We start from the raw sequence: 57,671 nt of genomic DNA, 5'->3' as shown, positions 1-57,671 counted from the left end.
ATTGTAGGAAAAAGAATAAAACTAGAAAAATTAGATCAGTCTGATTGGCCCGTTTTTAAGGAATTATATACTAATCCAAAAGTCATGAAGCATGTATACGATCCATTTACAGAAGATGTTGCAAGAGAGGTATTTGAAGCTCGATTAGAACCATGGAACGAGAATAGTGATGGTTGGCTCTCATTTAGTATCAATGATCTAGCATCAGAAACAAAACTAGGAATAATTGGCTTAAAGATAACAAAGCACTCAGCCAAAATAGCAGAAGTCGGGTTTATGCTAACAGAAAAAGCACAGGGGAAAGGTGTAGCTTCTGAATCTCTAGGCCTGTTAGTACAGTATGCACTTGATGAGTTAATGTTAAACAAGTTGGTAGCCATATGTTCAACTAATAACCATGGCTCGTATAAATTGCTAGAAAAGCAAGGTTTTGTTCGAGAAGGTTGCCTTGCACAGAACTCAATTACAAACAATCAATACATTGATGATTATGTTTACGCATTGTTTAAGTCAACTAGATAACAAGCAATCAAGGTGTCCCGTTACACTCGGCATTTTTGGTATGACGTTCGTGTGCTTTGTTCGTTTAGTGTGGGGCACCTTATCGCAAGCGATATGAGTTTTGAAATTTCAAGGAATAAAAATCAAATGACGGAAAATGTTAAAGATAGGAAACGTGGTTTTTGGTTAACGTCGCTACTGGTATTGATGATGATCATAAACCCCTTGTCAGCATTTAGCTATTTCTCAAATCCAGACTTAATTCTAACAGTATATCCAAATACATCTTTAGGGTTTGTTTACCTGGTGGGGGGGATCTGCATTCTTAATGTCTTTTTAGCCATTGGAATGTGGATGTGGAAAAAACTGGCTATATACGGATTTTATGCTGTTATAGTCTGTGGTTTTATAACAAATCTATACCTTGGTGTTGGGGCAATCGGTTCATTATCTGGTTTAATTGGTGGTGTTATCTTGTTTTTGACCACTAAGAACAAAATGGATTATTTTACTTAAATTGATTAATACCCGTTATGAGATAAAGACAGTCAGCAAGCAGTTCGACTTCGGGAGACTGAATGGCAGTTTTATGTAGAGGGATACCCTCAGAATCGAAACTAAAAAAGCAGGTCTGAAAAACAGACCTACCTATTATTTCTTACAGCTATATTGACCACTGTAAGTGCATCAAAATGGTAATGCTTATTTCTCTGCAGCTACGACAGAGATTTCAACCAACAGCGCTTCACGAGCCATGCTCGCTTCAACACATGCGCGAGCTGGGGCGTGACCTTCTGGTACCCAGTTGTCCCAAACTTCGTTCATTTCAGCGAAGTCTTTCATATCTTTGATGTAGATAGTGGCTGAAAGCATGTGCTCTTTGTCACTACCAGCCTGTTCAAGCAAGGCTTCTACTTTGTCCAGCATTGTTGCTGTTTGTTCCTTGATACCTTGCGTGGCATCAGCACACACTTGGCCACAAAGATAAATAGTGCCGTTGTGCTTAACAATACGGCTCATGCGTTGCTTGGTTTCCAGACGTTCGATCATACTATCGCCTTTTTCATTATAAGGAAAACAGCCCAGGGTATGGGCGAAGAGAAGGCACATTTTAGTCCTAATCGCTTCCAGTTGAAACCGATATAACTATGCTTATTGACAATAAAGTACAGCTCACCATCACAAATTAGACGCTAAGATCAACTAAGGCTGAATAAAGCTGTTCACTTTCGTTGCGAGCATGAAACTATGAAGATGTTATTGGATGTGAACTTCCCACACGAACCGTTCAACACACTGGTAAAAGAGGGAAAAATTGAGGATGTCATGAACCGGATCCTCGAAGAGTTGAAACCAGAAAATTGCTATTTCGTCGAGCAACATGGAAAGCGGAACGCAATGCTGATTCTAGATATCGACCATGCATCACAGATCCCCAGTTACGCCGAGCCTTTTTTTCTGACCTTTAACGCCGACTGCCGCTTTCGCATTGCCATGACAGCAGAAGATCTTGGTTCCTCAGGTTTGAACCAACTTGGCAAGAAGTGGCTTTAGTCCAACAATCCTCCTAACAATAAGCGCCGGAACAATGTCCGGCGCTTTGTTCAATCGCGTTAACCTTTAATGCAGATAAGCATTAAATCCATAGTCGGAATTACGAACTTGCGTGCTGCTCGAGGCGAACACTGGTTGGCCAACGACTGGTAACTGTTTTCATCCGAGTGTAGAAACGTACACCATCATTACCATGCACATTCAGCGGACCAAAGATCGAACGCTTCCAGCCACCGAAGCTGTGGAATGCGATCAACCACCAAGGATGCTCGTTGCTCGGCTGGAAATTCTGGCAGGATTCACGGCTTCCGCTCTGAAATCCCGGCTTGAAGACGCTCAAATTACGCCTAGCGCTATCGACATCGTTGGATCTGTCGAAGCCTCCGACTTGGCAACCCAAAAGGCAGTATTTGACAACGTCTCCACGCTATGTCGATTTGCTGCCGAAATTGGCGCACCGACCATTCAGCTAAATGCCTTCGAAGCACTCAACGGTCTCTCTGTTGAGGACAATATTCGGATCACAGCACAAAACATCAGGCGCATAGCAGATATTGGCAAGGAACACGGTATTCGTTTCCAATACGAAGGCGCAGCCTGGACACCAATAGCGACCCTCGAGGACTACTACCGATTATATGATGCGGTTGGACGTGACAACTTCGGATTTGTGCTCAACACCTGGCACTTCTGGGCCTGCCGGGGTGCTGAGCCGGAAGATATGGCAAAAATCGACAAACAGCTTATCTATAACGTACACCTTTCTGACGGTACCCGCCCTGACGTCGGCGCACCCTGGGTCGATGAAAAAGAGCTAAGAGGCTATCTGCTGGCAGAAGGTGAAATCCCTCTTCAAGAGTGGGTCGATGCTATCAAGAGTACCGAGTATGACGGCTTCTACTCTGGCGAGTTTCTCAATGATCAGTTATGGGAAGCGGACCACTGCGAGTTGCAGTGGCAATGCTTGATGGTATGAAGAAGCTTATTAATAACGCAGGTTAGATCTCTATAATTTGGAATGGGCAAATTGTGATCCTTCAGGAAACTCAGCTTATCCCAGTATCCTCGCTGAAAAGTTATTAACCCGTCTTCAAATTTAAATCAGGTGGCGCCATTAGTGCCACCTGATTAGTCTATTGCCTCTATGGCGTGGGGGGGTCATTGACTGGCGCTTTATAGCTCTTGCATCAGCTGGATATAGTTGCCACAGGTATCGTCCAGTACCGCAATCATCACCGGCCCTGCCTCTCTGGGAGCAATCGAGAATTGCACCCCCAGGTTTGAAAGCCTTTCGTACTCTTTGTGGATGTCGTCGACAGCGAAAGATGTCCAAGGGATCCCCGCTTCTTTAAGGGAGCTTTGGTAAAGCTTCGCAGGCTCGAAAGCCATAGGCTCAAGCAGTAACTCAACGCCCGATTGTTCTTGTGGAGATACAACGGTCAACCATTTGTGCTCCCCGAGTGGGACTTCCGCTTTCTTGATAAACCCTAAAACATTGGTATAGAAGTTTAATGCTTTGTCCTGATCATCAACAGGAACGCTTGTTACGCAGATTCTAATCACTGGCATGCACCTTTGCTGTTATGGAATAAATACAAGGTAGCGAACGCATCGACCAAAAACTTATTCCAGATTGCTTTTATGACGCTTTTGAAACTCTCGTGGAGAGTAGCCCGTACACTTTTTAAAAACAGAGGAGAACGTCGTTAAGCTTTCATACCCCACTTCGAAGCAGGTGTCAGTAATGGAACAGCCTTGCCTCAGAAGCTGTTTGGCTTTTGAGATACGCATATCTTTCAAGTAGTTTCTAGGAGTTACCCCGTACATTTGCTTGAATATCCGCACATAGTGAAAGCGAGACATAAATGCCGCTTCAGCCAAATCGCTCAACTCAACGCTTTCGGCGTAATACTTCTCCATGAAGGCCTTGGACTGCCGGATCAGGATATACTGTTTGGGCCGTAGAGGTAGCTCGCTGTAGAGGCGGTCTATTTCTGTTTCATAGTATGTCTTGGGAGAGGACGGCATCTGACTTCTTCGGTTAAGGAAGGGGACACACTTTATTCTAACACGTTTGTGTCCAGAGGTTCTCAGGCTGCGCTTACATATCGATACTTACGGATACTAAAACACGCCCTAAACTAGTGAGCTCAGCCATTCACTAGCAAAGAGAATCATGCATGCCATTAGTCAAACCCGCTCTGATTGTTATCGCATCCTGCGCTGTCGCAGCCTGTGCTAATAATACCGCTCCGAATGAGTTTACATCCCGCTGTGGCTACTTCCAGCTACAAGGGGATAAACCCCTCACCTTTACCGTAAACAGCCCGACTGAAGCCAACCTGGATGGTGTGATCTGCTCTGGTTCGTTAGATGCCTTTAACGACATGTTAGCCCGTTACCCGGATATCAAAAAACTGGATATCGATGTCATTGGGGGCAGCGCAGATGACGAAGTTAACCTGGAATTGTCAAAGCAGATACATGATAGGAAGATGAGTACACACCTAAACAAAGAGGGCATGATCGCTAGTGGTGGGGTTGATTTGTACCTTGCAGGTGTAGCGCGAAGTGCTGATGATGCCGAACCCCGTATTGGCGTTCACAGTTGGGGGGGAGCAGACGGCGAAAACGGCAACCAGGTTCCAGCTACCGATCCTATTCACCAGATGTACCTTAGCTACTACCGCCACGTTGACATTGATCCGAAATTCTACTGGTTCACCCTCAATGCCGCTCCTGCAACGGATATTCATTGGATGAGCAAGGCAGAATTAAAACGGTATCAAGTTATTACTTCCGAATAGTCATATCGCTAATGTCCGGGAATGTAATTGTTAAGAAAACATGTTTATACCTTCCCGGATAAAGGTATCAACCCCATATGCAATTACCTTATCGACAGCAATAATCCACATTACCCGGCCGGGACAAAGTAATTTCTAACCTGAAGGAGAGGTGTATAATAGTCTATGAATATCAAAGAGTAACTAAGATTAATCTCCAATAGTTACTGATGTTTAATATGGCTATAATTGCAGTGTTTAATATAGAAGATCATAGACTAATGAAATACGAAAATATGAAACTTTTCCAAGTGGTTGTTGATAAGGGAGGCATCACTGCTGCTGCTAACTTTACTGGCCTCCCTAAATCTACCGTCAGTCGCAGAATAAAAGATCTGGAAGATATGCTTGGAACAAAACTGCTCAACCGTAGCAGTCGCCATTTTCAACTGACACCAACCGGAGAGGTTTTCCATAGTCGTAGTAAAGATATAGTGAAAGATGTCGAAGAACTGGAAAAGGATATAACCCATAATCAAAATCTTGCTGAGGGAAAAATCACAATCCTCAGCCTTTCTCCTTTAATTCAATGCTTTAGCAAAAACATAAAACAGTTTTATGAGCAATACCCTAAAATTGAACTGGAGATATATGCTCAAGATGTAGTCGAGCGAAATATACCCAAACGCCGCTTTGATTTAGTCCTCCAGTTAGATCAGCCTGAAGACAGTAATCTGATCGGCAAGAAAGTTTCTACTATCACCGCAGACTACTATGCCAGTCCTGATTATCTTGCTCAGTTTGGCTCTCCAAGTACCCCTGAAGAGTTGATTAAGCACCGAATTATCTTTCGAGGGCTGAAAGAGGCCGGTGCTGTTCGCTGGCCTTTTCAAAATCCGATGCGTTATCTGGATATTTCAGCGGCACATACTACTGTTGTCGATTCGCCTGAAGTAGCATTAACATTTGCTCTGCAAGGTTTGGGGATTGCCCTACTGCCAGATTTGCAGGCAGTACCTGAAGTGAAAAAGGGACGGTTGGTGCCTTTGTTTGATAAGGAGCATAGGTACAGTTTGCCAATCTATATCCTATATCAGGCCCGTGACTATGTTCCATATCGGCTTCGGCTGCTGATTGATTATATTACCGACAATTTTGAGGAAGCACTTGATCAGGCTTCCACTGGCTAAGTTCCAAAATCCGGGACTTATGTTCCCGGTTAATGCTATTTATAAACCGCACCAGATTCTGCATATTTGTGCTTTCAACGGCGACTGCACATCACTTTAAAGAATGACTATATTCACCTTAAAATCAGTGCAGATAAAACAGGTGTAGAGTTTCGACTGTTCGGTAAAGCTACTCCCTACGATCAGGCATTGTCATTAGCATAATTAACAGCAGTGTAAGCACCTCAGTTAGCCCAGTGAACTCCTTTTCGCATTTAACGCCTTCACCTCCTCCCCTACAAAGCCCATAATCAAATCAATAGTAAACATGTATTTATCTGAATATCTCTTTATTTCACCGCAAACATAAAATATTAGCAACATGATACGTATAACCCAACGGCCACACTAACCTTAAAACAATCAGAGCAACAGCCCAAAAAGCAACAACTCTTGTTCTCTTAATATCAAGAAATTGCTCTCTATTTCAAGGGGACACCCCATCGCATTTATTTAAAGTAACGGTCATTGACTTGTAGCATCAATCCCTTTCCTAGGTATGCCCTCATCGTTCCAATAAATGAAACTTAAAGTCCCGACCAACTTTGTTGTTAATGTGAGTCGAATGAATAAAATACTAGTCATGTGAATAAAGGTAGTATTTAGTTACTCATCGTTCACATAGAAATTTAATCTATTTAATTTTATATCCTTGCATCATTTATACTGCAATTAACAAAACCTGTATTGCAAATACTCTGGAGTTACAACGTGGATTTATTTCATATATTTCAAGGTAACGAAGCACTCTCTGCAACTGCCGCTATTATGGCTTTCTATTTAGCTTCAATGGCTTTAGGGGGGCTGCTCTATAAATTTGGAATGTTTCGCGACATTCATGACCTGCCTACCAAAACGAAGCGCTTAGGTCGAATCCTTGCAATTCTTGCTGGCTTGACATTGATGCTCAGCGGACTAGGCAAAATCATTGGGTTGGCTCCAATGGTTGCAAAGTTCACTCAATTCGGCATGATTCACATGTTTAAATTTACCGGTTGTACTGAGGTCTTCACCGGACTATTAATTATTTTCCCGCGCACTTACAAAGTTGGCCTTCTGATGGGTATTGCACTTGTTGGTGGCGCTATTGCGACTCACCTTCCAACGTATTCTGATGGAGTCGCCTGGGCTATCCCATCTGGATCCGTTATGGTGATTTTATGGGCATCAGCATTCTTTTATACACCAGAAGCTTATCCTGAATGGTTTACTAAGTTGGTAAATCATTACATTCTACCTAAGAAGCTGAATACTCAATAAGCCGCTGAAATCCATCATGTTACGCAAGGTGCAGTTAGACTAAAAACTGCACTTTGTAACAACCAGAATATGTCAATCCGATCACAAATAGACCCAGATCCAACATTATCGTTAACGAGTACTAAATTTAGTATGGGCAGTAAAGCAGGTGCAAACTTTGAAACTGCTTGGCTTTTAAACACGCATACCTTTCAAGCCGCTTCTCTGGAGCACTCCATGTAAATACCGCTATCAGAGCCAATTGCACTTGATAAAATAATCAATCAAGCAGCGGGTGCGAAGCGGTAGCAACTTTCGATTCGGGTAGACAAGTGATACTGACAATGTCGGTCCTTTTAGCTCTGGCATTATATGAATCAGGCTCTCGCCGTCTTTGTCAGCAGAGGCTTTGCCTGGAAGAAGGCAACCGATACCGAGTCCCTTGCGTACCATCTGCTCGATGAATAACGGGGAGTTACAAGAAGAAAACGTGTCGGGAGCAATAACCGTTGACATCCCCTCTCTGTAAAAGTACTGCATACCCTTGGTGCCACTTTGAGAGAGAGTGATCCAGTGTCGGCTCTCTAAATCAACGTCGGAAGTGGGAACACCATGAGCGTCAATGTAGCTCTTGCTGGCAAATATCCCAACCGTTTCAGTATGCATCACTCTTACAATTAGAGAGCTATCCTCCGGAATATCTGTTCTGATAGCTAAATCGATGTTCTCTCTAATAAGATCCAGCTTCTCGTCTGAGATGATCAAGTCGATTTGAATTTCCGGGTATCGCTGTGAGAGATAATTCAATACTGGTAATAGATAAGAGTGAGCGATGTCGTTCGATGTGGTGATCCGCACTTTCCCCTTAGGGACATCATGAGAGGTAACTTCCAGAACATTATTTAGAATGTCAGGAAGCATTTTTGCTTGTTCATACACCTCTCGGCCTTCATCTGATACCGACAGCTGCCTTGTTGAACGGTGAAGGAGTCGTACACCCAATGTCTGTTCTAATTGCAATATTTGCTCACTCACTCGTGACCGGCTGGTTTGAAGTTGCCTGGCCGCCTCTGCAAAGCTGCCACACTCGATAACCTTTGCAAACAGCGCAAGGTGCTTAAGCTTAGATATATCCATTGTACTCAAATCCAGAACTCTTTATTCGTTCTATTCTATCTAGCGCAGGTGTCGAAAGCTAATTTAACATAGTGTTATCTAATGCAAGGTGACTACATCACCATAGGTCAGCTTTGTCATTGGTTCTATTTTTGATAACAAGCACAGATAACAAAGAGGGTAAGATGAAAGCCGCAAGAATTCACAAGTTCGGTGATATCAATGCTATTCACTTAGAAGAGTCACCGGTCCCTGAGATTGCAGACGATGAAGTCTTGGTAAAGGTTGTCGCAAGCGCAATAAATCCGTTAGATTGGAAAATACGATCAGGTGAGCTTCGTGAGCTAATCCCTATCCAGTTTCCGCATACGTTAGGCTGGGATTTTTCAGGTATTGTCGCGAAAGTGGGCAATAAGGTAACTAACTTTGTGATAGGAGATGCGGTTTACTCTCGACCAGAGGTCTCGAGAAATGGCGCGCATGCCGAGTATATTGCAGTGCCTGCAACAGACATCGCCCCTAAACCCCAAACACTGTCGTTTGCGGCGGCAGCAACATTACCCATTGCATCGATTACCGCATGGCAATCCCTATTTGAACTAGGTCAACTTGTCGAAGGGCAAAAAGTACTTATCCACGCTGGCGCAGGAAGCCTTGGTTGTATAGCGCTGCAACTGGCCAACAATGCAGGCGCTTATGTCATTACGACCGCCGCCGCAGAACACCATGATTTTGTTAAGTCGTTAGGAGCCGATCAGGTTATTGATTACCAAAACGAAGATTTCAAAGATATTGTGAGTGACATCGATGTTGTCCTAGATACGATTGGCTACCAGGTTCAGCTTGATTCCTATTCCGTTTTGAAACCCAACGGTATTCTTGTTTCTGTAAATACCTACCCTGACGTAGAAACAGCGAAGCGTCTTGGCGTTCAAGCCAGGTTCCTGTCTATCAAACCCAATGGCGATTTTCTGACTCAGATCGCTAAATGGGTTGACCGGGGAGATGTCAGACCCATCGTAGGGTACGAGTTCGCATTCGAAGATATACATGCCGCTTATCAACTCAGCGAGAGCGGAAAGGCTAAAGGGAAAATTGTTATTCATATAGCGGCACCCTAGCCCTCCCCCTAACCGGCGACGGTTTGCCCTACTACGCCCAAGACTCCAGAAACGTCATCGTTTTACCGATGACGTTTACTAACGAACCGCAGTAGCCAAGTCGGGCGGGTAGCCGTTTATTCGTCATTAGCTTTTTGAGGTCAGCACTTGTAGCCGGGCTTCATAACAGGCGGTTTCTAACTTATGCGGTAGCTCATCGTCTGAAATCAGATAATGAAAATCCATTAAATCGCCGATTTTATACGTTGCGGTCTGGTTAATGGCTTCTTTTTCCAGGATCAGATATTTCTTCATACTTCTCTCCATTACTCGTTTCGCAATATTGGAAACGAGTATGTCCGATGCGGTTACACCAAACTTGTCATGAACGCCCGCAGCAGATATGAACATCTTTTGGAAAAACATTGGAGTAATAACATCATTGGATGAGGAGATGAATATATCGTTTACGGCGTTGTAATCGCCACCTTGCAAAATCGCTTTACAGTTAGGCTTACTTTTTAACGCCAGGAAAGCATTCATTGATGCGGTGACCCCGGTAAACTCAATATGATCGGGTATTGAGCCAATGATGTCTGCATTCAGCTCGCCATTGTCAAAAAAGACAACATCGTTCATTTCAATAAAATCGGAAACGATTGAAGAGATGTAGCTGTTGGTCTTAACGGGTTGGAAATTGCCTGCATTAGCCGTATTCGGTTGCGAGACAGGGCCAGTCAGCTCATCTTCATGGGTAAAGTCATCATGGACTATCGGGTTACCACGGCGGATATATCCGCCGTAGTATTCGAGAGGAAATGAAAAGGCAGCTTTTGAACTTAAATCTCGGCGAACCGTCATTTCGGAAACTTCTAAAAGACGAGCAATCTCTTTTAAATGAATTTTATCGCTATGCTTAAGGCAAGCTTCGATTCTTCTAAGTCTTTCTAACTGCTTTGTGACCATTTTACTAATATTTCTCCATTCCTGGCTTATCGCCGAACGTATTGCGGTCAGCCCTAGTAACCATCAGTTGCCGGAGTTTCACCAGAAACAATACTCACGCTGGCACTGGCTCCAATTCTGGATGCGCCGGCTTTTATCATTGCCTGTACTGTTTCTCGGGAACGAATACCGCCAGACGCTTTCACTCCCATATTTTCGCCGACAGTATCGCGCATTAACTTAATATGCTCAACCGTTGCCCCTCCGGTAGAGAAACCGGTTGAGGTTTTGACATAATCTGCGCCAGAACGCTTACAAATCTTACACAGCTCGACAATTTGTTCATGATTTAACAGGCAAGTTTCAAAGATCACTTTTAACAGAACCGGACCACACGCTTGCTTGATAGCGGTGATCTCTTTTTCGATTTTTTCCCAGTTACTGTCGAGAACATCACTGATATTAACGACCATGTCTATTTCATCCGCACCGGACATAATAGCATTTTGCGTTTCAAAAATTTTCACTTCAGTGGTATTGGTCCCCAAAGGAAAGCCGATTACTGTGCAGATCTTCACATTTGTTCCTTTTAACTGCTTAGCGCAGTCGTTAACAAACCCCGGGTTAACACAAACAGAAAAGAACTGATTCGCCTGGGCCTCCTTACACAAAGCATTGATTTCAATTGTTCTTGCGCTTGGTAACAATAGCGTATGGTCAATGTATTGATTCATCGTATTCCCTTAATAGTGTCGATTTATAACGATTGTTATTAATCTAACACCCAACATGTTAAGTGTTATTATGTTAACACAAAAGTGTGATTCAGGAGGCGAATTTGGACATATCTTGAGTTGAACACCATGAAAGATCGATCCAAGTCACAGTTAAACATCGGTGAAATCGATTAATGTTATTTTCATAACATGGCTAAGGAGAATAAAATGAAAACTATTGCTGTTATTGGCTCTAATATGGTCGATCTCATCTCATATACAGACCGTATGCCAAAAGAAGGCGAAACATTAGAAGCCCCGTCATTCAAGATGGGCTGTGGTGGCAAAGGGGCGAACCAAGCCGTTGCAGCTGCCAAACTTGGCGCAAATGTTGTTATGGTCAGTAAAGTTGGTGACGACATGTTTGCTGACAATACCATCCGTAACTTTCAGTCATACGGCATTAATACTCAGTATGTAAGTAAGGTTCCGCAAACATCGAGCGGTGTGGCCCCGATCTTTGTGAATCCGTCTTCTCAGAACTCTATCCTTATTATTAAAGGGGCTAACGAGTTCTTAAAGCCTGAAGATATTGATAAAGCAGAAAACAGCCTGGTTGAATGCAGCTTAATTGTTCTTCAGCTCGAGGTACCGCTTGAAACCGTATACGCAGCAATAGAGTTTGGTAACAAACATAACATCCCGGTATTGCTAAACCCTGCCCCAGCCGTACCTGAGCTGGATATTGAATACGCCTGCCGCTGCGACTTCTTTATTCCGAATGAAACTGAGCTTGAGATCCTGGTGAACAAACCGGTTGAAACAGTAGAACAAATCAAACAGGCCGCAAAAATCCTTTTAAACAAGGGGTTGAATAACATCATCGTGACCATGGGCGAAAAAGGCGCGCTTTGGTTAGATAAAAACGGCAAGGAAGTATTCATTAAACCGACAAAAGTTAATGCTGTTGATACCAGTGGCGCTGGCGATGCCTTTATTGGCTCCTTCTCGCATTACTATATGCAAACCAACGATGTAAAGGCCTCACTGGAAAAAGCGTCGCTGTTTGCTGCCTTCAGTGTCACGGAAAAAGGCACGCAGTTCTCGTATCCAAGCATTGAACAATTTGAAGAGTTCGAAAAGAAACACTCGAAATAAAACTGCTTAAGGAAGAAAGATAGCAAATGGTTCATTGAAAACAATGAACTCAGATAACCTATTACTAAAGGACCCTACCATGATAAAAAGTAATACGATCCAAAGGCCGGACGGTTATTTGGACAAGACCCCTGTTTTTCAATTCATTCTGTTGTCATGCCTTTTCCCGTTATGGGGATGTGCCGCCGCACTGAATGACATTCTGATCACCCAGTTTAAATCGGTATTTGAGTTATCAAATTTTGCCAGTGCCCTGGTACAAAGTGCATTTTACGGTGGTTATTTCTTAATTGCGATTCCGGCATCACTAGTGATTAAGAAATCCTCATATAAGATGGCAATCATGATCGGTTTGTCGCTTTATATCTTTGGTTGTGCGGCGTTCTTCCCCGCATCACAAATGGCAACTTACACCATGTTCCTAGCGGCTATTTTTGCCATTGCGGTGGGCCTCTCTTTCCTGGAGACAGCGGCAAACACCTACTCTTCGATGCTTGGTCCGAAATCACACGCGACACTTCGCTTGAATATCAGCCAGACCTTTTACCCTGTAGGGGCGATTGCCGGTATACTGCTTGGTAAATACCTGATCTTCCAGGACGGTGCCAGCTTAGAATCGCAGATGGTGTCGATGTCGGCAGAGCAGATCCACGCTTTCCGCTTAGAGATGCTTGAACATACGCTAAAACCTTATAAATACATTATCTTTATTCTTGTGAGTGTTCTGGCTCTGTTTATGTTCACTCAGTACCCTAAATGTAAAGTAGAACAACAAAGCGGTACCAAAGCGCCTTCAATCGGTAAAACGTTACGCTATTTATCAACGAACTCTCGCTTCAAAAAAGGCATTATTGCGCAGTTCCTATATGTAGGTATGCAGGTTGCCGTTTGGTCATTCACTATCCGTTTGGCACTGGAAATGGCTGATATAAATGAACGAACTGCGTCTAACTACATGGTTTACTCATTTATTTGCTTCTTTATTGGTAAGTTTATCGCCAATATTCTAATGACTAAGTTCTCCGCAGAAAAAGTGTTAATCGCTTACTCTGTTATCGGCATGGCCTTTCTTTGCTATGTATCACTGATACACGACTTTAGCGCTGTTTACATTGCGGTAGGCGTAAGTATTCTGTTTGGCCCGTGCTGGGCGACCATCTATGCCGGTACACTCGAAACCGTAGACAATGAATACACAGAAACTGCCGGGGCGGTGATTGTTATGGCGATTGTTGGTGCGGCTGTGGTACCTGCAATTCAGGGCTTGGTTGCAGATATGATCGGTATGCAGCTTTCCTTCCTGGTTAACTTCATCTGCTTTGGCTACGTGGGTTATTACTTCCTGGGTGAAATGAAGAATAAGCGCCAGAACGTACAACAAGCAGAACTTTCAGAACAAATTAACTAGTTCCAATTAAAGCTACTCATAGAGTAGCTTTAATTTATTCAGGAGTGAATATTATGTATACCTTGCCATTAGACAGGAACAGTTTTAATAAAGAAGAAACAATTATAATTCAGTCAGAACACTTTACCGTTTCAGGGTTTAAATATAACTCCGGCATTGAAGCGATAAAGATTGAAAATGCCAAAGGCTATTTGACGGTTCTTCCATATACTGGGCAAATGATTTGGGATGCCTACTTCTTGGGTGAAAACCTTTGTATGGAAAATATGTTTTCTGAACCAAAACCAAGCAATGAAATTGTGGCAACGTATGGCTGTTTTGCCTTTCATTCCGGGTTAATACGTAATGGTTGCCCCAGCCCGGAAGACGATCACGCACTGCACGGTGAAATGCCATGTGCCAATATGGACAGAGCCTGGCTAGAGATCACCGACAACAGTATCACCATCAAAGGTGAATATGAATATGTGATGGGATTTGGTGATCACTACTTAGCAACGCCATCGGTCACGTTAGAAAAACAGTGCTCTTTGTTTAAAATTAAAATGAAGGTGCAGAACCTAGCTTCAGTTCCGATGCCGTTGCAATATATGTGTCATATGAATACGGCTTATTTCCCCGATGCTAAGCTGACGCAGAATGTGCCTGACAGTGCCGTTAAACTGCGTGAAACCATCCCCGGACATGTAAAACCCACACCTCAGTGGTTAGATTTTAATGAAACCTTAAAAGCTCAGGAAACACCAATTAAAACCCTTTCAACACCGCAAATGTACGATCCTGAAATTGTCTATTTTATGGATGACCTTTCTCAATATACAGAGAAGGCACTGTTTGAGATGGAAATTACCAACGGGAAGAAGCTCATCACCGAATTTGATACGCAGATGCTAAATTACGCAACACGCTGGATCTTATATAACGGCGATCAAAAAGTGGGGGCATATGTACTGCCGGCAACTTGCCGACCAGAGGGGTACTTAGCTGCCGAGAAGAACGGAACCTTGATCCAGCTTCATCCCAAAGAGACTAGAGAGTTTGTCGTAAAATCAGGGATCATAGCTTAAGTAAACAATAAGGTGCCTTAATCGTTATATTGAGGCACCATAACAAGAAAAAAACGCCAAAGAGACTTTCAAGGCAGCTGTACCGCTTTCACTGCCTACCGCTGTTAATCGAAGTAATTTAATCACTAACCGAAGTAACCAACTTGATATGGGCTTCATATAATGTTCTATGCCCTCAACAAAGCCTCAGAAGGCCCACAGTATTCTGAGCCTTTTCATATAGTGTTGAGATAGGGATGTGAAGTTGCTTGCAGCCATTTTTTACCAAATACCGCGTTCAATCTTGTAGACAAAGTCCCTGTGCTTAACCTCGACAACCTGACCAACAGCATTAACCACGAATTCAACCTGTACACCTTCTGTCTTGGTGCCGACGCCTTCGATAAGCGCGCTTACCGGTACTAGCGAGCGCCAGCGAGTGAGAGAAGTCTTACTCATAGTGTGGTAGTAATGCGTATTGCCTGTGACAGCATTCTCTAACACTTGCATGGGCTGTCCGAAGTCAGCTTTGATAGCCTCATACATTTTGTTTTGCTCAACGGATATGGCTTTTTCTTTGAAAGTCTCATGCACCTCATTTGCATGACTTGAAAAAGATACAGTAGCCGTAAGCAAGGTCATCATTACCATTAGTTTTTTCATCAGAATTACTCCACTCGAAGTGTTACCGTTTGTGCTTCGATGTGGAAGGTACGTAATGGATAACCTCGCGTTAAGCATTTGGAACTTTCACTACATTTTTCTCGGATAGAGTAACAGCATCTATCCGCTTGGTGCTGCTCGACCAACTCGTGTTTTAATGACTGACCTCATAAAAGTCAGCCCGGCAACAGGCGGAGGTTGCAAACACTCGAGCAATAACATTGCAAATCGGTAGCTCTTACATATCGTTAATGTATATGTGTAAGTGGGTTTCTAAAATGAAGAACAACACAGCATTTGCAAGAACAGGAATTTTAAGGATATTCCTCAAAGCGGTTGATGATTATTATGGAACGGTCAGCTCAAGGTTGGATTTACCGCCGAGCTTACTTCAAGATCCGATGCGATTGATGCCATTATCCGAGATGGCTCGTTATGGACTAGAGATAAAAGAATTACTTAACGATGAGTTATTTACAGCCAAAGCTTGTTCTAAGTTAAACTTGGAACATTTTCCGACCTTGATGAGTATTGTCGGCTCACCCAGGGATTTATTTACAGCGCTAATACGGTTTAACGGTCTATTTGAAAGCTTTCAGTCAGGGACGACTCTTGGCGGAAGGGTAAGCGGAAAGATGTTGAAGTGGCGCTACAATACGCGGTTTGTCGATGGTGATGCGCGGGTACATGACGGGATCTTTGCCAGTTGGATGTTCATCCATATCTTACGTATATACCATGGTCAAACTTATTCGCCGATTATCGTCCATTTGCCGGGAAGTCGGCTTGGGAAGCTTGGTGAGGTTGAAAGCATTTTTTCATGTGATATTGCCTGGAATGCGAAACAAACTCAGGTTTGGTTTTCGGTCGAGGATCTTACCAAATTAAAGCCGCCCAGTTTGAAACCCCTCTCAAGAGTGTTAATTGATCAGCGTGAAATGCTTAGCTTTGTTGATATGCCAAATCCCAGTGACTTTTTACGGTGCGTTTACGAGTTAATTAATTATTCTCGATCTTTTGGGTACCCGAAGCTGGAACATATCGCCAGTCTTCTTGATACATCGCCCCAGCAGCTACAGCGCAAATTGCAAGCCGATGAAGTTAGCTTCTCTACTTTGGTACAACATCAACTTTTATGTAATCAGGCTTTAAAAATGATGGATGCAGATTACACATATGACCAAATAGCCGAATCACTGGGATTTACCAACCAGCAAAGTTTTATCAAGGCATTTAAGCGCATGCATGGCCTGACACCGCGACAGTATCAAGAACAGATGGAGGCTTAACAATCGTTTAAATATATAATTCGCAGCTAGCGATCGTCCAAACAAGGCCACTAAACAGGCGGCCAGTTGGTGGCCGCCCCATAGGCGATTGTTGCGCCTGCTTACGGTCGCTTAAACTGCTGACGGGATGTCTCAATCACACTGCGAAACGTGCACTCTTCAACATGGTCGTTCACCATCCCAATTGCCTGCATAAACGCATACACAGTCGTTGGACCAACAAACTTCCACCCCCGCTTTTTCAGATCTTTGGACAAAGCGACTGATTCGACCGATGTAGAGGCAGACTGAGGCTCTGGCAAGCTGTCAGCTTTAGGCTCATATCGCCAAAAATAAGTTGCCAGTGATCCCTCCTGCTGTACCATTTCCCGGACACATTTTGCATTATTAATAACAGCTTCTATTTTCCCCCGATGGCGGACAATGCCTTTATCATTTAATAACCTTTCAACATCATCCTGTGTAAACTTGGATATTTTATCAAAGTCAAAATGATGAAAAACAGCTCGGAAGTTGTCTCGCTTTAATAGAATTGTTCGCCAACTTAAGCCCGACTGAAAACTTTCTAAGCACAACTTCTCGAACAGGCGAATATCGTTGTCTTCAGGGAAGCCCCACTCTTTGTCATGGTAGTCATAAAACTCTGGCGTCACCGAGCACCAACGGCAGCGAGGTTTTCCGTCCACACCGATCATAGTATTTGTCACTTTCTGCTCCATTTAGTCATTACAAAGCTAAAGCGTCAATCAATCAGCAGTTCATTGATTGTGGTACTGCAGTGTCCTTTGGTGAACAATGCTGTTGCATTTAATCGCTGGCCCCATTTTTCCAGTGTCATTTGGGCACACAATTCACTGGCCGCTTCGATATAGGTATTAATCGGCACGTATGGCTCCTGAATAGGACTCCCTGTTTTATCGCTCAGAGATATCGGGGGATAAGTCAATTGCAGAGCCTTAGTCGCATTAGCTTGAACATCGTCAACATACCCGTGAGCATCCTTGAAATCAGCTCGCGTGCCAGGCCTGCCGACATGGCCCCCCTGGAAGTAATCGAAGTCATAGTTTTCCGCTTGATCGAAAACGTTAAAGAACCCGGAAACGCTGGCGGCCAGTGCGAAGTCCTTGTAGGGCACCCAACCCGCATAAAGCACATCAACCAGCATCAGCACTTTTTGTGCAGGCAGATAAATAAAGATATTTCCAGGCGAATGCTGCAGGCCAGGATACGCCAGCTCAACCTTCTGGTCTCCCAAGTCTAAGGTGTAGGTATCACTGAAGGTAATGGTTGGCACAGGTCGGTTGGGATCCCCTTTCCGGCGCAACTTCTGAGCCGTGAGCTCGTGCCCCACCCGAACCACATCAGGCCCGAACAACGAAGCGCCACCGGTGTGATCTTTGTGATGATGACTGTATATAAAATATTTAACGGGTTTGTCTGTTACTTCTGCAATTGCTGCGGGGATTTTATCGGCGAAAGTACTCGGCGCATCGATAATAATAACGCCTTCGTCACTGACAACGAACATCGAATTGTAGAGACCATCTGTAACCCAATACGCGCCTCCGCCATAGCTGCCAACATAATAACCTTTGGCACCAATAACCGGATCCTTAATGGTTTTCTCTACCGCATTGGCTGAGCCCATAAACAGCGCAGAAATAAGGCTGAGTAATAGTAAATATAGTTTCACGGAATTAGCTTTCCTAGATTGATGTGCCAACGTATGGCTGGCACTTGAAAAGTTTGTTTATCTAATCGCTTGCGAGTAAAAAAACAGCCTTACCAAAGAGAGTGAACAATCTTCGAACCGTGCAAAATCGTCATATCACACTTATCCAGCCATTCCATCATGGAAGGAAAATCTTTCCACTCCTGCTGACCCAGACGCCAGTGATCCGCGACCCCCTTTTCATTTTCATAAACTTCAACCATCAAAAAAATAGTATTGCCAGTCTGAACTAACTCAGGGGCTAACGGGTTTACGTATTCAGGACTACTGGCAATGTTGTATGACAGCATTGCCAGCTCTCCGTCTTTGTGGTGCGTTTCTTCCATGAACTTAGCGTGGCTGGCAAATAAGCGTTCTCCTTCAGCGACATTGTCCGCACTGGCGATAACCTGCATTGCAATCATGACTTTATCTTTGTGTGACATACTGCTTCCTCTTTCATTGGTTTTGTACATACATGTACACTATAGCATTCGTTTTGTTCATTTGTGTATAAAATTTTTAAAGTGTGCTAAGATACTTTTAGTAACCCAATAAAAACAAGGCGTTAAGATGGGCAGACCTAAGTCATTTAACCGGGATGAAGCGGTTGAAAAAGTCATGCAGTTAATTTGGCGACATGGATATGAACATTGCTCAGTAAAGTTTTTGTCTGAGCAACTTGGAATTACCCGGTCCAGTTTCTACAACAGCTTTAAAAGTAGAGAGAATGTGTTTCTTGAGGCGATGTCGTTATATGCATCGTTGGCTCCTGATCAAGTCGATCTTGAAAAACCAAACCAAGACGGTGTGCTGAAAGCGCTAAGTGCTGAAATAAAGGCACTTTGCGCATGGAGAGCAAGCGATCCCGAGCATCGGGGCTGCTTTGGCGTCAACTGCCTCACAGAACTCGTGGATAAAGATGAGACACTCGGCAATACGATGGAAGAAGTGTTGATGTTCAGTGTCGATCGCTATCATAAAGTTTTAGAATTAGCCGTAGAAAATCAAGAGCTTGATGGTGGCGATTTGAAGACTAAAGCCCTGGCTTTACAAAGTGTGGTGATTGGGGTCAACACTATGGCGAAGGTCATCCACGAAGAGAGCGAATTGTGGAATATCGCCAGATACAACCTGCAATCCCTGGGGCTGTATCGGGATTAATGACGTCGGAGTTGTTCATCGAGCGATTCCGTGTGGTTGTCGAGCCATTAAACCTGGACGCAGATTCGGCAATATACGCCCTGGATCTGCTGGCCGGATAAACAACAACGTGATTGTGTTTAAATTTTAGTCGCGATGTTTTCCGTCTTACTCATTCAACCTAGTTAAAAGCAACATCCTCATTTTCGAAGAACCCCACGATCACAAGTTCCCCCCACTAAACCGAACACAATAATCATTACTCCTGACATTATCGACCATGACTTTGGCCACCTTGGCTAACACTTCATCACCACATTTGTGCCCGGCTCGCTTAATGTTTATTAACTTTATGTAGCTATAAGTCAGGATCTTATTCTAAATTCAGCCAAGTAAGAATTGTTGAATAAAAAAGCAAATATCAATCAAGATGCATATACTCATTGTACGCTTCATTTATGAAGCGCCAAACGACACCGATTCGATTAACATAAACAATACAAGGCTAGGAATACGATGAGTAAAAATCAGGTTATCTTTTCATTTACAGGGCAAGCTGCCGATCAACAAATCGACTTCACAGTCACTGATTCAAGAATCAAAAAAGACAAAGCGATTGATTCAGATAAAATTTCAGTATCGGGAGGGAAAGGAAAACTTACCATCACGGTCGATGTTGGCCGCAGCGGTAATGAAGATGTAGCAAATTGGTACAAAGATTTTGTTAATGGAAATACTTGCCATATGGTGCATACCGCACGTGGCAGCAACAGCCCAGGCAAATTAAATTTCGCCGTAAAAGGCACGCTGGCCATTGGCGATCAATGCTTCAAGGTCTGCGTAGGGCAAGGGCATTATACTGCTACCAACAACTGGCATATGGCTGGTAAAGCCATTTCTGCCCGCGCGAACAATAAGTCAGCCTACCTCGACAACATCTACTTCATCACCACATCAGGCAGTTACCAATTTAATGTTGCCGATGCCAACACCATCAGTGAAGGCAAAGGCTTTGATTTATGGACATCAACCAATACTGAATCCCTCACACCGCGCTTTGACCTTGAGGGCGATGCCCTGCACCCGTTTCCATTCCATGCTGGTCTACTACCGAATGTAGGTACCATGCAAAGTGGCTATGCATTTGACACTACAGGCACCGCACCTACCCATCGCGATTTCCACCTGCAACTGTTGAGCCCTAGTAACAGCCAGTATCAAAACGTACTGTTTAAACTCAACAGGATTACGGGGGCGATTACAGGAAATGAGGTGCTCAAGCAAACCGCTATTCGATTTGAAGCAAACAATAAGCCGAGCATGATGAACTATGGTGTTTCGCATGCTGCTCTTCCGCTTGGCAACCAAAGCTATATTTACGCAGGTGAGTACAATACTCAGTGGATGACAGCGCTTGCAAAACAGCATCCCGACATCCAATTCAAAGATTTGGTACTAAGTGGCTCCCACGATGCGGGCATGTATGAGATCAACATAAATGATCCCAAAGTCACCATTCAAAAAATGATTGCTAACAACCCCGCACTCGCAGCCCTGGAACAAGCTGGGACACTCGCGGGAGAGCAGTTACTCGCTAACTTATCGCTAACACAAAAAGATGATGCGTATACTCAGCTGATTGCCGGAACACGCTATTTTGACTTCCGCCCTGCGTATATTGGTAAGTCGTTCTCGATAAATCAAACGTTCCACCTACACAACTTTATTCCTGGTGTGGTGTTCAATACCTTCTTGCGCGATGTCGACAAATTCCTTCAAGAAAATAACAGTGAATTCGCCATTGTACGCATCGCGAAATCAGGCATCGATACCGATAACTTTACCCCGCTAGACCAAGAGCAGGTCAAACAATGTTTAGCTGCGAGCATATCAGATTCTGTCGGTTATCAAGTTACCAATAGCCTAGAGAGCTTCCATGAATTAACACTCAACCAGATAGCAAAAGGTAAGCGCTTAATTGTGTTGTATGGTGCAAATAACGTCAATGACAGCTACAACGATAATGACTATTCTGACTCGTTAAATGATCCGTCTGCCGTCATTGCCGCCTTGAATAAAACAGTTCAGAAAACAGGCAACTACCAATATACAGTGCTGCAACTGCAAAACACGGGGTCAGCTGCGTTGAAACACTACATACCTCAGATAATCTCTCATGCTACCGCATGGATTAATGATTTAGTATTCTCAGGCACAGGTAACCTACTTCAAGCCACCAAACCAACCTTTGATCATGCAACGTACACTTGGCTTACCCAGCCAAATATAGTTAAAGCCATTGCTAATCAGCATGGTCCCGTGATGGTTCAGAATGACTTTGTCGAAATCGCCTTATATCAACATGCACTGGCATTAAGCCAGCAACGATACGCTCAACGAGTCGCTAAGAAAAATAAAACCTTAGCCGAGGCTTAATGTGATAAATCATTGTAGGTAATACTTGTAAGCTAACATAGCAGTTCGCCTCGAAAACGGCCTAGCTCTCTTGAACTAGGCCTTCTTATCGATTCATGCCCTGTGGGCATATCGTTATTGACAGGACTGCCCTCAACAGCTTTCAAACTTATTGAAATTCATATAATTAAATACCTAATACTTAACTTCTACTTATTGACAAAGCCAATGGTCATCATGTTTCATAGCATTTCCATATATATACAAGGATTTTTATGTTAGTTGGCAGCGGTATCAGGCACTTGGTCATGTTCAGCATGGCTTCATTGTTAATAGGGTGCGCCGTAAGTTATGAAGCGGCTCAGGAAAAGTACCAGAATGGAGAAGTTACTGAAGCTCGCGAGGCTTGGGCCTCACTTGCCCAAGAAGGCGATACTCGCGCAATGTACAAGCTTTACACAACGGGTAGTGTAAACCACTCCTCCGATGTTGATGCGCTCAAACAAGCAGCAGATCTTGGATATTCGCCTGCTCTGTATGATTATGGTTTGGTTCTCATTTCTCGAGAGCAATATACCAGCGGTTTAGCGCAGATTGATAAGGCTGCGACACAGAGCTTTGAACCCGCTATTGAATGGCAAAAATCCCATCCAAAAGAAATCAAATTTTGGCCAAAAGCAGAGAGCGGTAATCGCTATTCGATGGTCACTCTTGGTGAATACTATAAAGACCGCAAAGACTACGATGAAGCTTATCAATGGTTTAAGAAAAGTGCTGATCTTGAATACCCTAGTGGCTATTTCTATATGGGTGTGATGTATGACTTTGGTTACTCCGTAGATAAAAACCCCAAAACCGCAGCTAACTGGTATCTAATGGCTGCCGATAAAGGCAATACGACGGCTGCCGGCAACCTCTGCTTTATGTATCGAGACGGAAATGGCGTAAAGCAAGATAAAACTAAAGCCCGTGAATTTTGTACCCAGAGCTCCAAAGGCGGAAATGTTAATGCAACTGTAGAGCTCGGTCGTATGTATCTACACGGTATTGGTGGAGGTAAAGACCCAAAGAAAGCCTTTACACTGCTTGAACCTCTGGGCTCAAAAGATCGTTTTGCAGCCTATCACTTAGGTGGGATCTATTACAGCGGTATCGGTCAGCCCGTTGACTACCCAAAGGCCTTCTACTGGTATGAAAAAGCAAACAAGCATAATACATTCACTTTACCCGCCAAACGAATAGCCATCATGTTTGAAGACGGTTTGGGGCGAACCAAAAGTCAGAGTCAAGCCTTTAAATACTACCTAATTGCTGCCCAGCGAGGTGATTCCTTCTCTCAAGAAAAGGTGGGCTACTATTATCGGCGAGGGTTCGGAACCGCTAAAGATCTGCAGCACTCAGCAGAGTGGTTCGAAAAAGCAGCACAGCAAGGCCGGAAAATCTCTGCATACTACATTGGTATGGCTTACCTAAACGGAAATGGCGTCAAAGCGAGTGCCAGCAAAGCAGAACAGTACCTACTACAGTCGGCTAAAGCTGGCGATATGGACGCGCAATTCCAGCTCGGGTACGAATACTCTAATGGTAATCACTTCACCAAAGATAATGATAAATTTGCTCTTTGGACACAAAGATCCGCTGATCAAGAACATCGTATCGCTCAGTACAATCTATCCGTAGCGTACGAAAATGGCTGGGGCAAAGAGAAAAACTATGCATGGGCCGCCTACTGGCGAGCAAAGTCAGCAAAACAAGATTATGATTCTGCTAAAGAAACCTTTCCTAAGTTATTAAAAAAACTCTCTATGCTCAAAGTGAGTAAGAATACCCGAGTCAGAAGTGCAGCAGATAACGACAGCAAGAAAGTTGCCTCGGTGAAAAAAGGAGAAACAGTGTATTTTTTGGGAGGCAACTCATCTTGGAAAGAAGTGTTGCTGGCTAAAGATTATACCCTCGGTTACATTCCTGCGAATGCAACTACTAAAATGACGAGCAAAAAAACGTCAGCGTCAAACGGCTCTCTCTTCCCTTTAAGACCCGCTAAAGTAGCGGGGCGAGTGTCTTGTAATACACGCTGTATTAATTCGACTTGCTACAGAACCTACGATGATGGCCGTCAGATTAAGTACCAAGCCAAACAAAAATTTAATGCTTTTACCGGACAATTTGAATGGGATTCTGGTGGCTGCTAAGTTGCGCCGTCGACAATTTGTCCAGGTCAGTTTTCCAATGCTAGCGATATCTCACCGATAATAGCAAAAGCATTAACGCTGACACATTCGTGCCCTCTTTCTCTACAACCAAGCTGACAGCCAAACCTATATTGCCTGTCAGCTTCGATAACACCCTAACTTAGAGGCTAAATCCAACACACTCGATACCTTCTGGGTCGCTTATCTCCAAGGGTCAAAGGCTTTGCTGGAACGGCGATTCCAGGCGGTGTGCATGACTGCAGATCTAGCAACAGCTTGCCTCTAATCTGCTAGTTGTCTGAACAGGCCGAGTAACAGTTACCAAAGTGCCAAGTCAATCATGAGCCTTACACCTAAACCATCCCTATTAATCTTAGCTATAGCTCTGCTATAAAATGCTTGGTAGCTACGATTTCACACAGAGCAGCTTTCCTATTCTTTTTTCATGCCTTCTTTATTTCAATTGTTTCATCCACGAATTACAAAGAGCAATTTTATACAAACGCATTTTGCATCACTTCGTTATACTCTTAAATAACCTCAGTAAAACGAGGTGATGAAGAGATAAGTACAACAGGCGATGGAGAAAGCAAGACAATGGATTCAAAGAAAAAACAATCGCCGAAAAAGGAACGGGCTACCTATAGTGTTGCCGATGAAATGGGCGGTATTGATCTACTTGATGCCGACTATCACCGTCAGAACTTTTCGCGCCACAGCCATGAAGGCTACACCGTTGGTGTAATTGAAAACGGTGCCCAACAATTCTATCGTACCGGCGGTAACCATGTTGCGCCGCAAGGCAGTATCATTTTAGTCAATGCCGATGAAGTACATAGCGGTCATTCTGCCACCGAAGGCGGCTGGTCATACAAGGCGATGTATCCCCTCCCCGATCAATTTGAAACCATTAGCCACGAACTGGCTGCTGGTTTATCAAGTAACGGAGCGCCATACTTTCCTTCTCCGGTCGTCTATGATCCCGAGCTCGCCAGCCAGCTTCGACTGGTCTTTGAAACATTGGAAAAATCTGACAACCGCCTGCTGCGGGAGACCTTGCTTTACGGTGTAATGACCAAGCTAATGTGCAAGCACGGCAAGCGACCCACCGCACCTCAGGATGTGTCGAAGGCACAACGCCAGCTAAAACTGGTCAAAGAGTTTCTTGATGACTTCCCGAGTGCCGACATCTCCCTTCAGGAGCTGGCAAACCTGGCCTCATTCAGCCCATATCACCTCGTGAGGGCATTCACGAAAGAATACGGCTTTCCACCCCATGCCTACCAAATTCAGGCGCGGCTTCGTCTGGCTAAGCAACTGATTCGAAGGGGACATACCGTCTCTGATGCGGCGCAAGAATCTGGTTTTCATGATCAAAGCCACCTCCATCGACATTTCAAAAAAGCCATGGGTATTACACCCGGTCAGTTTGCCAAGCAAGTGGCTCGCTAGCCATCATCTTAACCGTTATATCTCCCTCTATTGAGCAATAACGTACAAGTTTGTATTGTGATTAATTCATAAAGTGAAAAGCATTACTGATAACAAAGAAGAAACGCTCAATGCAAACATCCATCACAACTAATAACGGAGGCGCGCCTGACAGTAAAGGTGCTTCTCATAAAGACATGACAGATAACAGTAGCCAGCAACAGACATCTCAGGAAAAACGTACCCTCTTCAGACAAGGTGCACTGGCCGTTAGCCCGCTGTGCGTTGCGGTGATCCCATGGGGGTTACTGGCCGGATCGTTCGCAATCGATATAGGCCTAGACCCATTTCAAAGTCAGGCGCTCTCGGCCATTGTATTTGCAGGATCTGCCCAACTAGTTGCGACGGGCTTACTGAAAGTAGGTGCTGGTCTGGCAACTATCTTGCTAACAACCCTGTTTATTACCTCGCGTCATTTGCTCTACAGCATCACAATGCGCGACAAAATCAGCCCGCTGCCGTTAAAGTGGCGAATTGGCCTCGGCTTTTTGCTAACTGATGAACTGTTTGCCCTTTGCGGCCACCAGTCTCCCAAGATATTTAACCGCTGGTATGCCCTTGGGGCCGGCTTGTGGTTTTACATCTGTTGGAACCTGGCTACGCTGGCAGGCATCGTCGCTGGCAAGTTCATCCCCAATCTTGATAGCCTCGGGTTAGATTTTGCTATTGCGGCGACCTTCATTGCCCTTGTGGTCCCGACTGTCAAAAATGCATCCGTATTGGTTTCAGTGGTTGTTGCCTTGATCCTCTCTGTTGTATTACAGGCCTATAACGTGGAAGGCGGTTTAATGCTGGCCAGCCTTGCAGCGATGGTTGCCGGCTACAGCTACGATAGATACGTGGTCAGTCCTATCGAGAAAGAGAAAGAAAAAGGAGAAGACGCATGATTTGGTTAACTCTTCTGGCAATGGCTCTGCTTGTTTTCTCCAGTCGCTACTTGTTTCTGGAGCCAAGGCTTCCTCTGAGACTTAATGCCCAGGCCCAAAAACTATTGAGCTACTCCAGCCCTGCCGTTCTTACTGCAATTTGGGCACCGATAGTCTTCTTGCCTGAAGGCGAGCTCTCCGTCTCGTGGCATAACCCCTATCTGGTTGCAGCGATTGTCGCTGTGTTACTGGCCTGGAAATTGAAAAGTGTACTGCTTACCGCCGTTATCAGCATGGCTGTATTTTTCCTGTTGTCATTCTTATAGAGACAGAAATATAGGGAGACAGAAATTATCGTTGGCTCCTGTTATTGATAATGTTATTTTTCAACGCAATACGAATAACACCCACATGGTTATGACATGAGCGAAAGATACGAAAAAGGGCTGAAGCAACTCAATGAACTCGATCCCAATGCCGCAGATGGGCTAATTGAAAGCTTCAGTGAGATTTGTCCGGATTTAGCTAAGTACACCATTGAATATCCGTTCGGTGATGTATTGCAACGTGAAGGACTCGATTTTAAGACCCGTGAGCTGGCAACAATTGCCGCACTAACTGCACTGGGCAATTGCCAGCCACAGCTCAAAGGTCATATCAGCGGTGCGCTTAACATTGGCTGCACACCCAAAGCGATCACCGAAGTGATCCTGCAAATGTCTGTCTATGCCGGTTTTCCTGCGGCTATCAATGGCATGACAGCGGCTAAAGAGGTGTTTGAGTCTCGCGGGATTATCACGGAAAAATAACCATTGAGAGACAAACAGGTTTACCTTCAGCCTGTTGAACCATACTTTGTAGCTTCAACAGGCTGAAAGCATTTACATCAGGCTTTACAGCTATTTCTGGCTTTAATGGTTACAGTCAACACCGCAATGATGGCGCAAGCCACCAGCACAATCCCCAGGTTTTGTACCGTTCCTGCAACGGCAAGTCCGGCTCCAATCATCAGGTAATACAGAAGTCCCAATACAGCTCCCGCACTGCCAGCCTGAGAGCGATAATGAACCAGTGCCTGACTAAGAACATTAGGGATACCGATACCAAAGCCCATCACAACGAAAATCATCGGAAGCAGGAACCATAATGAACCTTGCAAAAGCAATACTCCGATCGCCCCGACTAAGCCAAGCAAGGTCGCAATGAACATCAGCCTCTGGTGAATAAACCCCTTTTTTATCAGTGTCTTATTTAGCAGGCTGCCCGCAAATGTACCCATAGCAAGCACAATACCACTTCGACCAAACGTAATAGAGTCATAGCCAAGCTGTTCAAACAAGAATGGTCCTTGTAAGTAGTATGAAAACAGCAAGACATTAAAGAGCGCAACCAACAGCGCACTACGCCATATATCGTTATCCCTTATCATCTGTCGAAACAAATCACCTAATGCTGAGGGAGCCGTTATCTCAGGAGTCGTCCCATGTATTGTCTCTGGCATCGTCTCAGGAAGCGTCGCAACGCTGATCATCAGCAGCACCAGTGCCAAACCGCTCAACGTCACAAAGACATAGCTATGCCCGCCCCACTCTGCCAAAAAACCGCCTGACATCATGCCGATAACCGGGCTAAGGGAAATCCCCATTCCCATATACGAGTACACCTTGCTTAGTTCAGGTCCGTCATAGCTATCACGTAACATAGTTTGGGTAACAACAGATCCAACGGCAACCCCGAATGCGCTCAAGCCTCGAGCAACCATAAGCAGTTCAAAACTTGGGGCAACCACCGCACCGGCGGCGCTAAGCGCATAAACTGACAGCCCGAGTAACATTGTTTTTCGCCGACCTAATAGATCTGCCACCACTCCCCAAACAATGACACCTAACGCAAAAGCCAAGAAATATACCGACAACGTCTGGCTTGCAGCTTTGACACTTACATCAAACCGGGTGGCAATATGCGGTAATACCGGGCTGTAAATGGTTTCAACAATCTGCGGGAACATTATCAGCACCACCATTAAACCCAGCGCTGGTTTTGTTTTCATCTCATAAACCTCTAACTGTATAGCGAAGCTCATATTTTTCGAGCAATGCACTTATATTTGAATGACAGCTAGTTTACGAGCCTATCTTATGGTCAAATAACACAACTAGAACAGAAAATATCAAGATTGGGACAATGGCTGAGTTCAGTGAACACACCATCTTTAATGTCGATGAGATGGAAAATGCGGTCATAGGCATAGCAACGCGTGTCGGCAAGCATGATTCCGGAATGCATCAACATCAGAAAGGGCAACTTCTCTATGCACCTAAAGGCTGCATGAGCATCTCACTCAATGGGATTAAGTGTGTATTGCCACCAACACGGGCCGCCTGGATTCCAGCCAACACCCCGCACTGTGCGCGTATGACCAATGTGGTCGAATATCGTTCTCTCTATTTTGATCCGTCGCTAAATACCTCCCTCCCTTCGACGCTAAAAATCGTAGAAGTTAATCCCTTGCTGAAAGCATTGATTGAGCGCATGGCCTTTTGGGAATGGGAGAAACCACAAAGCGAACAACAAAACACTACGGTTCTGTTTTTCGAAGAACTGGCAAATGCCAAAGAAGAGTTGCTGCAATTACCTTTGCCATCAGATCGTCGCCTGCAGAGCTGGGTACAACAACTCAATGAACCAACCTATATTGCTCCCCCCCTTAACCAGCTAAGTCAGTCTGTTGGTGCCAGCAGCAAGACCATCAGCCGAATATTTAGCAAAGAAACAGGAATGGCCTATCAGGCATGGCGACAGCAGTGGCGGTTATTAAAGTCGATCGAGTTATTATCAGAAGGATTACAAGTTAACGATGTTGCCTATCAGCTCGAGTTCTCAAGTGATAGTGCCTTTATCAGCTTCTTCAAGCAACAAACAGGCATTACACCCTTTCAATATATGTGAAAACTGTCACCAATTACTCATCATGAGTATTAACAATGTTAAATATATCTGGTTATTAACCACCCCGATTGCTATCACATTAACAATAATGTCAAATGGTATCCCATATCATTGGGATACATTCAATAATAAAATATGTTCATATTCACTATCTCTTTACAGAAAATAATGTAGTCCATATAGTTACTCTAACCTAAATATCATTATTATCTTTATCATAATAAAGGTTTTATTGTTTTCTCTAAAAGGATTAAAAAGTTGGCTATTTTCAATCACAAAGGAGGTCACCATTTTTCAACTGATGGTGCCGACATTTATTTCGAAACCTTAGGCAACCCGCACGGAAAGCCACTTGTATTAATCCATGGGGGATTAGGTTATATCACAGATCTCAACTGCCTTCTTGAGGCTATACCTAACGGCTATAGAATTATCGGTATTGATCTCAGAGGTCACGGTAAATCAACGCTGGGAACAGCACCATTGAGTTACGAACAATATCAGAAGGATATTGAAGCAATACTCAAACATTTAGCTATTGATACATTCTCTCTTCTAGGCTTTAGTGACGGAGGTATTGTCAGTTATCGCTTGGCTGCTCTATTCAATAAAAATGTTGAAAAACTTATAACGATAGGCTCACAATGGCGCTTAGAAGACAATGATCCATCCATCGAGTTTTTAGCACATGTTACTCCCAATGACTGGCGAGACATGTTTCCGGATTCCGTTGCCTACTATAACAAAGTTAATCCACGACCGGATTTCGACCGCCTCATCAATGAGGTAAAATCAGTCTGGATGGATACAGCACATTCCGGATATCCCAGTAGCGACATTCGTAATATAAAGTGCCCGACACTTATAATGCGTGGTGACAATGACTTTTTATTTTCTCTTCAAGAAGCGGTTGAGCTAGTAGAACAGATCGACAATACTATATTCATGAATATTGCTTTTGCAGAACATGAAGCGCATAAAGAATGTCCACAAATCTGTTGTTCAGTTATACAAAGATTCTTAACTTAAGAACAATTTAAATAGGTCAATATACCTCATACCTAAAGCTAGCCCTTTCACCCTGCTAGCTTTAAAACCATATTTTATCTTTATTATCAGTTCGTGCATTTCCTCAATGACTCTTCCGTATAATAACAGGCTTAATATTAGAGCATTCCATCTAAGTATGAGCAACCACACAATTTATTGATTTGACAATTACAGCATTGATAAATAAAGATAAAACCCCAATATTTCATTCTATTTTGGCACACCTAGCTTCATATGTTCACACTGAACTTTGTTGTCAATCGCACTATTCATCGTAACCAGTCAGTCTCTTACCATTATTTCCCAGCTCAAATTAGATCTTAAGAATAAAATCATCGACATAATATAAACACAGATTAGGTTATCAAGCGTCTGTCTTATATAGATCAACAAAATCATCACCATAATAAATACAAATAACAAAACAGACCTATTAACCAAGAAATCAATACGATTTGTAGAATATAAGGTAAACAAACAGAAGTAACTATAAACAAAGATGAAAATAAAACCATTCACTAATTTAAAAGTTGGTGAGCCTCCCTATTAACTGACAAAAACCTTTATATAAATCATTGTCAGTTTCTATTAACAAGCTACTGGTATTAAAGGATCATTGATGTTTGATAAAGTTAGCTGTTCGCTAAGTGCAGCACAACAAGAAGTCTGTCTGGCTATCAGCCAGTCAGGGCATAATCTCAACTATCACTTATGCGACGTACTTGAATTTCATGGCGAACTAGACCTTTCAAAACTAGAACAGGCAATTCAGGTTCAATTCACTGAAACAGAAACCCTAAGAACGACGCTTGATATACAGGCAGAAACAGGGCTATTCACACAATTCATCCATGCACCTGACACTCAAGCTGGGAAAAAACTCGATTTCCATGACATCTCGATATCACAAGACCCTGAGCAGGAATACGAACGGCTTCTTAGCAACCTACTCAGTCAGGATATGGACCTTATAAACGGACCGCTAGCCCGATATATTGTAGTTCAATTGGCACCGTCTCAATACCGAATCATCGAACTGGCATCCCACTTGGTCGTTGATGGTTGGGGACACGGCATTCTATCCGGCAATATTGCTACCCACTACAACAAACTATGCCGTGGTGAGACAGTTGAAGCGCGAAATCTGCCGCCTCTAAGCAGTATTTTTACCGCTGAAGACGAATATCGAAATAGCAAGATGATGGTAAAGGATCAGGCTTATTGGCAAAAGTATTGCCTAGACCTGCCAGAGCCCACACAACTTGTTCCGGGGGATGCTCCCCTAGCCAAATTAAACCGCCTGAGAAAAGTATTCGACGGCCCTGTGTTACACCAGTTACGAGATGTCACCGCAGAGCATAAACTGCGAATGTCCTCCGTTCTGATGGCACTCTGTGCCACCTACCTGCATCGCCTGACAGGCCAATCTGAACTGGCTGTCGGTATGCCTGTGGCCGCAAGACAAATCAAAGCCCTTCGCGATGTGCCTTCGATGGTAGCTAACATCCTTCCGCTGCATTTATCTTTTGACGAGAACAGTACGGTGCTTTCCGTCGCTTCTAACATTCAGCGACAGTTACGACGTCACCTGCTGCACCAAACCTACCGTTTCGAAGAAATGATCCGGGATCTATATGATGAGCGCGGAAACAAACCGCTATTTAAAACATTGCTGAATGTGGTCGCCTATGATCAGGGAGCAAACTTTGATGGCGGTGAAACAAGGATCCAAAATGTCGCCAACGGCCCTGCGTCACACTTGGGTATCGATATCTTCGACCGTAACAAAGATGGCCGTCTGGAGATCGGCTTTAACGCCAATGCTGAACTCTTCTCCAATGAAAATCTGGAAATGCATTATCTGCGACTCACTCTTTTGCTGGCACGGTTTGTCGAAGCGCCTAATACACCTGCCGCTGACTACAACCTGTTCTTCGATGGTGAATACGAACGGCTGTATTCACTTCCGGGCAAAGCTGGTGAGTTACCTGTCTTTGCCGATGCTTTCAATACCTCAGTGAATAAGCACGCATCAAAGTTCGCCCTTTCCCAAGGTGAGCGTCAGATCTCCTACTCGATGCTCAATGACTATGCCGATCGCCTTGCCAACCATTTGCTACAGCAAGGCGTCAGCCAAAATGACAGTGTCGCGGTGGTTGTATCACGAAGCATCGAATGGGCCATTGCTGCCGTGGCCCTGTTCAAGCTTGGGGCTGCTTACGTTCCCGTCGACCCGGAGCTACCCGAAGGCCGTATCGAACACATTCTTTCAGATGCAGCACCCGCTAAAATTCTTGTCTCTCCCGGGTGCGGACTTAATGTAAACGTTCAAGCCGAAAAAGTGCTTTACCTATCAGCAGAATTGTTCGAGCAATTGCCTACGGCCCGGCAATCCATTTATAGCGTTGACCCTAGCTCGCTGGCTTACCTTATTTACACCTCCGGCTCTACCGGTAAACCCAAGGGCGTGGAAGTCACCCACCGCAACCTTGTCCCTATCGCCCGCACAGCGATAGAGGCTGCTGATCTTCAACCCGGCGAGAAGGTGTTGCAGTTCATCGCGGCAGGGTTTGATATGTCCGTGCTTGAGATCATGATGACTCTGCTGGCCGGAGCTACCTTGGTGATTACCGACAAGGTTGCAAGTACACCGGGTAAACCGCTGGCTAAACTGGTCAAATGCGAAAACATCGACCTGCTTGTCATGACACCCAGCCTGCTGGCCTACCACAAAACAGAAGATTTTCGTCAGGGAACCAGGCTCTTGCTCGGTGGCGAAGCATGTACCCCAGCTTTGCTCTCACGTTTCTCGCATTGTCGACTGCTCAATGTCTATGGCCCGACTGAAACGTCCTTTGCTACCTCTATCAATGCTGAGTTTGGTACCAACAACTTATCAATCGGACCGCCAACCGCCAACACCCGCCTCTATGTGGTCGACAAGCAACAGCAACTGCTCCCTCCCGGTTCATGGGGAGAGCTGTTCATCGGAGGCCCCGGCGTTGCGCAAGGATACCGCAACCAGCCTGAGCTAACGGCAAAAGGCTTTGTGCCAGACTTGCTTGATGAAAACACCACCATGTACCGGGTTGGCGATCGGGTTTATTTTGACTCCGAGGAGCGCATTCACTACCTCGGACGCCAGGACAACCAAATCAAACTTCGTGGCTTGCGTATTGAACTGGATGAAATCAAAAACGCCCTGCTCAGTTGTAGTGATGTAGAAGATGCTGTCGCACTCTTGAGTGAGCTTCCCCATGGTCCAGCCATTGTCGGTTATGTGGTCTGCAAGGATGCTGCACTTGAAAGCGATCGTTTGAAGCAAGCCGTCAGCCGTCAGTTGCCCCATCACATGATCCCCAATGTTATAATGACTGTCGAAGAATTCCCGCTGACATCAAACGGCAAACTCGCCGTCAGGCAACTGCCGTCACCGGTCATTATCGACAGCACAGAGAAACTTCTTCCAACAACAGCTGAAGAAGAGACAATGTGCAGCCTGTTTGCCTCAACACTGGAACGCAACCAAGTCTATGCCAACGAGAACTTCTTCGAGCTCGGCGGTCATTCGCTGCTGGGCCTGCAGCTCATTAACCGTATCAATGAAGCGTTTGGCGTCACGTTAGGGATCAGTGACTTCCTTGCTGCCCCTTCTCCTCGCCAGTTAGTTCAACGTCTGGATCCTAGTGTCAGCTACAGCGATCCTTTCGACAGCATGCTGCCGCTACGTGTCGAAGGTAACCGTCCGCCATTATTCTGTATTCACCCGGGCGGAGGAATTGCCTGGCCGTATGCCGGTCTCTTGCCTTTCCTGCCCGAAGACCAGCCAGTATATGCTATCCAGTCGCCAATCCTTCGCGATCCGAACCGGATCGTGGGTTCATTGGATGAGCTTGCCAAGGAATACTTACAAAAGATTCAGGCTATCCAGTCTGAAGGCCCTTATCAACTGGCAGGCTGGTCCGTTGGCGGTAACCTGTCACTTCGTATGGCAGCAATGCTTCAGGCTCAGGGACATCAGGTCAGCTTCCTGTGTATGTTTGACAGCTACCCGCTGCAAGAAGGGCAAGCCTCGCTCAAGCTGGATGATGCGACCGTTATTACGCGTATGACTCGAGCCATTATCGGTACTCCACGCGCAGGAATGAAAGGGTTGAAGAGTGCCATGGATGAGGTTCTTGGCAAGAATGATGTTGGCGATGACTTCCTGACACGCATTGTGGAAGATTCCAAACTGATGCTTGATCTGCTTGCCAACTGTCGATATGACCGCTTTAACGGTGATCTACTCTTTATCCGTGCCACCACCGATATTTTGCGGACAGAAGAACAGCAACCTGCACTTTGGTCTCCTTACGTTTCGGGATCACTAATCGAGTACGAAGTTGATGCTCCGCACGAATGTTTGCTGCAACGTCAGTACCTTGAACAATTCGGTGATCAATTTGCTAGTGAGTTGCTCAAACGCCAGTCTGAAACGTTAAACAGTGAACAAGTCGCTGATGTGTAAGCGCTAAAAGTAAAACAGCATAGGTTAACGCCTATGCTGTTTTTTCCATTGTGATGAGATATCACGACTATTTCTTGCTTTTAGCTTCTCGCCTTCTCAATAGCATCATGCCAAACAGTGCCAACACGCCAAAGAAGTCAAATGAACCGCCACTCCCTCCATCTGACGACGAAGGCGCCTGCGGAGTTGGGGCTGTTGTCGGCTCAGGAGTCGTTTCAGGAGCAGGCGCTGCTGCCACTTTTAGGCTAACAGGATAATGGCGAACACCTTTACCCGGCGTGGTAATCGTCAGAGAAAAACCAAGTTCTTGCTCTTTGCCTGATGAAGGCAATGCAACATTCAAGACCTTGGCATCAGGGTTGGCAATAGCGACTTTCGTCCCTTTCACCTGCTCCCAGTGATACTGGTATGCGATACCGTCTTCCAAATCTGCCACACTGTCTGCATCAAGCACCAAATTGGCGCCTGCAGGTTTTGACTCGACTGCTGCCGGTTTAGCGGCAGGGCCCAGATCACCGACAGCTACTCGGATGATCTTACGACTCACGCGACTCCCCTGGCTAACCGTCAGCTCAAGCTCGATATCCGACGAAGTACCCACTTCAGGTAACTTGATTTTAATCTGCTTACCTTGCGACGGCAGATCAGATAAAGCAGGACCACTTAATTGCTTCCAGCTAAAGACAAGCGTTTCACTACCAGTACCTGTCGATGGCGAAGCATCCAAGCTCAGCTCGCTCAACTCAGCAAGTTTGTATCCACCAGCTACTTCATTTTTTAATTTGATAACCGGGCTTGGAATAACATACTTAGCGATATCAATACGCCACTGTTTCTTGGTGTGGGTTTGGCCGTCAAACACATCAAGCTCAAACGTCTGCGCACTGCCTGATGCACTTGCGGGTACGGTGAACTCTAAGGTTGAGCCCTTGGCGACAGGCACGACAAGTGGACCAGAAATCTGGCTCCATTTAAACTGAAGTGCAGCAGGCCAATTATCTGGATCTTTCGCATTGGCTGTCAGTGTAACCTTATCGCCAATATTTGCCTTAACCGGACCTGCGATAGTAACCGTCGGAGCTTGGTTGACATAAGCTCCCCAAGAGACGCTATGTGTTGCGACCGAAGATGCTTCACCATCATCTGCGGTTACCTGAACTTGTACCGATCCCGCGCCCTGGCTCTTGGGAATATTCAACCGAATTTTCTCATTACTAAGCTGCTCAAAAGGAATACTCACGCCTTTCACTTGCCAGGTGAGTTTTACATTTTCCGGCGTCTCGTCAGTCCAATTTGCACTAACCTCTACCGATTGACCGGCCTGGGTAGTTGTCGAGCCAGTCAGGCTTATTACCGGCGCTTTATTTGCCGGTTTTAGGTTAATAACTCGAGTCGCAGTGGCTGTTGCTTCACCATCACTGACTTCAGCAGTAACTGTCAACGAACTTGCCGTAACGGATGCAGGCACAGTCCATGATAATTGCTTACCTGAAGGCAAAGCCGGTGAATCAATTCCCGAAATCTTCCAGCTCACAGTCAACTTATCCGCAGCTGTTTCCTTGTCGCTAACCAGGGCGGAAACCTCAAGCAATTTGCCAGCCTGAACCTCTGTAGGCGCATTTAGGGAGATAGTCGGAGCAACATTCACATGCTTCAGCGCAATAGATGCCGATTTGCTGACTGCAGACTCGGCTGACTGACGGCTATCTGTGACTTTCAGTGACAGCTCGATAGTGCGGTCTTGGTCCGATGCCGGCGCCTGCCATTGAATAGACTGGCCCTGCCCGATCCACTTACCATCAATATACCAATTTGCCTGTACAAAGCCTTCACTGTCCGGATCCGATAATTTGTCCATAGCGAAAGTGACACTCTGCCCTTCTGACACCTCAGTCGGTGCATTAATCTCAAATGTTGCGGGCTGATTAACTGCATCGACTTCTACGGTATGACGAACAGTACGCTTCTCACCATTCAGAGTGTATACCGCATCGATCTCATAGCGCTTCGATTGCGCAAGATCCGGGACCACTAGGCTGAACGTCTCACTATCAGACGTGCTATCCTCACCAACAACCTGCCACTGCACCGTAATCGGTGAGCCCGCGAGCATCGCCTTAAAAGTCAGTGTCGATTTTTCAGACGCCGATGTCGGACCATCAATAGTAAAGGCAGGCACACAGTTCAGCGTCACCAACTCGGCCGCGGTATAACTTGAATAACCTGTCAGCTGCCACTTCCCGTCAGCTAGCTCAGTATTGTTATCCATAGTTAACCACAAACTTCCACCAGTGCGTGCCAATGAGGTCAGCTCGATAGTCTTCTTGCTATTAGACAGTTTCGGCAACAAGTTAGATTGGTTGTCTCCTATCAGGCGCAACACATGACGAACATTATCGCTCTTCCAGGCTAGCGGCTTATTGAGCGTTAACGACCAGGCATTATTCACTTTTTCAAATGCAGCCAGACCAGCTTGGTGACCGCCGATCAAGGTGAACGGATAAGCCTTATCCTGCACCAGCTTATTGTCCTGCCAATGGCGAACCGTAAGAGGTTGCAAGCTCGCTTCACCACAGGTGAGTTGCGGTGTTGGTAATGTTAACGTCCGCTTTTCACCCGCAGCCAGCTCTATATTCTGTTCAATCTGATTCAGCAGAGCCACCTCGACACGTTCAGCCTTATTAGCGCTATCGCGGTTAACCAAGGTTACCGAGGTTTCCGCAGGCATCAGAGAAGCGATAGCGACTCGTGATTCCGGCTCAACCTGACGTGGCAAGAGATTGGAGTTAGTAAGGCGCAGACGATATATCTGTTCGGCTTTCAAGCTTGAGTCAAGCCGACGCGCCGTTACCAGTAACGCCTGAGAAAGCTCCCAATATGAGGCATCAACAGAAAGACCGGCAAACGTCTCCAACACAATGTGATCTGCAAGCTTTCTGCCTTTCTCTTCACCGTGAATAGCAATCAAGTCTTCCATCGCCGCCAGTAACGGCTGAGCTAACATAGGTTCAAAGAAAACCTGTCCTTCCGGCCCCGTTATGCCACCATGGGAAGAGGAAATTTTCGCTTCCATGCCATCAAAGTAATCATAAAGCTGAGTACGAAGCTGTCGATCAGCACTCGTTTTACCGCATGCTCCGCTTCTAAAGTCACTAAGGCTGCCATTCCATTTAGGATCCTGGCGCAAGAACCCAGCCGCCCAATAGTCGGCAAACCCTTCATTCATTGCAGTGTTAACCGGATTGGAGCGTGACAAACCCTGCAATCGAATAAAAACAGAGTGTCCTTGTTCGTGCAGTGTGGCACCGGGATCGTAGAGCGAGGCGCTACAGTTATTATCGACAATCTGAATAATATCGAATGCCGGTTTGTAAATACTGCTTCCACCACTCGCAGTAGTTGATAGCACCAAGCTTGGTTTGCTTGGCAGCAAGTGCGCATAACCTAGCGTATTGGCAGCGTAGCCGATCCCTTTATCCGCGTAGGCAACATTGGTGATAATACTCGTCAGCTTTCGCTTTTTCTCTGCAGCAGAATCCGCATCGCTATCGGCGTCACTCCATAACTGTGCAAACGCACTATTTCCAAAATCCCAAGAGAAATCCAAGCTATCAAGAAAAACCAGATTTGCCGTCTGCAGTTTATCAGCCGTGTTTATCGATAAACTCTGAGAGATAGGCGGCCACACCTCCCAGAAATTTGCCACATAGTTTGCACCAAGCGTTCGCTGAGGATGCTGACCATACCCCTGCCACTGCCAAGGAGACATCGGCGGAATACTTTGTTTGTCGCTACGTTTTGCATAAGGAAAACGAGGTAAAGCGGACGGACTAGACGACTGGCTGTTCCACCACAACTCTAATAACCCATCCGGGTTACGAGAAGGCAAATTCAACTGGTAACCAAGCACCAGCTTCTTATTTGATATCCGATATAGCGGCGAACCCGTTATTTCATCGGCGACATAGCTTGCGGGTAATTGTTTCTGATCGGCTTTATTGAGCAACCGTAACCTATTCGCCTGAGACTGGATAGAAAGTGTTAATGGCTCTTTAGGGTTACTCAAGATGGTTTTGAGCGAACTAATTGCTTCATCAATGCTCTTTATTTTACTGCTGTTGTTATCATCTTCTCCTGGTCGATAATCAACCACCCGATACTGATAACGGAATAACTGACAGTTGTTATCGATTGATAAAATCAGCTCCTGCTTTTCGATCGGAATGTTGTTGTGATGAAGATTAAAGACTAAATGATGGCTATCTACCCCATCGACCTGAGCAATAAATTGAAAGTCTTCCGGTTGCCAAATACTACCAGCTTGAGCCAGCACATCCGGTAACAGACTTCGCCCCTGAGCTTCATCAACCTTTGACCCGGCACTACAACTGAGACTGTTAGGAAACGCCATCGCGTTTGTTTCTTGCATCGGCATTGCATGCACCGAACCGGCAAGAAGAAATAACACTGATATATTCAGCTTACGCATTGTGAATGAACCTTAAATACTTTTCTTAGAATGCTCCGCCTTCGCGTGGGCGGTAATGTTTTATTTTAAAATTATTATGAACACCGTTCATACCGTGAGAGTATAAGTAATAATGTGCTCGTTTTGAAGGGTGTTTTTTTAGAAAAGCGAAGAAAAACTGAAGATTTACGGGGCCAAGGACATTATTGAAAACTAATATCGCAATAATAAATACAAATAAAAACAGCATAGACGTTCACCTATGCTGTTTGCTTTAATCAAATTTAGACACGCTTATTGCGCTTACATTCTTTCAGTAAAAGTCCGCGTAATAACGTCTTGCTGTTGTTCTTTTGTCAGAGAGTTAAAACGCACCGCATAACCAGACACTCGAATTGTCAGCTGTGGGTATTTTTCTGGGTTTTCTACCGCATCAAGCAACATTTCACGGTTCATAACATTCACATTCAAATGCTGCCCGCCTTCCACGTCAATGCCATTTTCACCAGCTTCATGGTGGAAATAACCATCCATTAACGCTGCTAGATTTTGCTTCTGGGTATCCATATCTTTACCCAGTGCATTCGGCACAATAGAGAAAGTATACGAAATACCATCTTTTGCATAAGCAAACGGCAATTTTGAAACAGATGTTAATGAGGCAACGGCACCATTTTGATCACGCCCGTGCATCGGGTTGGCACCCGGACCAAACGGCATACCGGCACGACGACCATCTGGCGTGTTACCAGTTTTCTTGCCATACACGACATTCGAAGTGATGGTCAGAATAGACTGAGTCGGAATCGCCTCACGGTACATGCTCATCTTATGAATCTTCTTCATGAAACGTTCGACAAGATCACAGGCAATGTCATCAACACGTGCGTCATTGTTACCAAACTTCGGATAATCGCCGTCAATATCAAAATCAACTGCCAGACCGTCTTCGTCACGAATCGGTTTCACCTTGGCAAATTTGATTGCAGCCAAGGAGTCAGCAACCACTGACAAACCAGCAATACCACATGCCATGGTACGGCGGACATCACGATCCATCAGTGCCATCAGGGATGCCTCGTAGCTATAACGGTCATGTGAATAATGGATAATATTCAATGCTGTTACATACTGAGTTGCCAGCCAATCCAACATTTCATCGAAGCGTGGCATCAGGCTGTCAAAATCCAGCACTTCATCTGAGATCATCGCTTGTTTCGGGCCAACCTGAACTTTGGATTTCTCATCAATACCGCCATTGATGGTATAAAGCAGTGCTTTTGCCAGGTTGGCACGGGCACCGAAGAACTGCATGTCTTTACCAACAACCTGCGGACTAACACAACAAGCAATCGCATAGTCATCATTATTGAAATCCGGACGCATCAGATCATCATTTTCATACTGAACTGATGATGTTTCAATGGACACTTTTGCCGCGTACTTCTTAAAGGCTTCAGGTAGCTGCTCCGACCAAAGAATCGTCATATTTGGCTCAGGTGCCGGACCCATGTTGTGCAATGTATGCAAGTAACGGAACGTCGTCTTGCTTACCAGTGTACGGCCATCAACACCCATGCCAGCCATCGCTTCGGTTGCCCAGATAGGATCGCCAGAGAATAGAGAATCGTAATCAGGGGTACGAAGGAAACGGACCATGCGAAGCTTCATGATGAAGTGATCCACCAGCTCTTGCGCCTGTGACTCGTTAATAACACCATTCGCGAGGTCACGCTCGATGTACACATCTAAGAATGTCGAAGTACGTCCTAACGACATGGCTGCACCGTTTTGTGACTTCACGGCAGCCAGATAACCAAAGTAGGTAAACTGAATAGCTTCTTGCGCTGATTTTGCCGGAGCAGACATTTCAATGCCGTATTTAAGCCCCATAACGCGGATATCTTCCAACGCCTGAAGCTGATCCGCAAGCTCTTCACGAAGACGTAGCGTTTTCTCGAGATCCTGTCCTTGCTCCAGGAAAGCCTGAGTAGATTTAAGCTGTGCCTGCTTATCAGCCTTCAGGAAATCAATACCGTACAAAGCAAGACGGCGGTAGTCGCCAATAATTCGTCCACGGCCATAGGCATCCGGCAGGCCGGTGATGATCCCGGATTTACGACAAGCCAGAATATCTTTGGTATATAGATCAAAACAAGCCTTGTTGTGTGTCTTGCGGTATTCGGTAAAGGTTTTCTCTACGCTAGGATCCAGCTCGCGGCCATACACTTCACACGAGTTCTTCACCATACGAATACCGCCATTAGCAATAATCGCCCTTTTCAGAGGCTTGTCAGTTTGCAAGCCAACAATGGTTTCCAACTCTTTGTTAATGTAGCCGGCATCGTGAGAGATTATGGTTGATGGCAGATCAGTATCAAAATCAATTGGCGCATGAGTCCGGCTTTCTTCTTTAATTCCCTCTAAAACACTATTCCAAAGTGTGGCGGTCGCTTCAGTGGCATCTGCAAGAAAAGATTCATCGCCTTCATAAGGTGTATAGTTGGTTTGAATGAAGTCACGCGTATTGACCTCAGTCTGCCAATCACCTGCTGTAAAGCCTTTCCATGCTTGAAGCATTTCAGTCGTTGGAATTGTCATATTTAATACCTAACAATAAGAGTTATTATGAGATTTAGAGTTTTAAAGCTTTGGATTCCAAGCCTCTCATCTCGTTGACAAAATAGTATGACAAATCAATTAATGAGTAAAATGAATGGTTTTCATTTTTTACATGTATGATGCGCATAGATTATTTTCTATTTTGCTTTAGCCATACAAAAAAGCCCTTCATCTTAATTGTTGATGAAGGGCTTCGATTATCAGATTTGGTTCGCTATTTAACTTTAAATAAGCGGCCCGTAATCATACTCATAAAGTGTTCCGATATGGTCGTCCCTGTTGTACATAGATACACATGCGCAGCAATAAACAACACCATCACATGCGACATTGTCACGTGTAATATGACCATCAGTGTTTTTCCGTCAAAGCCAATAATCTCTTTCGGCAATAGTTCATTAAAGAAAAGCGCAATACCGGACAAAATTAATAACGGGAAAGCAGCGAATACAATCGATAAATACCCCATTTGCTGCAACGGATTCAGGCGTTTTTTCGGATCATGACCCGCAGGATTCTCATCACCACTAAAAATGCCCTTCAAGTAAAATTGAGCTTGCCTGATACTGTTTTTGACAAAATTCGGTCGAGGCAAGTACTGCTTTATCTGCCCAGAAAGCACCAGGTAGATCAAATACAGCCCCCATAGCACTATCAGTACAGCACCTAGGATATTGTGACTGTTTTGCGCAAACTCGAAGGCAACGACCGAGAAATGCATCGACAGTCCCGTAAGCAGCAAAATGATAAACACGATAACGTTAGTGTTATGCCATAACCTGACCCCTACCGGGAACATCACAGTGGACGTTTTTACCAACTCGACCTTGTCTCGCTGTCCTAACTTTCTTAAGCGAGCATGGAATGCCAAGAGTGACAGCGTAACCAACAGAGCAATCCCGAAGATAGCATCAACCCACCCTATTGGAGTTGCACCAATAAGATAGCGTTCATCAAGCAGCTTTTCATTCATAAAGCCGTAAGGTGAGTCTGCCTTCCCTTTCTCTTTGGCAACGGCATCTGCGTTTTGCTCAAGCAAGGTGCTGTCATCAAAAATGCCTTTATCTAACATAGAAAAAGCTTTCTGCTCATTACTGTACTTATACAAGGTCGTCGTTATCGCAGAATCTTCGTTATGACAAAGCTTACAGTCTCTGACTGCATCCTCAGCCGGAGTGATGGTATGTAGTTTCACACCCTCGCCTTCGCTATGGCAATCAACACATCGAACGGCACTGAAATGCTTGTTTTTCTCTGGCAAGAACCAGTGTGCCATATCCTGATCTAACAGTTTTTTATCTGTCAGCTTCTCGTAACCTTGCAGGTCATTATGGCAGGCAAAGCACGGCTCATTAGCCTGTTCAATGCTATGGGCAATATCCTCAGTACGGCCCGGGAAGTTAAAGGTATGCGCATTATGGCATTCCTGACACTCGAACTGATGACCGAATTGCTCAACGATTGTCTTAGTATGGTGACTTGTTTCCAGTTGATGGTTGATATCTTGAAACACAGTATTATGACAGCTATCACAACTGCGGCTTATTACATCATCTTTGAACTGGTGAGGCGCTTCCTCAAACGCACTGTCATTCGCTCCCTCATGACAATTCAGACAGCTCTGATCTTTGTGTACCGAGTCGTTATATCCAACAACATCGGTATGCAAGTCTAAGGTTCTGCCCCGCTCTGTCTTCCACTCATCATTAATCGTATCACTGGCATGGCATGACAGGCATTGCGCATTCTCGTCTGCCGTCTGGGCTCTCAGTTCTCTGGCCTGATCACCAAAGTTATCAGTCCCAGCCGGGCCCGCCTGAGTATGGCAAGCAAACATTGCCGCCAACAACACCATGCCAAATGTTTTACTATTGATTTTTAACATTTGTTACCTCAGCGAGTTTATGGTGTCTTAAAGCCAAACTGATGGCACTGTTTACATACAGACTTCGATTCACTGTGCTCCATATGGCATGAATCACACGGAAGCTCTGTTTCCCAGTGCGGAGAGTTATGCGGGTTGGGCTCAAGCTCTTTGGTTAACTCTGCAACCGCTTCAGGGCTGCCATGGCAATTAGCGCAATTTGTGGTATCTGCAGGCGTAACAGGTTCGCTGGAACCGTGGCAAAGCTCACAGCTATTTCCGTTTTGGTGGACTTTCTTGTGATAGCTTTTTACCGGTACCCGGTTGTAAATTTTATTGTCGATATAATCTAAAATTTTCTGGTGCAGCGCGTTTTGTTCCAGAACTTGTTCTGCATTACTCTTCGGTGAGGCATTTGTATCCGAGGCAAAAACATTAAATGCCAACCCTAAGAGCAGAACGAATACTAATAGCGGTGTAATTAACTTATTCGTGTTATTCATTGTTTTCATTCCAAATCAGAGAAGACTAAATAGCGTCATTACGAGCAACACTGTTGCCTGCGATACGTCCCATCACCAATCCATCGGTAATCGCGCAGCTTCCAAGACGACTGGCACCATGAGGGCCGCCTGTTACCTCTCCGGCGGCATAAAGTCCGGCAATCGGCTCAAAGGTTTCGGAATGTAAAACCTGGGCACTCGGATTAATTTCAACCCCACCCATACAGTGGTGCACTTTAGGCCAGCCTCTGACGGCATAAAATGGCGGCTTGATGATCGGCGTTGCTGTCGAGACAGGTTTAGCAAACTCCAAGTCGTCATTGTTTTTGACATACTCGTTATAGGCAGTCACTGACTCAATGAGTCCCTCTGCTGGAATCTGGTAATGGCTGGCAAGATCTTCCAGACGGTCAAACGCATGCACAACCTTATATTCCAGGCAGCGATCCAGTGTCGGACATGCCTTGGCACCCACACTGTCGACGAGAATAATTGGGTAATCAGGCTCGCCGCTTTCCTTGACGTTTTTGATCATGGCATCGGCACGTGTCTTCCTGTCTGCCAATTCATTGACAAAACGTTTCCCTGTTGCCCGCTCGACCATGATCCCGTAACGGAAGCCTGACTGAATATTAAACATTGAAGCAACACCAAAACCCTGCTCATCGGGTGATGCCCATGGACCAAGCTGAATAAGGGATAACTGGACGGGTACAGCACCGATCCGAAATGCTGCACGAAGCGCCTCTCCCGTTGCTCCCGGCTGGTTGGTACTGTCTATAACCCCACCCAACCGCGGATCTTGAGCAGATAAAAACTTGGTGTCACGGCTAAAGCCACCGGAAGCAAGAACTACCCCGCGTCTGGCTTTAAAGTGTTTTACTATGCCTGTCTCTTCATCAGGGAAGCGGTAGCCGTCTTTGACCTGGATGCCGATAATACGTTTGTCATCGTTGGTAATGAAATTCAGCATTTTGCATTCAGTGCGAATAACAACACCTTCTCTACGGGCGGTTTTGACCAGCGGCCTGACAATGCCAGAGCCAGAAGCATTATGGGTAAGATACGTTCGGGCGACCGAATGGCCACCAAGCCAGGATAACTTAGGCTTAAATTTGGCACCGCACTCAACCACAAACTTAAACGCATCCGGCGAGCCAGCAGCGATTGCTCTTGTAAGTTCCGGGTGGTTAATTCCGCGACCAGCTGCCATCATGTCCTGCACCATAAGCTCGACGCTATCTTCAACGCCTTCTTCTTTTTGTAACTCACTGCCTGCAACTGCGAACAGCCCACCGTTAATGGTTGAGTTACCGCCTGGAACACGCATTTTTTCTACGATCATGACATCAAGCCCTTTACGACGAGCCTCAATCGCAGCTGACAAAGCGGCAAACCCACTACCAATAACTAATACATCAAACGTTTTATCCCATCGAATGGCATTATTAATTTGACTGGCACTTGCCTCACTGCCAAGCATCATGGCTGTTGCTGCAGCAGCGCCACCAGCCAATAACTTTCGTCGCGAAACATCTACCTTTTGGCAATTATCATTACTCATAAATGTGCTTCCATTTCAGATAAAAAACTCTTTCTAATAGGCGGCATGAGGGATTAAAAAGCACATCTAATGGGCTTTTTATGGCGTGTCAGGAAATAACTTTTTCATTTGCCGCATTAGCAAAATTTATATTTATAGATATTGTTATATATTTAATCGTTCCGGTTCATTGATTGAACAGAATAAAAAGATGTCGATTAACTCGTGCAAGAATTGTAAATTTATTTACCTATTAAGAGGTAATGATGATTAGTCATTAATGATATGCGCCGAAATCATTTACTGCATAGCAGTCATGAACAACTTGCATGAAATGCATAAACAACCATATTTAAAACAAACCATTACAAACAACACCCAAAAAGACACAAGCCAAACACAAGCCAACAACCAAAACAGCACAAAAACTCACTCCTGATAACCAAAGATCACGTAATACCTTGGAAATGAATAGAATTGATGAACTTCACACTTTTATTCATTGATAGTGACTATAACGAATTTGGATATCAACGATTTAAAATTAGACATGCTCTTATAAGAATTTATAGAGGTCATCGTTAGAAAAAATAAAAGGCGATGGTAATTAAAATCACCTTCGCCCTATAATTTTTGCTAGCTATCTACTACCTTCTACTTTGATAGCGCTATCAAGATTCACCTTGCTGTTCTGAATAACGCTTTAGATGTTGTTCACGGAATTTATGCCCGATCACTGAATAAACGGTAATGTTCTCTTCAGCCAATTTCAACGCTTTGCCACTTTCACCAGCACAAATGGCTTCGACCAGTGGCAGATGGCTTAATGCGCTCTCTTCCGGGTCATAGCTTGCGTGGTCAATATTGAAATAAATCAACATCTGGTTAGCGACATTGCGGTAAATCTGATGCAAGCGCATGTTGCCGCTTAGCTCAATGATTAATGTGTGCAATTCAAGTTCAAGCTTACTGATTTGCAGGCAAGTAACGCCTTCACTGCGGCCAACTTGCAGGTAATAATCCATCAAATCATGCAGTCGGGTTTTGCCCTCTTCGGTAATGTGCTCAGCTGCCAGCCAGGCGGAACGTGTTTCCAGAGCGACACGTAAGTGGTACAGCTCCCACAGGTCATTCTCGGTAATATTAATTACCTGCCAACCAACATAGGGTTTCTGAACCACCAAACCTTCATGGGCCAAGGTGTTCAGGGCCATCCGCACTGTACTGCGCGATAGCTCCAAATCTTTCGCCAGTGCACTCTCCACCAGCTTTTCGCCCATTCCGTATTTTCCACTGAGGATCAGCTCACGCAGATAGCCTGCAGCTTGCTCCTCTAAGCTCTGTTTTACGATTTTCATTATCTTTCCATACATCTACAGATAGCGGAATACCGCAGTTGCCTTAATTCTACCGGATTAGTCAACAATTCGCATAATCAATAAAACGTGACGATTGTCAGACAATCATACAAAAATTGAATGGATAAAACAAAAGGTGATTTGTGTCGCATTTATTTTGGAATTACTCATTAAGATTGCCAACTGTCGATTGTCCGACAATGAACAATCTATGAGGATTTATGGACACACCTTTGAACAAGGCAATTTTGCTTTCCCAGAATGACAACGTGGCGACCCTGCTCGCAGATGTCGAAAAAGGACAGCAGATTGAAATTATTGATGACGGCAACCGGGCACAAGGCATTGTGACCTGCAAGCAAGCCATCACGTTCGGCAATAAAGTCGCGGTAAGCGCTATCTCGACCCAGGAAGCAATCAAGAAAGCGGGTTACGACATTGGCGTTGCCATCAAAACGATTCCGGTCGGCGAGTTGGTACATGTACAAAATGTCCGCAGTACCCGGGTAGACATCCCAGAGCCGATCATCAAGCAAATCATTGAACAAATGCAGATCGAGGAGTAACGAATGCAGTTTTTCTCAGGCTTTCGTCGCCCCGACGGCCGCGCGGGGATCCGAAATCATGTACTCATCCTGGCCATTGACGAATGTGCCGAAGGTATTGCCCGTGCCATCAGCCAGAAAGTGCCAGGCACTGTCGTCGTAACCAACTACAACACTTGTATGTACGGTGGTAACGAAGAGCTGGTCGGCACTATGGTTGGCGCCGCACTGAACCCTAATGTGGCTGGTGCCCTACTGCTAAACATGGGATGCGGAAGTATCGACCCGGTGATCCTGGCCGATCCTATCCGCAATGCAGGAAAGCCAGTACAGACACTGTCGATCATCAAATCACGTGGAACGCGCAGCACCATCAAAATGGGCACCGAGCTGGCAAAAGAGCTGACAGCTTATGCCGATCAAGTCCAGCCCGAGCCTATTCCACTCAGCGAACTGGTTGTGGGGATCAAATGTGGCGGTTCTGATACCAGTTCAGGTATTGCCTCTAACCCATCAGTCGGTCGTGTTGCCGACCTGCTGGTAGATAAAGGTGCCACCTGTGTAGCTGGTGAGCTTATCGAGCTTGTCGGTTGTGAGGACATCCTGCGAGAACGAGCAGTTACTCCAGACGTCGCTGACAAGATCGATCGCCTCATCAATGAAGAAGAGAAGCGCTGGCATATCGAAGGCACCAATGTCGAGACCATGAGCATCGGCAACAGTGTCGGCGGCCTGACCACACTCGAAGAGAAGGCACTTGGCGCACTGCATAAAACCGGTACCCGCCCTATTCAGGATGTACTGAGGATCAACGCCAAGATGACCGAGCGTCCGACCACACCGGGAATGTACCTATCAGAAACGACGCACTTATGCGGCGGCTCCGGTATGCATTTCGCCTCTCTCGGTGCCCAGGTGATCCTGTGGACCACAGGTGGTGCCGGATTCAACAACCCGATCGTACCGGTGATCCGAGTCAGCGGTAATGCGGCCCAAATTACTGAAGACATTGATGTTGATGTCAGCGGGATCATGAAGGGAACCGACAGCATTCACTCCTGCGCCGACCGAATAATTCACACACTGGAAAATGTTGTTCAGGGTGAGGCAACTGCCATCGAAGATATCGGTTTCGCCTACTGTACGTTGTATCAAAAAGATCAGCGTCTGGAAAAACTCATTTGTATTGAACCTCAATAACCAAGGACTGAGCAGTGCGTATTACAGATATAGAAGTCATTTGCTTACGAGTACCTGAGCCTGATCAGCCCTGTGAATGGGGTGAAGATGCCGTTATTGTCAAAGTACATACCGATAAGGGCATAACCGGCATCGGTGAGGCAGACAGCTCCCCTGCCGTCGTCAAGGCATGTATCGAAACACCGCATTCAAACCTGTATTGCTACGGGCTACGCGAACTGCTGATTGGCGAGAATCCGCTGGAAATCGAGCGTTTGTGGAACAAGATGTACTGGGCATCCAACTACGTAGGTCGCCGTGGTGCAGGCATTCACGCCATCAGCGCTATCGATATCGCCCTGTGGGACATTGCCGGTCAGTTCTATGGCGTGCCGGTGCATACCCTGCTGGGCGGAAAATACCGCGATCAAATCCGTGCCTACGGCACCTTCATTCCCGACAGCAAGCCGGAGAATAACCGCGAGATCGCCCTGAATCTTGTTCGCCAGGGCTTCACCAGTATTAAGTTCGGCGGCGGTGTATTCGGCGACGATCCGGAAACGGACTACCAAATTGTTCGCCACGTACGCGAAGCCGTTGGCGATGAAATAGAAGTACAAATTGATCTGGCTTCCAAGTGGCGCACTACCGGCCATGCCGCGCAGATGTGCAAACGCCTGGAGCCGTTCAACCTAAACTGGGTCGAAGAGCCCGTACTGGCAGATGATATGGTCGGCTATTCACGCCTATCTCGCCAGATCCAATCCAAGCTAGCCGGCGGAGAATCACTCACGACCCGCTATGAATTTAAGTCCTTCCTAGAACAATCTGAAGTCGACATCGTCCAGCCAGATATCACCCGTTGCGGAGGTATCACCGAGATGAAGAAGATTTACGATCTTGCCCAGTTACACGGTACCCAACTCGTCCCTCATGGGTTCAGTACCGGCATCTTGCTCGCGGCTTCGGTCCACTTTTTAGCCGCCTGTGAGCACGGCACGCTGATGGAATATTCCCAGAGCAGCAGTCCTTTATTTACAGATCTCGTGAGCAACCGACTGCCATTTTCACAAGGCCACGTACCTGTACCGGATTCCCCGGGACTTGGCATCGAGCTAAGTGAAGACGTGATCAATAAATACCGAATATAAGAAACGTGTAGAAGGATTTTTAGTTATGAACAGTGAACGTAAAATAGACAAACCGTTAATGGCAATAAGCCTGTCGGTTATTCTCTTTGTAGTTGTTGGTCTGACACTTTTCCCTGAACAGGGAAATGCGATAGCCAGCCAACTTTTTAATACCCTGACTAACCAATTTGGTGAGGTTTTCCTTTTCTTTGGCTTCTTCAGTGTCATCTTTCTTGCCAAAATTGCTCTTGGCAAATACGGTGAAATCAAGCTCGGAAACGACAAGCCAGAATACTCCCAGTTTACCTACCTGGCGATGATGGTTTGTGCCGGATTGGGCTCGGCAACCGTCTATTGGGCATTTGTCGAGTGGGGTTACTACTACATGACACCACCATTTGACGTAGAACCCTACTCGCCAATGGCCGCAGAATGGGCAACCAGCTATAACATGTTCCACTGGGGGATCTCAGCTTGGTCACTATACTGTATTGCCTCGCTACCCGTCGCCTACTCTTTCCACGTAAAGAAAAACCCGCAGCTTAAGCTTAGTGCGGTATGTGAAAGCATCATGGGCCGCTTCTACAACCCAGTGATCGGCAAGGTTATTGATACCATTTTCATCTTCAGCTGTGTCGGTGCAATGGGTATCACCCTGGGTCTGAGTGTCCCGATGGTGACAGAAGGCATTGCCTACTTGCTCGGTGTTGAAAACAGCTTTGCCATGAACGTCGGCCTGATGCTATTCATCACCGCGCTATTTTCTGTCAGCTCTTATGTCGGCATTGAAAAAGGCATGGCAAAACTGAGCGATATGAACACCAAGCTGGCAGTGATTTTTGTTCTGCTGATTCTTATCGTGGGTCCAACCTCATTCATCATCAACCAGATGACCAATGGCTACGGCCTGATGCTACAAAACTTCATCCGCATGAGCCTATGGACTGATCCGGTTGAAGGCGGCTCATTCCCAACCTCATGGACGGTATTCTACTGGGCATACTGGATGACCTATGTACCGTTCATGGCATTGTTTGTCACTAAGGTATCTAAAGGCCGCAAGCTGAAAGAAGTGATCGGCAGCATGGTTATTGGCGGCAGCGCGGGTTGTTTCATCTTCTTTGGTGTTCTGGGCAGCTTCAGTATGAACGTGCACCTAACCGAGATCATTGATGTTACCCGTTCGATCACCGAGAACGGCGGCTCAGCAACGGTCATAGCGGTGCTAAATACACTACCGGGAAGCGCATTGTTTATTATTATCTTTGCGATAATGTCGACATTGTTCCTGGCAACTACGCTTGATTCGGCATCCTTCACATTGGCGGCAACCGCAGCCAACCAATTGGATGAGAATGCCAACCCACCGACAGCACTACGCCTGTTCTGGTGTTTGATTCTGGCAGCCGTACCACTGGCGATGATGTTTATCGATGCTCCGCTAAACACCGTTCAGACACTGGCTATTGTGACCTCACTTCCGCTGATGATTGTGATATTTATCATGCTCTACGGCTTCAGCAAGTGGCTAAAAGAGGACTTTGGTGGTGAAACGGAAATCGTTGCTAATCAATCCACCAGCAAGGTAACGACCGAAGCGCAGAAAGAGTCAGCCAGCAATACAACGGCAAGCGCCGATGATAGCGAAACAGCTGCCTACCTTTCTCCGTCAACTAACGAAGGTTAAAAAGCAAGCGTAACATTCTTGCTACTATCAAAAATCCTCTGCCAGTAGCGGAGGATTTTTTTATTCAGGAGCGCACCAACCATTTGCCGCCTTTATGTCATCCGTTCACACACGACAAATACATACAAACTCACACACAACTTTTCTTGCATGTGTATTAGGATCACAAGCTATTAACGGACTATGGGTTTTATATGTTTCGCAAACCATTCTATCTTCTACTCTTTTTTTCAAGCACCGCTTTTGCTGCGCAATGTAATCTGCACAGTTTTAGCACTGTTGATATCAAAGCGGAAAAACAATCAGTTATCCTCGATGAAGAAAACAAAGTACAGAGCATTCTAAAAACGCCTTCTCAACGCTGTGCCAGTGTTAAGTTCACTATTTCGGGAAGTGGAAGCCGTCTTATATCAACCTTCCGAGATTCATTCACCGCCGTACTATTCGACGGAGAAGAAATTCCTGCACAAAGCCTCAAAATGAAAGACAACCAAACTGACAGAATCTCATTCGGAAAGCGCTACAAGCATGAGGGGTTTGTCTGCTTTGGCGAACAACAAGTCCCTATCTCAGAGATCCGTTGCGAGCTATAAGCAAGTAAAAAATCTAACTAAATATCTACCGTTCAACCTAGATTTACAGGCTTAGAGAAAGGCCTACGGGATCAGTTCAGAAAAATACCACGGGGAATGGTATACACTGGTGTTAGAGGCAGCTGCAGGGAACGGTACCTATCATGGCCTGTCGTGTGATCAAGCAAATACCCAATATCTTGACGACATTACGTCTCATTTTGGCGGTCCCTATTTGCTTGTTGATCCTGGAGAGAAATTACTCGACAGTATTGTGGATCGCCTTCTTCGCCGGAGTCAGTGACGGGCTTGACGGATGGCTAGCTCGCAAACTGGATGCCATCAGCCGCTTCGGAACAATCGCCGATCCTCTTTCAGATAAAGCGATGCTAATAAGTGCATTTATCGCCTTTGCCATCGTAGGATTAGTCCCTGTGTGGGTCGCCGTAATCGTCATCGTTAGAGATGTGATCATTCTCGTCGGGGCTATTGCCTATTACTGCCTTTTTGGACGATACGAAATCGAACCAAGCTTTTGGGGCAAGGCAAGTACGTTTGTACAGATTGCCTTTGCTCTATTGTTAATCACGCAACAGGTCTACCCTATTTTCCCCGAAATCTTTTTCGAAATTGGTCTGTGGCTGCTGATTTCTTTGGTATTAATCAGCGGCGGACATTATGTCTTCACCTGGGGAAAGAAAAGCCTCACTGAACATAGCAGTAAAAGCCAAAACCAAGACCATTCCAAACACAGCCAGCACCCTTAGATAGCGCAGTTATTATGACCTCGATCATTATACTTTTTGGCACGCTAATCTCTCTTATCGGGATAGTTATTCTCGCTAGACCAACAGTGGTCTTTGGTTATCTGAGACGGCACCTCGGCAGCTTGCAGATCCACGTACTGGCCGTTGTTATCAGGTTGATTCTTGGTTTTTTGCTGATCGCTCAATCTGACGTATCAAGGTTTCCGTTCATCATCGAGATCATTGGCTGGCTGTCGCTCATTGCCGCTTTCATTTTAGCCGCCATCGGTCGGCGCAGCTTCCACCGTCTGATGGCATGGGCCCTGTCTTTCGCAAAGCCTTACGGACGTATTGGCGGCACTCTCGCCGCCATATTTGGGGCCTTCATTGTCTATGCCTTCGTATAGCAGTTATAGCAATAAGTGCTTTGAGACCGCTTAGTATCTCTTGTCCGATAACCGAGAGACAAAATACTCAACGACCGCTTTAATGGCTAGGTTACGGGTTCCCTTCTGATGATAGAGCAAATGCAGGTAGAAATTACTTAGAGCATAATCAGGCAGCAGCTCCACCAGCCTCCCGCTGACGATACTCTCTTCAACAAGAAAACTCGGTAACTGCGCGATCCCCAATCCGGCCTCACAAAGCTTTTTTATGCTCGTTCCCGAATTGGTATATATCGCCCCGTCAGTAGCAACAGAGATCTGTTCATTACGTGTATTTTTAAACCGCCAGCGCCTCTGGTTATCAACCGCCCCTTCAACCAGACAATGATGTTTTACCAGCGCCTTGGGAGAAGAAGGGACGCCATATTGAGAGATATAATCAGGGCTCGCGACAACAACTAATGATGCATCCGATAACCGACGAGAAATAAAACTAGAATCCAGCATCTGCGAGGCCCTAAGTGCAACATCAAACCCCTCATCAATCATGTTTTCAAAATCATCACTAAGCTCTAGATGCAGCTTTACAAAGGGATACTGGCGATGGAACTCAGGAATATGTGGCACCAGTAATTGCTGTCCGAGGTAAATTGGGGCTGTGACTTTAACCAACCCCTGAACCATTTCTTCATCCGGGTCTGCTTCCAGCCCATTGACTCGCTCCAGGATCTCCCTGAAATGCTCAAGCTGCTTGTGTCCATCTTGGGTCAGGCGCATATTCCGCGTTGATCGGTACACCAGTTTCCGTCCCAACCAGGCTTCCAGCTCAGTCAGATTCTTACTGACTACCGAGTTCACAACGCCTAGCTTTCGTGCTGCCGCTGACATTGAGCCCTGTTCGGCAATCTCGACAAAGATCGCCATGGCTTTAAGCTTATCCATAATTTTGCATTTGAGAAAAAATGATTTCGCATTTAATCGCATTCTGGAAAACAAGTAAACCTCATACACTTCCCTTATCAACAATGATGACAAGGTGAATATCATGAAGATTGCAGTATTCGGCGCATCCGGAAAGATTGGAAACAAAGTAGTCGACCAGCTAAAACCCCAGCATGAAGTCGTAAGAATTGGCTCTCGAAGTGGTGATTTCGTCGCAGACTATACCGATGCCGTAGCAGTCCAATCTGTGTTTGAAGAACTAGGTGAGCTCGATGCTGTCGTCGTTGTCGTGGGCGGAGACAGCAAGTTCAAACCTTACCATGAACTATCAGATGAAGATTTCCGCTTTGGCGCAGAGCGTAAGCTGGTTGCCCAATTCAGAATCGTACGTATTGCAGAAAACTACCTGAAGCTCAACGGCTCAATCACATTAACCAGTGGTTTCCTTAGCCATTATCCCAATGGCTACAGCATCGCCACCGGTCCATTCAACGCCGCTATCGATGCGTTTGTCCAGCACACGGCTCCCTTATTAGAGCGAGGGTTACGGCTAAATGTTGTCAGCCCGGCACCGGTTGTTGAGCCGGAACGTACAGGCAGAGGGCTCGTGAGTGCCGAGCAGGTTGCCAGTTTTTATATCGATGCCATTGAAGGCAATTCAACAGGCAAGGTTTTCCGTGCATGGGGCGGACTACCGGTACCGGGCCAATAACAGACATTCTTTAATTTCAGCAGGACTTACTCATGAAATATCCAATTTCGATCCGAGCCATTCATTGGCTCAGTGCCGCCTTGATCATCGGCCTTCTTATTCTGGGGATCGTTATGACTCCCTTCGACATGGACAATATGGAGCATTCCGAATCTTTGTATTTTTGGCATAAGTCATTCGGCATTCTGGCGTTCATTTTCGTCATTATTCGTCTCGTAAACAGACGACGTCATTCACTGCCACAGCTGCCTCAAGGCATGCCCAAGCATGAAAAGCTTGCAGCAAAAGCGGCCCACGCTTCTCTGTATGTACTGATGGTGCTTATTCCAATACTCGGTTATTTGCAATCTAGCGCTTACGAATACAGCAGTGGCGTCCACTTCTTCGGTATCGATCTGCCGGAGCTGATTGCCGACGACAAAAATGTCTTTGAAGTCACCAACGTCCTTCACAAATGGGCATCTTATCTCTTCATCGCCGTACTGATCGCCCATATCGCCGGTGCTATCAAGCACAGGCTCTTTGACAAAGAAAATGACGTACTCAAACGAATTCTATAAGCAAAAGTAACTAAGACCTGCAAAAGGAGCACAACATGAACACATTCATTAAACCTCTACTTATCGCTTCACTTGCCCTAGGGATAACGGCAAATACAGCAATGGCATCTGAAAGTGTTGCCGAGCTCAAGGCGCAAATTGCCGAGTTACAGGCACAAGTTGATGCCCACAAAGCAGAACGGGCTCAAACGGCCAAGCACCTCGAAACATTTGACGAACTGGATCTAGTCGCCTTTAATAACCGAGACATGAAACGTATTGGTGAAATACACGCCGACAATGTGATTGTTCACAACCCCGACGGAACACAAACATCACCATTTCCGCCACACTCTGAAGAGTTAGAGTTTCTGTTCGATGTCTTTGATTTCAAAGTCACCGATCACATCGTCGGTTTTGGCCACGGCGAGTGGACAGCAGGCATCAGTATCTCTGAAGGCCGCTGGGTAAAACCGCTGACCTTTCCTGATGGCACGGTCAAACAACCAACCGGACAAAAAGTGCGAATTAAAATTGCCACAATCGCGCGATGGGAAAACGGACGTATCGCCGAAGAATATCTATTCTGGGATAACGCCGACTGGAATAAACAGATTGGTTTGGAATAGATAAATAATTAAAGACCGAGTAGAGATACTCGGTCTTTTACTAGTCACGGGCTGACAAGCACATTAGATAAAATTGACCCAAATTTATCTATTACCATAGCAGTTGATAAGGAATTATTGAGAGTTGCCCCGTAAGCTTACAAAACCCTGCTTTACTCTGCTTTTAACGTGTTGATATTAGAAGCATCAGTATTAAAACTATTTTCACTTCTGCTTATATCACTATTACGTTTAAAAGGTTTTATTCAGACATGAGCAATACTCAAGATTCTGCTACGACTAGAATTTATACACCAAAACAAGTGGCATGCGGTGCACTTGGCGGGCCCGTTGGGTTGATTTATTTTCTCTGGGCAAACTTTTCGATACTTAAAAAAGAAAACCACTCCAAGGCAACCATTATTCTTGGAATTGTATTTGTTATCTCCCTCATTTTCGCCGCTCCTTTTGTTCCGCAGGAAGTCCCGGCAATCACATTCACCATTGTCTATGTAATTTTGGCATTTTTCCTTTCTCAGAAATTCCATCTCAACAAAGATGAGATAATGGACTCGGAAGAATATACATTCCATTCAAGCTTTCGCGTCTTTGGTATCACCATAGCCTGTTTTTGGAGCTCTTACATTGTGGTCGCCGCACCTCTCCATTGGCTGTACTCGATTGGTTTTTTTGGTGCGTAACGCTTTATTCACCAGCATATGTAGGGAGTAGATGCTCCCTCCCTGACAGGCACTGTACATAAGCACAGTATTTTATTGAGTTTATGACTGTTATCGCGTAGGGTTTCGTCTCTCCATTATTTCCTCCAGAAGAGATTGAAAAGCTATGCGTGAGTCACTAAGAAAGAAAGTTATCGAGATCTGCCTAAAGAAAATTGCTCAAAAAGGCGAAGGGGTCGGTGTGTCATTTTATGCATTCTTCGCCAACAAGAATGATGACCCGGAACTATTGATGGAAGCAGCCACTTGGTGGATTAAGACCCATAGACTGGATCATTTTGAAAAAGCTAGAAAGATCATCAGCTTAGTTAGAGCTGAAGAATAACACCGATATGGAGAAATAGTGTGTTCAAGAAGTTACTCTTTACGGCAATCCTTGCCACTGGCCTTACTGGCTGTGCAACAGGAAAAACCCAATCGTGAAGTCGGCAATTATTCTGGTAATAACGG

The 57,671-nt window shown here is 45.4% G+C and carries 53 protein-coding genes and 1 pseudogene (2 of these 54 cut by a window edge); 35 read left to right on the top strand and 19 right to left on the bottom strand.

All coding sequences use genetic code 11. The features are described from left to right. Positions 1 to 522: the 3' portion of a GNAT family N-acetyltransferase gene (locus L4D19_RS16390; protein WP_428453334.1), read on the top strand. 6 nt of this gene lie to the left of the window's left edge; only the last 522 of its 528 coding nucleotides appear in the window; its start codon lies off the left edge, out of view; it ends in the stop codon at positions 520 to 522. A 126-nt stretch (positions 523 to 648) separates the two neighbouring features. Continuing rightward, complete coding sequence (locus L4D19_RS16385) at positions 649 to 1,017, top strand: hypothetical protein (protein ID WP_428453333.1); 369 nt, start codon at positions 649 to 651, stop codon at positions 1,015 to 1,017. Between the two features lie 186 nt (positions 1,018 to 1,203). Here the strand turns inward: L4D19_RS16385 and L4D19_RS16380 are convergent, their stop codons facing one another. Continuing rightward, positions 1,204 to 1,551 (bottom strand): RidA family protein, encoded by a 348-nt coding sequence (locus L4D19_RS16380; protein ID WP_239412190.1) that lies wholly within the window; start codon positions 1,549 to 1,551, stop codon positions 1,204 to 1,206. Between the two features lie 198 nt (positions 1,552 to 1,749). Between L4D19_RS16380 and L4D19_RS16375 the strand changes: the two genes are divergently transcribed. After that, on the top strand, positions 1,750 to 2,055 hold the full coding sequence (locus L4D19_RS16375) for a panthothenate synthetase (RefSeq protein WP_428453332.1): 306 nt from the start codon (positions 1,750 to 1,752) through the stop codon (positions 2,053 to 2,055). 286 nt (positions 2,056 to 2,341) lie between these two features. After that, positions 2,342 to 3,057, top strand: a pseudogene (locus tag L4D19_RS16370) (sugar phosphate isomerase/epimerase family protein); the annotation flags it as partial. A gap of 171 nt (positions 3,058 to 3,228) precedes the next feature. Here L4D19_RS16370 and L4D19_RS16365 read toward each other — a convergent pair. Beyond that, entirely contained in the window at positions 3,229 to 3,618 is a 390-nt protein-coding gene (locus tag L4D19_RS16365; RefSeq protein WP_428453331.1) for a VOC family protein, read from the bottom strand. Between the two features lie 60 nt (positions 3,619 to 3,678). Then, positions 3,679 to 4,083, bottom strand: coding sequence for a helix-turn-helix domain-containing protein (locus tag L4D19_RS16360; protein WP_428453330.1), 405 nt, complete (start codon positions 4,081 to 4,083; stop codon positions 3,679 to 3,681). A gap of 152 nt (positions 4,084 to 4,235) precedes the next feature. Here L4D19_RS16360 and L4D19_RS16355 point away from each other — a divergent pair, with 152 nt between their 5' ends. The 3 genes from L4D19_RS16355 (at position 4,236) to L4D19_RS16345 (ending at position 7,330) form a co-directional block, all read left to right on the top strand. Continuing rightward, the gene (locus L4D19_RS16355) at positions 4,236 to 4,862 is read left to right on the top strand and encodes a COG3904 family protein (RefSeq protein WP_428453329.1); all 627 of its coding nucleotides are present in this window, start codon (positions 4,236 to 4,238) and stop codon (positions 4,860 to 4,862) included. A 260-nt stretch (positions 4,863 to 5,122) separates the two neighbouring features. Beyond that, positions 5,123 to 6,031 (top strand): LysR family transcriptional regulator, encoded by a 909-nt coding sequence (locus tag L4D19_RS16350; RefSeq protein WP_428453328.1) that lies wholly within the window; start codon positions 5,123 to 5,125, stop codon positions 6,029 to 6,031. Between the two features lie 750 nt (positions 6,032 to 6,781). Then, the gene (locus L4D19_RS16345; RefSeq protein WP_428453327.1) at positions 6,782 to 7,330 is read left to right on the top strand and encodes a hypothetical protein; all 549 of its coding nucleotides are present in this window, start codon (positions 6,782 to 6,784) and stop codon (positions 7,328 to 7,330) included. Between the two features lie 231 nt (positions 7,331 to 7,561). On the opposite strand, the gene L4D19_RS16340 is transcribed toward L4D19_RS16345, so the two are convergent. After that, a complete protein-coding gene (locus L4D19_RS16340; RefSeq protein ID WP_428453326.1) occupies positions 7,562 to 8,446 on the bottom strand; it encodes a LysR family transcriptional regulator in 885 nt (294 codons plus the stop codon). 164 nt (positions 8,447 to 8,610) lie between these two features. On the opposite strand from L4D19_RS16340, the gene L4D19_RS16335 reads away from it, so the two are divergent. Further along, positions 8,611 to 9,546, top strand: coding sequence for an NADP-dependent oxidoreductase (locus tag L4D19_RS16335; protein ID WP_428453325.1), 936 nt, complete (start codon positions 8,611 to 8,613; stop codon positions 9,544 to 9,546). Positions 9,547 to 9,672: 126 nt separating this feature from the next. Here L4D19_RS16335 and L4D19_RS16330 read toward each other — a convergent pair whose 3' ends face one another. Continuing rightward, positions 9,673 to 10,491, bottom strand: coding sequence for a DeoR family transcriptional regulator (locus tag L4D19_RS16330; RefSeq protein ID WP_428453324.1), 819 nt, complete (start codon positions 10,489 to 10,491; stop codon positions 9,673 to 9,675). Between the two features lie 53 nt (positions 10,492 to 10,544). Beyond that, positions 10,545 to 11,204 carry a deoxyribose-phosphate aldolase gene (deoC, locus tag L4D19_RS16325; protein WP_428453323.1) on the bottom strand — a complete coding sequence of 220 codons (660 nt, stop codon included), beginning with the start codon at positions 11,202 to 11,204 and terminating at the stop codon, positions 10,545 to 10,547. A 210-nt stretch (positions 11,205 to 11,414) separates the two neighbouring features. Between deoC and rbsK the strand changes: the two genes are divergently transcribed. From rbsK to L4D19_RS16310, 3 genes are all read left to right on the top strand, one after another. Next, positions 11,415 to 12,344: a ribokinase gene (rbsK, locus tag L4D19_RS16320; RefSeq protein WP_428453322.1), complete on the top strand. Its 930-nt coding sequence runs from the start codon at positions 11,415 to 11,417 to the stop codon at positions 12,342 to 12,344. A 79-nt stretch (positions 12,345 to 12,423) separates the two neighbouring features. Next, the gene (gene fucP, locus L4D19_RS16315; RefSeq protein WP_428453321.1) at positions 12,424 to 13,752 is read left to right on the top strand and encodes an L-fucose:H+ symporter permease; all 1,329 of its coding nucleotides are present in this window, start codon (positions 12,424 to 12,426) and stop codon (positions 13,750 to 13,752) included. Positions 13,753 to 13,805: 53 nt separating this feature from the next. Beyond that, complete coding sequence (locus L4D19_RS16310) at positions 13,806 to 14,819, top strand: aldose 1-epimerase family protein (RefSeq protein ID WP_428453320.1); 1,014 nt, start codon at positions 13,806 to 13,808, stop codon at positions 14,817 to 14,819. Positions 14,820 to 15,080: 261 nt separating this feature from the next. On the opposite strand, the gene L4D19_RS16305 is transcribed toward L4D19_RS16310, so the two are convergent. Next, positions 15,081 to 15,461: a hypothetical protein gene (locus tag L4D19_RS16305; protein ID WP_428453319.1), complete on the bottom strand. Its 381-nt coding sequence runs from the start codon at positions 15,459 to 15,461 to the stop codon at positions 15,081 to 15,083. A 278-nt stretch (positions 15,462 to 15,739) separates the two neighbouring features. Here L4D19_RS16305 and L4D19_RS16300 point away from each other — a divergent pair, with 278 nt between their 5' ends. Next, the gene (locus tag L4D19_RS16300; protein ID WP_428453318.1) at positions 15,740 to 16,750 is read left to right on the top strand and encodes an AraC family transcriptional regulator; all 1,011 of its coding nucleotides are present in this window, start codon (positions 15,740 to 15,742) and stop codon (positions 16,748 to 16,750) included. 101 nt (positions 16,751 to 16,851) lie between these two features. Here L4D19_RS16300 and L4D19_RS16295 read toward each other — a convergent pair whose 3' ends face one another. The 3 genes from L4D19_RS16295 to L4D19_RS16285 form a co-directional block, all read right to left on the bottom strand. Beyond that, positions 16,852 to 17,457: a DNA-3-methyladenine glycosylase I gene (locus tag L4D19_RS16295; RefSeq protein ID WP_428453317.1), complete on the bottom strand. Its 606-nt coding sequence runs from the start codon at positions 17,455 to 17,457 to the stop codon at positions 16,852 to 16,854. A gap of 35 nt (positions 17,458 to 17,492) precedes the next feature. After that, a complete protein-coding gene (locus L4D19_RS16290; RefSeq protein ID WP_428453316.1) occupies positions 17,493 to 18,443 on the bottom strand; it encodes an MBL fold metallo-hydrolase in 951 nt (316 codons plus the stop codon). A gap of 89 nt (positions 18,444 to 18,532) precedes the next feature. Further along, positions 18,533 to 18,907 carry a hypothetical protein gene (locus L4D19_RS16285; protein ID WP_428453315.1) on the bottom strand — a complete coding sequence of 125 codons (375 nt, stop codon included), beginning with the start codon at positions 18,905 to 18,907 and terminating at the stop codon, positions 18,533 to 18,535. Between the two features lie 127 nt (positions 18,908 to 19,034). On the opposite strand from L4D19_RS16285, the gene L4D19_RS16280 reads away from it, so the two are divergent. Next, the gene (locus L4D19_RS16280) at positions 19,035 to 19,625 is read left to right on the top strand and encodes a TetR/AcrR family transcriptional regulator (protein WP_428453314.1); all 591 of its coding nucleotides are present in this window, start codon (positions 19,035 to 19,037) and stop codon (positions 19,623 to 19,625) included. 201 nt (positions 19,626 to 19,826) lie between these two features. Here L4D19_RS16280 and L4D19_RS16275 read toward each other — a convergent pair whose 3' ends face one another. Further along, positions 19,827 to 19,943 carry a diguanylate cyclase domain-containing protein gene (locus L4D19_RS16275; protein WP_428453439.1) on the bottom strand — a complete coding sequence of 39 codons (117 nt, stop codon included), beginning with the start codon at positions 19,941 to 19,943 and terminating at the stop codon, positions 19,827 to 19,829. A 177-nt stretch (positions 19,944 to 20,120) separates the two neighbouring features. Here L4D19_RS16275 and L4D19_RS16270 point away from each other — a divergent pair, with 177 nt between their 5' ends. The 6 genes from L4D19_RS16270 to L4D19_RS16245 all read left to right on the top strand — a co-directional run bounded on the left by L4D19_RS16270 (position 20,121) and on the right by L4D19_RS16245 (position 27,377). Beyond that, on the top strand, positions 20,121 to 22,040 hold the full coding sequence (locus L4D19_RS16270; protein ID WP_428453313.1) for a PI-PLC domain-containing protein: 1,920 nt from the start codon (positions 20,121 to 20,123) through the stop codon (positions 22,038 to 22,040). Positions 22,041 to 22,294: 254 nt separating this feature from the next. Further along, positions 22,295 to 24,211 (top strand): hypothetical protein, encoded by a 1,917-nt coding sequence (locus tag L4D19_RS16265; RefSeq protein WP_428453312.1) that lies wholly within the window; start codon positions 22,295 to 22,297, stop codon positions 24,209 to 24,211. Positions 24,212 to 24,808: 597 nt separating this feature from the next. Further along, the gene (locus tag L4D19_RS16260) at positions 24,809 to 25,663 is read left to right on the top strand and encodes an AraC family transcriptional regulator (protein ID WP_428453311.1); all 855 of its coding nucleotides are present in this window, start codon (positions 24,809 to 24,811) and stop codon (positions 25,661 to 25,663) included. A gap of 176 nt (positions 25,664 to 25,839) precedes the next feature. Further along, positions 25,840 to 26,589: an AzlC family ABC transporter permease gene (locus L4D19_RS16255; protein ID WP_428453438.1), complete on the top strand. Its 750-nt coding sequence runs from the start codon at positions 25,840 to 25,842 to the stop codon at positions 26,587 to 26,589. Then, positions 26,586 to 26,894, top strand: coding sequence for an AzlD domain-containing protein (locus tag L4D19_RS16250; protein ID WP_239411142.1), 309 nt, complete (start codon positions 26,586 to 26,588; stop codon positions 26,892 to 26,894). Before L4D19_RS16255 ends, L4D19_RS16250 begins: the two co-directional genes overlap by 4 nt. A 96-nt stretch (positions 26,895 to 26,990) precedes the next feature. Next, complete coding sequence (locus L4D19_RS16245; RefSeq protein ID WP_239411143.1) at positions 26,991 to 27,377, top strand: carboxymuconolactone decarboxylase family protein; 387 nt, start codon at positions 26,991 to 26,993, stop codon at positions 27,375 to 27,377. A gap of 77 nt (positions 27,378 to 27,454) precedes the next feature. On the opposite strand, the gene L4D19_RS16240 is transcribed toward L4D19_RS16245, so the two are convergent. Continuing rightward, positions 27,455 to 28,618 carry a multidrug effflux MFS transporter gene (locus tag L4D19_RS16240; RefSeq protein ID WP_428453310.1) on the bottom strand — a complete coding sequence of 388 codons (1,164 nt, stop codon included), beginning with the start codon at positions 28,616 to 28,618 and terminating at the stop codon, positions 27,455 to 27,457. Between the two features lie 134 nt (positions 28,619 to 28,752). On the opposite strand from L4D19_RS16240, the gene L4D19_RS16235 reads away from it, so the two are divergent. From L4D19_RS16235 to L4D19_RS16225, 3 genes are all read left to right on the top strand, one after another. Continuing rightward, complete coding sequence (locus L4D19_RS16235) at positions 28,753 to 29,517, top strand: AraC family transcriptional regulator (protein WP_428453309.1); 765 nt, start codon at positions 28,753 to 28,755, stop codon at positions 29,515 to 29,517. 258 nt (positions 29,518 to 29,775) lie between these two features. Continuing rightward, positions 29,776 to 30,546, top strand: coding sequence for an alpha/beta fold hydrolase (locus tag L4D19_RS16230; RefSeq protein WP_428453308.1), 771 nt, complete (start codon positions 29,776 to 29,778; stop codon positions 30,544 to 30,546). A 640-nt stretch (positions 30,547 to 31,186) separates the two neighbouring features. Beyond that, positions 31,187 to 35,077 (top strand): amino acid adenylation domain-containing protein, encoded by a 3,891-nt coding sequence (locus L4D19_RS16225; RefSeq protein WP_428453307.1) that lies wholly within the window; start codon positions 31,187 to 31,189, stop codon positions 35,075 to 35,077. 67 nt (positions 35,078 to 35,144) lie between these two features. On the opposite strand, the gene L4D19_RS16220 is transcribed toward L4D19_RS16225, so the two are convergent. The 6 genes from L4D19_RS16220 to L4D19_RS16195 form a co-directional block, all read right to left on the bottom strand. After that, positions 35,145 to 39,566, bottom strand: coding sequence for a hypothetical protein (locus L4D19_RS16220; RefSeq protein WP_428453306.1), 4,422 nt, complete (start codon positions 39,564 to 39,566; stop codon positions 35,145 to 35,147). 282 nt (positions 39,567 to 39,848) lie between these two features. Then, on the bottom strand, positions 39,849 to 42,146 hold the full coding sequence (gene pflB, locus L4D19_RS16215; protein WP_428453305.1) for a formate C-acetyltransferase: 2,298 nt from the start codon (positions 42,144 to 42,146) through the stop codon (positions 39,849 to 39,851). Positions 42,147 to 42,381: 235 nt separating this feature from the next. Then, on the bottom strand, positions 42,382 to 44,052 hold the full coding sequence (locus L4D19_RS16210) for a cytochrome b/b6 domain-containing protein (protein ID WP_428453304.1): 1,671 nt from the start codon (positions 44,050 to 44,052) through the stop codon (positions 42,382 to 42,384). Between the two features lie 17 nt (positions 44,053 to 44,069). Then, positions 44,070 to 44,534 (bottom strand): cytochrome c3 family protein, encoded by a 465-nt coding sequence (locus L4D19_RS16205; protein WP_428453303.1) that lies wholly within the window; start codon positions 44,532 to 44,534, stop codon positions 44,070 to 44,072. A 25-nt stretch (positions 44,535 to 44,559) separates the two neighbouring features. Continuing rightward, positions 44,560 to 46,098 carry a flavocytochrome c gene (locus L4D19_RS16200; RefSeq protein ID WP_428453302.1) on the bottom strand — a complete coding sequence of 513 codons (1,539 nt, stop codon included), beginning with the start codon at positions 46,096 to 46,098 and terminating at the stop codon, positions 44,560 to 44,562. A 650-nt stretch (positions 46,099 to 46,748) separates the two neighbouring features. Beyond that, positions 46,749 to 47,435, bottom strand: a complete 687-nt coding sequence (locus L4D19_RS16195) for a GntR family transcriptional regulator (RefSeq protein WP_075767142.1) — start codon at positions 47,433 to 47,435, stop codon at positions 46,749 to 46,751. 221 nt (positions 47,436 to 47,656) lie between these two features. On the opposite strand from L4D19_RS16195, the gene L4D19_RS16190 reads away from it, so the two are divergent. The 7 genes from L4D19_RS16190 to L4D19_RS16160 all read left to right on the top strand — a co-directional run bounded on the left by L4D19_RS16190 (position 47,657) and on the right by L4D19_RS16160 (position 53,701). After that, complete coding sequence (locus tag L4D19_RS16190) at positions 47,657 to 48,001, top strand: UxaA family hydrolase (protein WP_428453301.1); 345 nt, start codon at positions 47,657 to 47,659, stop codon at positions 47,999 to 48,001. Positions 48,002 to 48,004: 3 nt separating this feature from the next. Further along, a complete protein-coding gene (locus tag L4D19_RS16185; protein WP_428453300.1) occupies positions 48,005 to 49,180 on the top strand; it encodes a UxaA family hydrolase in 1,176 nt (391 codons plus the stop codon). Positions 49,181 to 49,194: 14 nt separating this feature from the next. Beyond that, a complete protein-coding gene (locus tag L4D19_RS16180; protein ID WP_075767139.1) occupies positions 49,195 to 50,310 on the top strand; it encodes a mandelate racemase/muconate lactonizing enzyme family protein in 1,116 nt (371 codons plus the stop codon). A gap of 25 nt (positions 50,311 to 50,335) precedes the next feature. Next, positions 50,336 to 51,976 (top strand): BCCT family transporter, encoded by a 1,641-nt coding sequence (locus tag L4D19_RS16175; RefSeq protein WP_428453299.1) that lies wholly within the window; start codon positions 50,336 to 50,338, stop codon positions 51,974 to 51,976. A gap of 194 nt (positions 51,977 to 52,170) precedes the next feature. After that, the gene (locus L4D19_RS16170) at positions 52,171 to 52,569 is read left to right on the top strand and encodes a hypothetical protein (protein ID WP_428453298.1); all 399 of its coding nucleotides are present in this window, start codon (positions 52,171 to 52,173) and stop codon (positions 52,567 to 52,569) included. Between the two features lie 143 nt (positions 52,570 to 52,712). Next, positions 52,713 to 53,315 carry a CDP-alcohol phosphatidyltransferase family protein gene (locus L4D19_RS16165; RefSeq protein WP_428453297.1) on the top strand — a complete coding sequence of 201 codons (603 nt, stop codon included), beginning with the start codon at positions 52,713 to 52,715 and terminating at the stop codon, positions 53,313 to 53,315. Between the two features lie 14 nt (positions 53,316 to 53,329). After that, entirely contained in the window at positions 53,330 to 53,701 is a 372-nt protein-coding gene (locus L4D19_RS16160) for a hypothetical protein (protein WP_428453296.1), read from the top strand. Between the two features lie 30 nt (positions 53,702 to 53,731). Here L4D19_RS16160 and L4D19_RS16155 read toward each other — a convergent pair whose 3' ends face one another. Continuing rightward, positions 53,732 to 54,622 carry a LysR family transcriptional regulator gene (locus L4D19_RS16155; RefSeq protein ID WP_428453295.1) on the bottom strand — a complete coding sequence of 297 codons (891 nt, stop codon included), beginning with the start codon at positions 54,620 to 54,622 and terminating at the stop codon, positions 53,732 to 53,734. Positions 54,623 to 54,725: 103 nt separating this feature from the next. Between L4D19_RS16155 and L4D19_RS16150 the strand changes: the two genes are divergently transcribed. The 6 genes from L4D19_RS16150 to L4D19_RS16125 form a co-directional block, all read left to right on the top strand. Then, positions 54,726 to 55,334, top strand: a complete 609-nt coding sequence (locus L4D19_RS16150) for a short chain dehydrogenase (RefSeq protein ID WP_428453294.1) — start codon at positions 54,726 to 54,728, stop codon at positions 55,332 to 55,334. 32 nt (positions 55,335 to 55,366) lie between these two features. Continuing rightward, the gene (locus L4D19_RS16145) at positions 55,367 to 55,894 is read left to right on the top strand and encodes a cytochrome b (RefSeq protein WP_428453293.1); all 528 of its coding nucleotides are present in this window, start codon (positions 55,367 to 55,369) and stop codon (positions 55,892 to 55,894) included. A gap of 35 nt (positions 55,895 to 55,929) precedes the next feature. Next, positions 55,930 to 56,502 carry an ester cyclase gene (locus L4D19_RS16140; RefSeq protein WP_428453292.1) on the top strand — a complete coding sequence of 191 codons (573 nt, stop codon included), beginning with the start codon at positions 55,930 to 55,932 and terminating at the stop codon, positions 56,500 to 56,502. A gap of 251 nt (positions 56,503 to 56,753) precedes the next feature. After that, a complete protein-coding gene (locus tag L4D19_RS16135) occupies positions 56,754 to 57,182 on the top strand; it encodes a hypothetical protein (RefSeq protein WP_428453291.1) in 429 nt (142 codons plus the stop codon). Between the two features lie 145 nt (positions 57,183 to 57,327). Further along, the gene (locus tag L4D19_RS16130) at positions 57,328 to 57,546 is read left to right on the top strand and encodes a DUF6500 family protein (RefSeq protein ID WP_428453290.1); all 219 of its coding nucleotides are present in this window, start codon (positions 57,328 to 57,330) and stop codon (positions 57,544 to 57,546) included. A 94-nt stretch (positions 57,547 to 57,640) separates the two neighbouring features. Beyond that, on the top strand, positions 57,641 to 57,671 hold the 5' end (the start) of the coding sequence (locus tag L4D19_RS16125; RefSeq protein ID WP_428453289.1) for a hypothetical protein. 173 nt of this gene lie beyond the right edge of the window; only the first 31 of its 204 coding nucleotides appear in the window; it begins with the start codon at positions 57,641 to 57,643; its stop codon lies beyond the right edge, outside the window.

It is taken from the genome of Photobacterium kasasachensis (assembly GCF_050336885.1).
Taxonomy (GTDB): Bacteria; Pseudomonadota; Gammaproteobacteria; order Enterobacterales; family Vibrionaceae; genus Photobacterium; species Photobacterium kasasachensis.
The sequence above is the reverse complement of the archived record's forward strand: the minus strand, read 5'-3'. Positions and strand labels throughout refer to the sequence as shown.

Coding starts and splice junctions, on each gene's coding strand:
- L4D19_RS16385 (WP_428453333.1), top strand. CDS start 649: ATGACGGAAAATGTTAAAGATAGGAAACGTGGTTTTTGGTTAACGTCG.
- L4D19_RS16380 (WP_239412190.1), bottom strand. CDS start 1,551: ATGATCGAACGTCTGGAAACCAAGCAACGCATGAGCCGTATTGTTAAG.
- L4D19_RS16375 (WP_428453332.1), top strand. CDS start 1,750: ATGAAGATGTTATTGGATGTGAACTTCCCACACGAACCGTTCAACACA.
- L4D19_RS16360 (WP_428453330.1), bottom strand. CDS start 4,083: ATGCCGTCCTCTCCCAAGACATACTATGAAACAGAAATAGACCGCCTC.
- L4D19_RS16355 (WP_428453329.1), top strand. CDS start 4,236: ATGCCATTAGTCAAACCCGCTCTGATTGTTATCGCATCCTGCGCTGTC.
- L4D19_RS16350 (WP_428453328.1), top strand. CDS start 5,123: ATGAAATACGAAAATATGAAACTTTTCCAAGTGGTTGTTGATAAGGGA.
- L4D19_RS16340 (WP_428453326.1), bottom strand. CDS start 8,446: ATGGATATATCTAAGCTTAAGCACCTTGCGCTGTTTGCAAAGGTTATC.
- L4D19_RS16335 (WP_428453325.1), top strand. CDS start 8,611: ATGAAAGCCGCAAGAATTCACAAGTTCGGTGATATCAATGCTATTCAC.
- L4D19_RS16330 (WP_428453324.1), bottom strand. CDS start 10,491: ATGGTCACAAAGCAGTTAGAAAGACTTAGAAGAATCGAAGCTTGCCTT.
- deoC (WP_428453323.1), bottom strand. CDS start 11,204: ATGAATCAATACATTGACCATACGCTATTGTTACCAAGCGCAAGAACA.
- rbsK (WP_428453322.1), top strand. CDS start 11,415: ATGAAAACTATTGCTGTTATTGGCTCTAATATGGTCGATCTCATCTCA.
- fucP (WP_428453321.1), top strand. CDS start 12,424: ATGATAAAAAGTAATACGATCCAAAGGCCGGACGGTTATTTGGACAAG.
- L4D19_RS16310 (WP_428453320.1), top strand. CDS start 13,806: ATGTATACCTTGCCATTAGACAGGAACAGTTTTAATAAAGAAGAAACA.
- L4D19_RS16305 (WP_428453319.1), bottom strand. CDS start 15,461: ATGAAAAAACTAATGGTAATGATGACCTTGCTTACGGCTACTGTATCT.
- L4D19_RS16300 (WP_428453318.1), top strand. CDS start 15,740: ATGAAGAACAACACAGCATTTGCAAGAACAGGAATTTTAAGGATATTC.
- L4D19_RS16285 (WP_428453315.1), bottom strand. CDS start 18,907: ATGTCACACAAAGATAAAGTCATGATTGCAATGCAGGTTATCGCCAGT.
- L4D19_RS16280 (WP_428453314.1), top strand. CDS start 19,035: ATGGGCAGACCTAAGTCATTTAACCGGGATGAAGCGGTTGAAAAAGTC.
- L4D19_RS16270 (WP_428453313.1), top strand. CDS start 20,121: ATGAGTAAAAATCAGGTTATCTTTTCATTTACAGGGCAAGCTGCCGAT.
- L4D19_RS16265 (WP_428453312.1), top strand. CDS start 22,295: ATGTTAGTTGGCAGCGGTATCAGGCACTTGGTCATGTTCAGCATGGCT.
- L4D19_RS16260 (WP_428453311.1), top strand. CDS start 24,809: ATGGATTCAAAGAAAAAACAATCGCCGAAAAAGGAACGGGCTACCTAT.
- L4D19_RS16255 (WP_428453438.1), top strand. CDS start 25,840: ATGACAGATAACAGTAGCCAGCAACAGACATCTCAGGAAAAACGTACC.
- L4D19_RS16250 (WP_239411142.1), top strand. CDS start 26,586: ATGATTTGGTTAACTCTTCTGGCAATGGCTCTGCTTGTTTTCTCCAGT.
- L4D19_RS16245 (WP_239411143.1), top strand. CDS start 26,991: ATGAGCGAAAGATACGAAAAAGGGCTGAAGCAACTCAATGAACTCGAT.
- L4D19_RS16240 (WP_428453310.1), bottom strand. CDS start 28,618: ATGAAAACAAAACCAGCGCTGGGTTTAATGGTGGTGCTGATAATGTTC.
- L4D19_RS16235 (WP_428453309.1), top strand. CDS start 28,753: ATGGCTGAGTTCAGTGAACACACCATCTTTAATGTCGATGAGATGGAA.
- L4D19_RS16225 (WP_428453307.1), top strand. CDS start 31,187: ATGTTTGATAAAGTTAGCTGTTCGCTAAGTGCAGCACAACAAGAAGTC.
- L4D19_RS16220 (WP_428453306.1), bottom strand. CDS start 39,566: ATGCGTAAGCTGAATATATCAGTGTTATTTCTTCTTGCCGGTTCGGTG.
- pflB (WP_428453305.1), bottom strand. CDS start 42,146: ATGACAATTCCAACGACTGAAATGCTTCAAGCATGGAAAGGCTTTACA.
- L4D19_RS16210 (WP_428453304.1), bottom strand. CDS start 44,052: ATGTTAAAAATCAATAGTAAAACATTTGGCATGGTGTTGTTGGCGGCA.
- L4D19_RS16205 (WP_428453303.1), bottom strand. CDS start 44,534: ATGAATAACACGAATAAGTTAATTACACCGCTATTAGTATTCGTTCTG.
- L4D19_RS16200 (WP_428453302.1), bottom strand. CDS start 46,098: ATGAGTAATGATAATTGCCAAAAGGTAGATGTTTCGCGACGAAAGTTA.
- L4D19_RS16195 (WP_075767142.1), bottom strand. CDS start 47,435: ATGAAAATCGTAAAACAGAGCTTAGAGGAGCAAGCTGCAGGCTATCTG.
- L4D19_RS16190 (WP_428453301.1), top strand. CDS start 47,657: ATGGACACACCTTTGAACAAGGCAATTTTGCTTTCCCAGAATGACAAC.
- L4D19_RS16185 (WP_428453300.1), top strand. CDS start 48,005: ATGCAGTTTTTCTCAGGCTTTCGTCGCCCCGACGGCCGCGCGGGGATC.
- L4D19_RS16175 (WP_428453299.1), top strand. CDS start 50,336: ATGAACAGTGAACGTAAAATAGACAAACCGTTAATGGCAATAAGCCTG.
- L4D19_RS16170 (WP_428453298.1), top strand. CDS start 52,171: ATGTTTCGCAAACCATTCTATCTTCTACTCTTTTTTTCAAGCACCGCT.
- L4D19_RS16165 (WP_428453297.1), top strand. CDS start 52,713: ATGGCCTGTCGTGTGATCAAGCAAATACCCAATATCTTGACGACATTA.
- L4D19_RS16160 (WP_428453296.1), top strand. CDS start 53,330: ATGACCTCGATCATTATACTTTTTGGCACGCTAATCTCTCTTATCGGG.
- L4D19_RS16155 (WP_428453295.1), bottom strand. CDS start 54,622: ATGGATAAGCTTAAAGCCATGGCGATCTTTGTCGAGATTGCCGAACAG.
- L4D19_RS16150 (WP_428453294.1), top strand. CDS start 54,726: ATGAAGATTGCAGTATTCGGCGCATCCGGAAAGATTGGAAACAAAGTA.
- L4D19_RS16145 (WP_428453293.1), top strand. CDS start 55,367: ATGAAATATCCAATTTCGATCCGAGCCATTCATTGGCTCAGTGCCGCC.
- L4D19_RS16140 (WP_428453292.1), top strand. CDS start 55,930: ATGAACACATTCATTAAACCTCTACTTATCGCTTCACTTGCCCTAGGG.
- L4D19_RS16135 (WP_428453291.1), top strand. CDS start 56,754: ATGAGCAATACTCAAGATTCTGCTACGACTAGAATTTATACACCAAAA.
- L4D19_RS16130 (WP_428453290.1), top strand. CDS start 57,328: ATGCGTGAGTCACTAAGAAAGAAAGTTATCGAGATCTGCCTAAAGAAA.